Annotated in this window: 53 protein-coding genes and 1 pseudogene (1 of these 54 running past the window's edge); 27 read left to right on the top strand and 27 right to left on the bottom strand. The window is 63.3% G+C overall.

The annotated features are described in order from the left end of the window. Positions 1-121: pseudogene (locus tag ACQ4WR_RS03605) on the top strand (IS481 family transposase); the annotation flags it as partial. Positions 122-156: 35 nt separating this feature from the next. Here ACQ4WR_RS03605 and panB read toward each other — a convergent pair. The 6 genes from panB to ACQ4WR_RS03635 form a co-directional block, all read right to left on the bottom strand. After that, positions 157-1,032: a 3-methyl-2-oxobutanoate hydroxymethyltransferase gene (gene panB / locus ACQ4WR_RS03610; RefSeq protein ID WP_175533282.1), complete on the bottom strand. Its 876-nt coding sequence runs from the start codon at positions 1,030-1,032 to the stop codon at positions 157-159. A gap of 108 nt (positions 1,033-1,140) precedes the next feature. Then, positions 1,141-1,620: a 2-amino-4-hydroxy-6-hydroxymethyldihydropteridine diphosphokinase gene (gene folK / locus ACQ4WR_RS03615; RefSeq protein ID WP_436485394.1), complete on the bottom strand. Its 480-nt coding sequence runs from the start codon at positions 1,618-1,620 to the stop codon at positions 1,141-1,143. Between the two features lie 8 nt (positions 1,621-1,628). After that, complete coding sequence (gene pcnB, locus ACQ4WR_RS03620) at positions 1,629-3,005, bottom strand: polynucleotide adenylyltransferase PcnB (protein ID WP_102294972.1); 1,377 nt, start codon at positions 3,003-3,005, stop codon at positions 1,629-1,631. Continuing rightward, positions 2,998-3,669: a histidinol-phosphatase gene (locus ACQ4WR_RS03625; RefSeq protein ID WP_102294992.1), complete on the bottom strand. Its 672-nt coding sequence runs from the start codon at positions 3,667-3,669 to the stop codon at positions 2,998-3,000. The genes pcnB and ACQ4WR_RS03625 overlap by 8 nt, the downstream gene beginning before the upstream one ends. Next, positions 3,669-4,337, bottom strand: a complete 669-nt coding sequence (hda, locus tag ACQ4WR_RS03630) for a DnaA regulatory inactivator Hda (RefSeq protein ID WP_034788687.1) — start codon at positions 4,335-4,337, stop codon at positions 3,669-3,671. Before hda ends, ACQ4WR_RS03625 begins: the two co-directional genes overlap by 1 nt. Positions 4,338-4,537: 200 nt before the next feature. Further along, positions 4,538-5,620, bottom strand: a complete 1,083-nt coding sequence (locus tag ACQ4WR_RS03635; protein ID WP_436485397.1) for an AI-2E family transporter — start codon at positions 5,618-5,620, stop codon at positions 4,538-4,540. 187 nt (positions 5,621-5,807) lie between these two features. Here ACQ4WR_RS03635 and purM point away from each other — a divergent pair, with 187 nt between their 5' ends. Further along, positions 5,808-6,851: a phosphoribosylformylglycinamidine cyclo-ligase gene (gene purM / locus ACQ4WR_RS03640; protein ID WP_034746051.1), complete on the top strand. Its 1,044-nt coding sequence runs from the start codon at positions 5,808-5,810 to the stop codon at positions 6,849-6,851. A 63-nt stretch (positions 6,852-6,914) separates the two neighbouring features. On the opposite strand, the gene ACQ4WR_RS03645 is transcribed toward purM, so the two are convergent. Continuing rightward, complete coding sequence (locus ACQ4WR_RS03645) at positions 6,915-8,237, bottom strand: MFS transporter (RefSeq protein WP_436485399.1); 1,323 nt, start codon at positions 8,235-8,237, stop codon at positions 6,915-6,917. A 160-nt stretch (positions 8,238-8,397) separates the two neighbouring features. Further along, a complete protein-coding gene (locus ACQ4WR_RS03650) occupies positions 8,398-10,014 on the bottom strand; it encodes a GMC family oxidoreductase (protein ID WP_102294977.1) in 1,617 nt (538 codons plus the stop codon). A 164-nt stretch (positions 10,015-10,178) separates the two neighbouring features. Between ACQ4WR_RS03650 and ACQ4WR_RS03655 the strand changes: the two genes are divergently transcribed. Beyond that, on the top strand, positions 10,179-11,027 hold the full coding sequence (locus ACQ4WR_RS03655; RefSeq protein WP_436485401.1) for an IclR family transcriptional regulator: 849 nt from the start codon (positions 10,179-10,181) through the stop codon (positions 11,025-11,027). On the opposite strand, the gene ACQ4WR_RS03660 is transcribed toward ACQ4WR_RS03655, so the two are convergent. The 8 genes from ACQ4WR_RS03660 to ACQ4WR_RS03695 form a co-directional block, all read right to left on the bottom strand. Next, positions 11,024-12,238, bottom strand: coding sequence for a 6-phosphofructokinase (locus ACQ4WR_RS03660; protein ID WP_436485403.1), 1,215 nt, complete (start codon positions 12,236-12,238; stop codon positions 11,024-11,026). The two genes, ACQ4WR_RS03655 and ACQ4WR_RS03660, sit on opposite strands and share 4 nt — an antisense overlap. Positions 12,239-12,271: 33 nt before the next feature. Continuing rightward, positions 12,272-14,350, bottom strand: coding sequence for an alpha/beta hydrolase family protein (locus ACQ4WR_RS03665; RefSeq protein ID WP_436485404.1), 2,079 nt, complete (start codon positions 14,348-14,350; stop codon positions 12,272-12,274). 72 nt (positions 14,351-14,422) lie between these two features. Continuing rightward, complete coding sequence (locus tag ACQ4WR_RS03670) at positions 14,423-16,462, bottom strand: alpha/beta hydrolase family protein (RefSeq protein ID WP_436485406.1); 2,040 nt, start codon at positions 16,460-16,462, stop codon at positions 14,423-14,425. 190 nt (positions 16,463-16,652) lie between these two features. After that, a complete protein-coding gene (locus tag ACQ4WR_RS03675) occupies positions 16,653-18,704 on the bottom strand; it encodes a S9 family peptidase (protein ID WP_436485407.1) in 2,052 nt (683 codons plus the stop codon). A 108-nt stretch (positions 18,705-18,812) separates the two neighbouring features. Beyond that, the gene (locus ACQ4WR_RS03680; RefSeq protein ID WP_436485409.1) at positions 18,813-20,861 is read right to left on the bottom strand and encodes a sodium:solute symporter family protein; all 2,049 of its coding nucleotides are present in this window, start codon (positions 20,859-20,861) and stop codon (positions 18,813-18,815) included. Further along, positions 20,858-21,172: a DUF4212 domain-containing protein gene (locus tag ACQ4WR_RS03685; protein WP_436485410.1), complete on the bottom strand. Its 315-nt coding sequence runs from the start codon at positions 21,170-21,172 to the stop codon at positions 20,858-20,860. Before ACQ4WR_RS03685 ends, ACQ4WR_RS03680 begins: the two co-directional genes overlap by 4 nt. Further along, positions 21,165-22,703, bottom strand: a complete 1,539-nt coding sequence (locus ACQ4WR_RS03690; protein ID WP_436485412.1) for a sensor histidine kinase — start codon at positions 22,701-22,703, stop codon at positions 21,165-21,167. The genes ACQ4WR_RS03685 and ACQ4WR_RS03690 overlap by 8 nt, the downstream gene beginning before the upstream one ends. After that, the gene (locus ACQ4WR_RS03695; protein WP_102294988.1) at positions 22,700-23,434 is read right to left on the bottom strand and encodes a response regulator; all 735 of its coding nucleotides are present in this window, start codon (positions 23,432-23,434) and stop codon (positions 22,700-22,702) included. Before ACQ4WR_RS03695 ends, ACQ4WR_RS03690 begins: the two co-directional genes overlap by 4 nt. 235 nt (positions 23,435-23,669) lie before the next feature. Here ACQ4WR_RS03695 and recA point away from each other — a divergent pair, with 235 nt between their 5' ends. The 6 genes from recA (at position 23,670) to sucD (ending at position 30,241) form a co-directional block, all read left to right on the top strand. After that, entirely contained in the window at positions 23,670-24,773 is a 1,104-nt protein-coding gene (gene recA, locus ACQ4WR_RS03700) for a recombinase RecA (RefSeq protein WP_034746069.1), read from the top strand. A gap of 210 nt (positions 24,774-24,983) precedes the next feature. After that, positions 24,984-25,439, top strand: coding sequence for a recombination regulator RecX (recX, locus tag ACQ4WR_RS03705; RefSeq protein WP_102294991.1), 456 nt, complete (start codon positions 24,984-24,986; stop codon positions 25,437-25,439). Positions 25,440-25,707: 268 nt separating this feature from the next. Then, on the top strand, positions 25,708-27,252 hold the full coding sequence (locus ACQ4WR_RS03710; protein ID WP_436485415.1) for a methyltransferase regulatory domain-containing protein: 1,545 nt from the start codon (positions 25,708-25,710) through the stop codon (positions 27,250-27,252). 194 nt (positions 27,253-27,446) lie between these two features. After that, complete coding sequence (locus tag ACQ4WR_RS03715) at positions 27,447-28,091, top strand: DUF2889 domain-containing protein (RefSeq protein WP_374755234.1); 645 nt, start codon at positions 27,447-27,449, stop codon at positions 28,089-28,091. Between the two features lie 85 nt (positions 28,092-28,176). Next, positions 28,177-29,346 (top strand): ADP-forming succinate--CoA ligase subunit beta, encoded by a 1,170-nt coding sequence (sucC, locus tag ACQ4WR_RS03720; RefSeq protein WP_034746081.1) that lies wholly within the window; start codon positions 28,177-28,179, stop codon positions 29,344-29,346. A 13-nt stretch (positions 29,347-29,359) separates the two neighbouring features. Further along, complete coding sequence (gene sucD / locus ACQ4WR_RS03725) at positions 29,360-30,241, top strand: succinate--CoA ligase subunit alpha (protein WP_034746085.1); 882 nt, start codon at positions 29,360-29,362, stop codon at positions 30,239-30,241. Here the strand turns inward: sucD and ACQ4WR_RS03730 are convergent. Next, on the bottom strand, positions 30,186-30,509 hold the full coding sequence (locus ACQ4WR_RS03730; protein ID WP_436485417.1) for a hypothetical protein: 324 nt from the start codon (positions 30,507-30,509) through the stop codon (positions 30,186-30,188). The genes sucD and ACQ4WR_RS03730 overlap by 56 nt on opposite strands. On the opposite strand from ACQ4WR_RS03730, the gene ACQ4WR_RS03735 reads away from it, so the two are divergent. Beyond that, complete coding sequence (locus tag ACQ4WR_RS03735; RefSeq protein ID WP_436485418.1) at positions 30,481-30,921, top strand: pilin; 441 nt, start codon at positions 30,481-30,483, stop codon at positions 30,919-30,921. The genes ACQ4WR_RS03730 and ACQ4WR_RS03735 overlap by 29 nt on opposite strands. Before the next feature lie 38 nt (positions 30,922-30,959). Here ACQ4WR_RS03735 and ACQ4WR_RS03740 read toward each other — a convergent pair whose 3' ends face one another. Next, positions 30,960-31,682, bottom strand: coding sequence for a flagellar brake protein (locus ACQ4WR_RS03740; RefSeq protein WP_436485420.1), 723 nt, complete (start codon positions 31,680-31,682; stop codon positions 30,960-30,962). A gap of 163 nt (positions 31,683-31,845) precedes the next feature. On the opposite strand from ACQ4WR_RS03740, the gene ACQ4WR_RS03745 reads away from it, so the two are divergent. After that, positions 31,846-32,226: a DUF6713 family protein gene (locus tag ACQ4WR_RS03745; protein ID WP_436485421.1), complete on the top strand. Its 381-nt coding sequence runs from the start codon at positions 31,846-31,848 to the stop codon at positions 32,224-32,226. A 12-nt stretch (positions 32,227-32,238) separates the two neighbouring features. On the opposite strand, the gene moaC is transcribed toward ACQ4WR_RS03745, so the two are convergent. Further along, complete coding sequence (moaC, locus tag ACQ4WR_RS03750; RefSeq protein ID WP_436485423.1) at positions 32,239-32,745, bottom strand: cyclic pyranopterin monophosphate synthase MoaC; 507 nt, start codon at positions 32,743-32,745, stop codon at positions 32,239-32,241. 169 nt (positions 32,746-32,914) lie between these two features. On the opposite strand from moaC, the gene ACQ4WR_RS03755 reads away from it, so the two are divergent. Beyond that, positions 32,915-34,561, top strand: coding sequence for a M48 family metallopeptidase (locus tag ACQ4WR_RS03755; RefSeq protein ID WP_436486084.1), 1,647 nt, complete (start codon positions 32,915-32,917; stop codon positions 34,559-34,561). Here the strand turns inward: ACQ4WR_RS03755 and ACQ4WR_RS03760 are convergent. From ACQ4WR_RS03760 to ACQ4WR_RS03775, 4 genes are all read right to left on the bottom strand, one after another. Beyond that, on the bottom strand, positions 34,558-35,166 hold the full coding sequence (locus tag ACQ4WR_RS03760) for a DUF2946 family protein (RefSeq protein WP_436485425.1): 609 nt from the start codon (positions 35,164-35,166) through the stop codon (positions 34,558-34,560). The genes ACQ4WR_RS03755 and ACQ4WR_RS03760 overlap by 4 nt on opposite strands. Further along, on the bottom strand, positions 35,159-36,196 hold the full coding sequence (locus ACQ4WR_RS03765) for a YheT family hydrolase (RefSeq protein ID WP_436485426.1): 1,038 nt from the start codon (positions 36,194-36,196) through the stop codon (positions 35,159-35,161). The genes ACQ4WR_RS03760 and ACQ4WR_RS03765 overlap by 8 nt, the downstream gene beginning before the upstream one ends. Continuing rightward, complete coding sequence (locus ACQ4WR_RS03770; RefSeq protein ID WP_102293568.1) at positions 36,196-36,621, bottom strand: YybH family protein; 426 nt, start codon at positions 36,619-36,621, stop codon at positions 36,196-36,198. The genes ACQ4WR_RS03765 and ACQ4WR_RS03770 overlap by 1 nt, the downstream gene beginning before the upstream one ends. Before the next feature lie 77 nt (positions 36,622-36,698). Further along, positions 36,699-36,893, bottom strand: coding sequence for a zinc-finger domain-containing protein (locus ACQ4WR_RS03775; RefSeq protein WP_102293567.1), 195 nt, complete (start codon positions 36,891-36,893; stop codon positions 36,699-36,701). A gap of 270 nt (positions 36,894-37,163) precedes the next feature. On the opposite strand from ACQ4WR_RS03775, the gene ACQ4WR_RS03780 reads away from it, so the two are divergent. The 11 genes from ACQ4WR_RS03780 (at position 37,164) to ACQ4WR_RS03830 (ending at position 48,417) form a co-directional block, all read left to right on the top strand. Then, positions 37,164-37,898: an AzlC family ABC transporter permease gene (locus ACQ4WR_RS03780; protein WP_436485428.1), complete on the top strand. Its 735-nt coding sequence runs from the start codon at positions 37,164-37,166 to the stop codon at positions 37,896-37,898. Further along, positions 37,891-38,241 carry an AzlD domain-containing protein gene (locus tag ACQ4WR_RS03785; protein WP_436485430.1) on the top strand — a complete coding sequence of 117 codons (351 nt, stop codon included), beginning with the start codon at positions 37,891-37,893 and terminating at the stop codon, positions 38,239-38,241. The genes ACQ4WR_RS03780 and ACQ4WR_RS03785 overlap by 8 nt, the downstream gene beginning before the upstream one ends. Before the next feature lie 77 nt (positions 38,242-38,318). Next, positions 38,319-39,530: a phosphoglycerate kinase gene (locus tag ACQ4WR_RS03790; protein WP_436485431.1), complete on the top strand. Its 1,212-nt coding sequence runs from the start codon at positions 38,319-38,321 to the stop codon at positions 39,528-39,530. 113 nt (positions 39,531-39,643) lie between these two features. Beyond that, positions 39,644-41,104 carry a pyruvate kinase gene (gene pyk / locus ACQ4WR_RS03795; protein ID WP_102293564.1) on the top strand — a complete coding sequence of 487 codons (1,461 nt, stop codon included), beginning with the start codon at positions 39,644-39,646 and terminating at the stop codon, positions 41,102-41,104. Positions 41,105-41,189: 85 nt separating this feature from the next. Next, complete coding sequence (fba, locus tag ACQ4WR_RS03800) at positions 41,190-42,254, top strand: class II fructose-bisphosphate aldolase (protein WP_034746119.1); 1,065 nt, start codon at positions 41,190-41,192, stop codon at positions 42,252-42,254. Positions 42,255-42,358: 104 nt separating this feature from the next. Next, on the top strand, positions 42,359-43,252 hold the full coding sequence (locus ACQ4WR_RS03805) for a phosphoribosylaminoimidazolesuccinocarboxamide synthase (protein WP_436485432.1): 894 nt from the start codon (positions 42,359-42,361) through the stop codon (positions 43,250-43,252). A 1-nt stretch (position 43,253) separates the two neighbouring features. Beyond that, the gene (gene purE / locus ACQ4WR_RS03810) at positions 43,254-43,754 is read left to right on the top strand and encodes a 5-(carboxyamino)imidazole ribonucleotide mutase (protein WP_102293562.1); all 501 of its coding nucleotides are present in this window, start codon (positions 43,254-43,256) and stop codon (positions 43,752-43,754) included. A gap of 15 nt (positions 43,755-43,769) precedes the next feature. Next, a complete protein-coding gene (locus ACQ4WR_RS03815; protein ID WP_436485434.1) occupies positions 43,770-44,978 on the top strand; it encodes a 5-(carboxyamino)imidazole ribonucleotide synthase in 1,209 nt (402 codons plus the stop codon). Beyond that, entirely contained in the window at positions 44,975-45,994 is a 1,020-nt protein-coding gene (locus tag ACQ4WR_RS03820; protein ID WP_436485435.1) for an L-threonylcarbamoyladenylate synthase, read from the top strand. Before ACQ4WR_RS03815 ends, ACQ4WR_RS03820 begins: the two co-directional genes overlap by 4 nt. A gap of 241 nt (positions 45,995-46,235) precedes the next feature. Continuing rightward, positions 46,236-47,621: an SGNH/GDSL hydrolase family protein gene (locus ACQ4WR_RS03825; protein ID WP_436485437.1), complete on the top strand. Its 1,386-nt coding sequence runs from the start codon at positions 46,236-46,238 to the stop codon at positions 47,619-47,621. A 109-nt stretch (positions 47,622-47,730) separates the two neighbouring features. Then, positions 47,731-48,417, top strand: a complete 687-nt coding sequence (locus ACQ4WR_RS03830) for an OmpW/AlkL family protein (protein WP_180979333.1) — start codon at positions 47,731-47,733, stop codon at positions 48,415-48,417. Positions 48,418-48,457: 40 nt separating this feature from the next. On the opposite strand, the gene ACQ4WR_RS03835 is transcribed toward ACQ4WR_RS03830, so the two are convergent. Continuing rightward, the gene (locus ACQ4WR_RS03835; RefSeq protein ID WP_102293558.1) at positions 48,458-48,964 is read right to left on the bottom strand and encodes a flavin reductase family protein; all 507 of its coding nucleotides are present in this window, start codon (positions 48,962-48,964) and stop codon (positions 48,458-48,460) included. Between the two features lie 222 nt (positions 48,965-49,186). On the opposite strand from ACQ4WR_RS03835, the gene msrA reads away from it, so the two are divergent. After that, positions 49,187-49,720, top strand: a complete 534-nt coding sequence (gene msrA, locus ACQ4WR_RS03840) for a peptide-methionine (S)-S-oxide reductase MsrA (protein WP_436485439.1) — start codon at positions 49,187-49,189, stop codon at positions 49,718-49,720. A 22-nt stretch (positions 49,721-49,742) separates the two neighbouring features. On the opposite strand, the gene ACQ4WR_RS03845 is transcribed toward msrA, so the two are convergent. Together ACQ4WR_RS03845 and pdxH are read right to left on the bottom strand one after the other, a co-directional pair. Further along, positions 49,743-50,978 (bottom strand): class I SAM-dependent methyltransferase, encoded by a 1,236-nt coding sequence (locus ACQ4WR_RS03845; protein ID WP_436485441.1) that lies wholly within the window; start codon positions 50,976-50,978, stop codon positions 49,743-49,745. Positions 50,979-51,101: 123 nt separating this feature from the next. Then, entirely contained in the window at positions 51,102-52,301 is a 1,200-nt protein-coding gene (gene pdxH, locus ACQ4WR_RS03850) for a pyridoxamine 5'-phosphate oxidase (protein WP_436485443.1), read from the bottom strand. Positions 52,302-52,413: 112 nt separating this feature from the next. On the opposite strand from pdxH, the gene tcdA reads away from it, so the two are divergent. Beyond that, positions 52,414-53,256 (top strand): tRNA cyclic N6-threonylcarbamoyladenosine(37) synthase TcdA, encoded by an 843-nt coding sequence (gene tcdA / locus ACQ4WR_RS03855; protein WP_436485444.1) that lies wholly within the window; start codon positions 52,414-52,416, stop codon positions 53,254-53,256. Between the two features lies 1 nt (position 53,257). Here tcdA and thpR read toward each other — a convergent pair whose 3' ends face one another. Beyond that, a complete protein-coding gene (gene thpR, locus ACQ4WR_RS03860) occupies positions 53,258-53,776 on the bottom strand; it encodes an RNA 2',3'-cyclic phosphodiesterase (protein ID WP_436485446.1) in 519 nt (172 codons plus the stop codon). 94 nt (positions 53,777-53,870) lie between these two features. Here thpR and ACQ4WR_RS03865 point away from each other — a divergent pair, with 94 nt between their 5' ends. Both ACQ4WR_RS03865 and cysK read left to right on the top strand, forming a co-directional pair. Further along, on the top strand, positions 53,871-54,335 hold the full coding sequence (locus ACQ4WR_RS03865) for an FKBP-type peptidyl-prolyl cis-trans isomerase (RefSeq protein WP_102293553.1): 465 nt from the start codon (positions 53,871-53,873) through the stop codon (positions 54,333-54,335). An 84-nt stretch (positions 54,336-54,419) separates the two neighbouring features. Beyond that, a protein-coding gene (gene cysK, locus ACQ4WR_RS03870; protein WP_102293552.1) for a cysteine synthase A crosses the window boundary here: on the top strand, positions 54,420-55,001 show its 5' portion. 351 nt of this gene lie beyond the right edge of the window; the window shows 582 of its 933 coding nt (coding positions 1-582); it begins with the start codon at positions 54,420-54,422; its stop codon lies off the right edge, out of view.

Here is a 55,001-nt window from a genome sequence, read left to right on the forward strand (position 1 = left end):
CATGCTCAAAGAATGGAACCATCACTACAACTGGCACCGGCCGCATCAGGGCATTGCTGGCAAAGCCCCAATGTCACGGCTCAGATCCGGCCAGAATAACCTCTTGCAACTTCACACTTAGCGCGCCGCGCGTAAGCCGACATAAAACAAGCTACATCAGAAGCAGTGTTCCAGCGCCGGGAAGCTGCCATCCTTGACGGCTTTCACGTAGCCGGTGACGGCGTCGTCGATGCTGGCCGCGCCTTCCATGAAGTTGCGCACGAAGCGCGCTTTGCGGCCTGGGAACACGCCCAGCATGTCGTGCATGACGAGCACCTGGCCCGAGCAGTCGGGGCCTGCGCCAATGCCGATCGTCGGTATCGTCAGCATGTCGGTCACTTCCTTGCCCAGCTGCGATGGCATCGCTTCCATCAGCACGATGGCCGCGCCCGCGTTTTGCAGCGCCAGCGCATCGTTCTTCAGTTCGGCGGCGCTTTCCGTGCTCTTGCCCTGGACTTTATAGCCGCCCAGCTGGTGTACGGATTGCGGCGTCAGGCCGATATGCGCGCAGATGGGGATGCCGCGTTCGGTGAGGAAGCGGACGGTCTCGGCCAGCCAGGCGCCGCCTTCGATCTTGATCATGTGCGCGCCAGCCTGCATCAGGATGACGGCGTTGGCGTACGCCGTTTCCGGCGTGCCGTACGCGCCGAACGGCAGGTCGGACATGATCATGGCCGACTTGCTGCCGCGCGCCACGGACGCCGTGTGATAGGCCAGTTCGGCCACGGTGACGGGCAGGGTGGAATTGTGGCCATTGCAGACCATGCCGAGCGAATCGCCGATCAGCAGGATCTCCACGCCGCAGCGGTCCATCAGGGACGCGAAGCTGGCGTCATAGCAGGTCAGCATGGTGATCTTTTCACCGGCGGCGCGCAGCGTGGCCAGGGTATGGATGGTCACGGCCTTGTTGGCGACAGGCTTGGATGGCGCCGGCGCCGGTGTGGCGGCCTTGTCTTTTGCGGCCAGATCGGTTCCTTGCAAATAAGCGGACATAGGTATTCTCTAGAGTGAAAGGGGGTGATGCGATTGCGACGCCGCTAGTGTAGTACTTTATGCGGCGTGCTGCAGGAGCGGCATTGTAGAGGATGGAAGCGAAACTGGTCAGAGCCTGCTGATGGCCTGATCGGCCACGGCGGCCAGGTAGTCCTGCGCCGCTCCGAGTCCGGGCACGGAGATGGCGGGCGCCAGCGCCAAGAGCGGCACCAGCACGAAGGCGCGCTCGGTGATGCGCGGATGCGGCACCGTCAGGGTGGCGCTGGCGATCTGCTCGTCGCCGTACAGCAGCAAGTCCAGGTCCAGGGTGCGCGGGGCGTTGCGGTAAGGCCGTTCGCGCCCGTGCGCCGCCTCGATGGCGTGCAGGGCTTGCAGCAGTTCTTCGGCCGGCAGGGAGGTGCTGATGCGCGCCACGGCGTTGATGTAGTCGTCGCCGCTCGAATCGATGGGTGCCGTGCGGTAGCTGGCCGAAGCGTCGACCAGGGACGCGCCGGGCAGGCGCGCCAGGCGCGCGATGGCATCCTGCACATTTGCGCGCGCGTCGCCCAGGTTCGCGCCGATGCCGATGTAGGCGGTAACCGGCTGCATGACTGCGCTCATTCGCCGCTGGTGCTGCCGGTGGTGGTGCCACCGCCCGTGCCGGACTTGCTGCGCGTGCTGCGGCGTGGCGGACGCTTTTTCTTGACGGCGCCCGGTGCGGCATTCGCGCTGACGAGCAGCGCTTCGCGCGTTTCCTCGTCGCCTTCATAGAAAGCCGTCCACCATTCGCCGATGTCCATGTCGATCTCGCCCGAGGCGCAGCGCAGCAGCAGGAAGTCGTAGCCGGCGCGGAAGCGCAGGTGCTCGAGCAGCTTGTACGGCGCCTTGCCGACGCGGCGCTCGAAGCGCGGCTGCATCGACCAGATGTCGCGCATGTCGGAGCCGATCTTGCGCTGCAAGGCCAGTTTTTCCGTCTGCGAATCGAGCACGTCGTCGGCCGCCAGGTGCAGCGCGGGGATCGTCGATTCGCCGGCTGCGCGGTAGGCCGTCCATTTTTCCAGTACCTGGTGCCACAGCAGCGAGGCAAACAGGAAGCCCGGCGAGACGGTCTTGCCGGCGGCGATGCGCTGGTCGGTGGCGTCCAGCGCCAGGGTGACGAATTTCGCGCCCAGCGGCTGCTCCAGCACCACGTCGAGCAGTGGCAGCAGGCCATGATGCAAGCCTTCCTTGCGCAGCTGCTGCAGGCAGGCCAGCGCGTGGCCGCTCATCAGGAGCTTGAGCATCTCGTCGAACACGCGCGGCGCGGGCACGTTGTTGATCAGCGGCGCCATGATGGGAATCGGCGCGGCCGTGTGCGGCTCGATGGTGAATTTCAGCTTGGCGGCGAAGCGCACCACGCGCAGCATGCGCACGGGATCTTCGCGGTAGCGCTCTTCCGGCTTGCCGATCATGCGCAAGGTCTTGGCGCGGATGTCTTCCACGCCGCCGTGGTAGTCCAGCACTTCCTGCGTGGCCGGGTTGTAGTACATGGCGTTGATGGTGAAGTCGCGGCGCAGCGCGTCTTCGTGCTGCAGGCCGAAGGTGTTGTCGCGCAGGACGCGGCCATGTTCATCCTTGGGCGCGGAATCGGCGCCGGCGCCGCGGAAGGTCGTCACTTCCAGCAGGTCCTGGCCGAACATCACGTGCACGATCTGGAAGCGCTTGCCGATGATGAAGGCGCGGCGGAACAGGCGCTTGACCTGTTCCGGCGTGGCGTTGGTGGCGATGTCGAAGTCTTTCGGCTTGACGCCCAGCAGCAGGTCGCGCACGGCGCCGCCGACGACGAATGCTTCAAAGCCTGCTTCCTGCAGGCTGCTGGTGACGCGGATGGCATTCGACGACACCAGTTTCGGGTCGATTCCGTGTTGCGCGGGACCGAGCACGACGGGTGCCGTGGTGTCGCGCGCTGCCTCTTTTTTAACGCCGAGGATCTTGCGGATGAATTTTTTAATCATTGAATAAGTGGAGTGATGGCCAGCCGTGGAGGGATGCGTGTGCTGTCAACGCGGCATTGGGATTGGTCGCGACAGGGTGGGTCACGACCGACAGCAGGGGAATGTCGTTGTGCGAATCGCTGTAGAAGTAGCTGCGCTCGAACTGCCCCAGTTCCTTGCCCATTTTTTCCAGCCAGGCGTGGGTGTGGGTCAGCTTGCCCGCGCCCAGGGTTGGCGTGCCCAGCAGCTTGCCCGTGACATTGCCTGCGTCGTCATATTCGGGCATGGCGGCCAGCAGGTGCTCGACGCCCAGGGCTTCGGCGATGGGCTTGGTGATGAAATGGTTGGTGGCCGTGACGATGGCCAGCAGGTCGCCCGCGTCCTGGTGCTGCTTGAGCAGGGCCACGACTTCGGGGCGGATGGCCGGCATGACCACTTCGGCCATGAACTGGCGGTGCAGCGCTTCGAGGCGTTCGCGCGGAAATTGCGCCAGGGTGCCAAGCGAAAATTCCAGGTATTCGACCGGGTCGAGCGTGCCGGCCTGGTATTGCGCGAAAAATTCGTCGTTGCGGCGGGTGAATTCGGCGGCGTCCACGGCACCGATGCGTACCAGGAATTCGCCCCACTCGTGATCCGAGTCGATGGGCAGCAGGGTGTGGTCGAGGTCAAACAGGGCCAGATTCATCATTCTTTCGCTTCCGCCTGCAGCAGCTCGCGCAATAAAGGCAAGGTGATCGGGCGTTGGGTTTCCAGGGAGTAGAGGTCGAGAGAGTCCAGCATCGTCGACAGCGAACGCATGTCGCGCCGGAAATGGGACAGCAGATAGGGTAACACGCCCGGCGACAAGGTCAAGCCGCGGGTGGTGGCCGCCTGGGTCAGGGCGGCGATTTTTTCATCGTCGGTCAAGCCGTGGATCTGGTAGATCAGGCCCCAGCCCATGCGCGTGCGCAAGTCTTCGCGCACGGGCAGCACGGCCGGCGGCACGGCGCCGCTGCACACCATATAGGCCTTGTTGGCGCGGATTTCGTTGAACAAAGCAAAGGCGTCGATCTGCGCCAGCGGCGAGAGTTTTTCGCAGTCGTCGAGCAGGTACAGGTCGACGTCGGGCGAATACACGAATTCGGACTCGATCGAGAAGGGCGAAATGTAGCGCGCGCGCTCGGTGCTGGCCAGGGCCTTGAGCAGATGGCTCTTGCCGGCGGCCAGTTCGCCCCACAGGTAGGCAAAATGCTCGCGCGACGTGCGCGCGGCGAACTGGCGCATCAGCTGCGCCACTTCGGCATTCTGTCCCACCTCGAAGGTATCGAGGCTGTGCGCCTGGTCTGTGCCTAAATCGAGCACCAGTTGTTTCATGGCGTACGCCTTGTCCTGTTTTTCATTACTGCGTATGCGTCGTCGTCGCTGTTGTTAGTTTAACATTTTTTGTGTCGGGTGCCTGACAGAAGCGTAGCGAGCGGCAGCGATTTGTGGCCGAGAAGCGCAACCGTACTGTAGTACGGTGAGCATCGCCGGCCGCAAAGTGCGACGCGCAGTAGCTTATGTCAGTCACCTTGTCATGCATTATAGAAGGTGCTGGACAGGTAGTGGCGTCTTAGATGCTTAAAAGCGACCATCAGCACGGCAGAAGCGGGTAAAGCGAGCAAAACGCCGACGAAACCAAACAGTTGTCCGAAAGCCAATAAGGCAAAGATTACGGCCAGCGGGTTCAGGCCGATGCGCTCGCCCACCAGGCGCGGCGTGAGGAAAAAGCCCTCGATGACCTGGCCGCAGCCATAGATGACGGCCACGGCGATCACGCCGCTCCAGTCGGCGAACTGCAGCAGGGCGGCGATGAGCGCCAGCATCAGGCCCAGGCCGAAGCCCAGGTAGGGGATGAATACCAGCAAGCCCGTGATGATGCCGACAGGCAACGCCACTTCGAAGCCGGCGATGGCCAGCGCCACCGAGTAATACGTGGCCAGCACCAGCATCACCAGCAACTGGCCGCGCAGGTATTGCGCCAGCAGGGTGTCGACTTCCTGCGCCATGCCCACCGTGCGGCCCACCCAGCGGCGCGGCACGGCGCCGGCGATGCGCGCCAGCAGCGGATGCCAGTCCAGCAACAGATAAAACAGCACCACGGGAATCAGCACCACGGTGGCCAGCCAGCCCAGCACGGCGGTGCCGCCGATGCGCGCCGAGGCCAGCACCGTGCTCCAGATTTCATCGCCGCTGGTGGCCATCTGCTGGCTCAGCATGCGCTTGATGCCCGTGCCGTCGAGGCGTACGCGGATGCCCAGGTCGCGCAGTTTCGGCGCGAGGAAGTCGTTGGCCTTGCTGAGAAACTGGGGAATCTGTGCCTGCAGCAAGGGGATTTCCTTTTGCAGCACGGGCACGACGATCAGCACCAGCGCCGTGATGGCGAGGAAAAACAACACCACGACGATCAGCACGGCCAGCGGCCGGGGCAGGTAAAACCGCTTGTAATGCAGGCGCTGCAGCCGGTCCACGCCGGGATTGAGCACGTAGGCGAGGATGGCGCCGGCCAGGAAGGGCGTCAGGATGGGGCCTAGGCTGACCAGCAACAGCAAAAATGCCAGCCAGACCGCGATCCAAAATGCTGTTTGCTTCTGTTCGGCGGTGATCGGGAATGGCATGTAGTTTGGGCTGTTGCGTTAAAAAAAGGCAGTTAATTACGAAATAGCGGGGCAGTTTGATAAAATAGCGTCTTGATCGACCGAATTCACCGGCTGGCCGCCTGTCGCAGGATGTCAAAAACATCCACGCGCGCGCGTGCTGGCGGGTATCCGCCTTCTATTTTACCGCCTCCGCTGCCACCACACCATGAACCAGACTTCTAATGTTTCCCTTTCCTACCGTGACGCTGGCGTCGATATCGACGCAGGCGACGCTTTAGTCGAAGCAATCAAGCCGTTTGCCAAGCGCACCCTGCGCGAAGGCGTGATGGGCGGCCTGGGCGGTTTTGGCGCCATGTTTGAAATCAGCAAGAAGTACAAGGAACCTGTGCTGGTCTCCGGCACCGACGGCGTGGGCACGAAACTGCGCCTGGCGTTCGAACTGAACCGCCATGACACGGTCGGCATCGACCTGGTCGCCATGAGCGTCAACGATATCCTGGTGCAAGGCGCCGAGCCCCTGTTCTTCCTCGACTACTTCGCTTGCGGCAAGCTGGACGTGGCCATTGCCACCGACGTCATCAAGGGCATCGCCCAGGGTTGCGAACAGGCCGGCTGCGCACTGATCGGCGGCGAAACGGCGGAAATGCCAAGCATGTACCCGGCCGGCGAATACGACCTGGCCGGTTTTGCCGTCGGCGCCGTGGAAAAATCGAAAATCATCGACGGCACCAAGATCGCCCCGGGCGACGTGGTGCTGGGCCTGGCCTCGTCGGGCGTGCACTCGAACGGTTACTCGCTGGTGCGCAAGATCATCGAAGTGGCGAAACCGGACCTGGAAGGCGACTTCCATGGCCGCAAACTGGCCGACGTGCTGATGCAGCCGACGCGCATCTACGTCAAGCCATTGCTGGCACTGATGGACGCCATGGAAGTCAAGGGCATGGTGCACATCACCGGTGGCGGCCTGGTGGAAAACATCCCGCGCGTGCTGCAGCCTGGCCTGGTGGCCGAACTCGATTCGAAGGCATGGACCATGCCGCCGCTGTTCACGTGGCTGCAGCAGCACGGCGGCGTGGCTGACGCCGAGATGCACCGCGTCTTCAACTGCGGCATCGGCATGACCGTCATCGTCTCGCAGGAAAACGCCGACGCCGCCATCGCCCAGCTGCAGGCGGCCGGCGAAACCGTTTCGCGCATCGGCACCATCCGCGCCCGTAACGGCGACGAGCATCAGACCATCGTGATCTAAGTTGTCGCACGCATAAAAAAGCAGGCACTCGCGAGAGGCCTGCTTTTTTTACGTCCGGAGGTCTTACCTTGCGTGCGCCGGCTTCATGCGGCCATCCGGCTGCGAGCCTCCTTTGCCGATCATGGCCACGCTGACGGCCGAGACGAGGGAGGCGAACAGGATGTAGCCGACGATATGCCATGGCTCGCCATTGCCGGTTTTCAGCAGGTAGGTGGCGATGATGGGCGTCAGGCCGCTGGCGAAAATGCCCGAGAACTGGTAGACGAAGGAGATGCCCGTGTAGCGCACCTTGGCGTCGAACAGGTCGCAGAACAGGGCCGCTTCCGGGCCGTACACGGCCGAGTACAGCACGCCCAGCGGGATGATCACGGAGCACCACAGCAGCAGCGGATTGTCGGCGTGGTTGAGCATGATCCAGAAAGCGGGAATCGACGATACGCCCGTGATCAATGAGCCCCAGAAAAAGACCTTGGTGCGGCCGATGCGGTCCGACAGGCGGCCGAAGAACGGAATGCAGAAGCACATCACGACGGCCGACGCCATTACCCCCATCAGCGCTTCCGTGCGGTCGATCTTGATGGTGTTGGTCAGATAAGTGATGGAAAACACGCCGAAGATATTGAAGAACACGCCGTCGATATAGCGCGCGCCCATGCCTTTCAAGACATTGCCCGGATAGCGTTTCAGCAAATCGAAGAACGGGATCTGCGTCTCCGCGTTCTTTTCCTTGACGGCCTGGAATTCCGGCGTTTCCATCACGTTCAGGCGTATCCACATGCCGATGAAGACGAGGGCCGCCGAGAGGATGAAGGCGACACGCCAGCCCCAGGACAGGAACTGCGTATCCGTCAAGGTGTACGAGAGGATCGCCACCACGCCGGACGCGAGGCACAGGCCGATGGCCAGGCCGATCTGCGGCAGGCTGGCGTAGAAGCCGCGGTCTTTTGGCGGCGCATATTCATACGCCATCAGCACGGCGCCGCCCCATTCGCCCCCGAGGCCGATACCTTGCAGCACGCGCAGGAACAACAGCAGGCCCGGTGCCCAGTAGCCGATATGGTCGTAGGTCGGCAGCACGCCGATCAGGAAGGTGGAGATGCCCATGATCATCAGGGTCATCACCAGCATGCTCTTGCGGCCGATCTTGTCGCCGAAGTGGCCGAAGATCACGCCGCCGATGGGGCGCGACAAGAAGCCTACCGCAAAGGTGCCGTAGGCCAGCATGGTCGAGACGAGCGGATCGCCGCCCGGGAAATACAGCTTGCTGAACACGATGCCGGCGACGACGCCGTATAAAAAGAAGTCGTACCACTCGATGGTGGCGCCGATCACGCTGGCCATCACGACTTTCCGTAGCTCTTTGGCTTTTTTCGGATTGTTGTCCATATCTAGTCTCCAATCGATATCGATTATGTATTTTTTTTAGATGGTTGGGTTACAACCACCACGCTGCTGGCGCGGTGGCCGGTGAAACAGGGGCGGGCCGGTCTGCCTGCCGCTGGCATCCTCCTTGGTCGGGTGGAATGGGGAAGGCGCGGGGCGCCGGCTAGGCTGCCCTGGGCAGGCGCACGGCGTCCGTCAGGATCATGTCAGCGGCTTTTTCGGCGATCATGATGGTGGGCGCGTTGGTATTGCCCGAGACGATTTCCGGCATGATCGACGCATCGACCACGCGCAGGTTCTGCAAGCCGTGCACACGCAGGCGCGCGTCGACGACGGCCATGGCGTCATGGCCCATCTTGCAGGTGCCGCTGGGGTGGTAGATGGACTGGCTGAAGCGCCGCGCCGCGTCCAGCAGTTCGGCGTCGCTCTGGAACTGCGGGCCGGGCACGAATTCGGCAATGATGTGCGGCGCCAGCGACGGCGCGGCGGCGATCCTGCGGGCCACGCGCAGGGCGGCAATTGCCGTCTGCTGGTCGCGCGGATCGGACAGGTAATTCGGGTAGATGCCAGGATAGGCGAGGGGATCGGCGGACTTGATCGACACGTGGCCGCGGCTGTGCGGGCGCAGCTGGCACACGGACGAGGTAAACGCGGAAAACGGATGCGCGCCTTCGCCCGGCTTGTCGGCGCTCAGCGGCTGCATGTGGAACTGGATGTCGGGCCGCTCCACGTCGGGCGAGGACTTGGTAAACACCGTCACCTGGCTGGCCGCCAGGGTCAGTGGCCCCGAGCGCGAAAACACATATTGCATGCCCACCCACAGCTTGCCCCACAGGCTGTTGACTTCATCGTTCAGGGTTTTCAGCCGCGTCTTGAAGACCAGGCGAATTTGCAGATGGTCTTGCAGGTTCTGTCCCACGCCGGGCAAGTCGTGCACCAGCGGCACGCCCACGTTTTCCAGCAGGGCGCGCGGTCCGACGCCCGAGCATTGCAGGATCTGCGGCGAGCCGATGGCGCCTGCGCATAAAATTACCTCGCCGCTGGCGCGCGCCTGGCGCAGCTGGCCATCCTGGCGGAATTCGACGCCGACGGCGCGCTTGCCCTCGAACAGCACGCGGGTAATTTGCGCGCGCACTTCCACGCGCAGGTTGGCGCGCTTGCGGGCCGGGCGCAAGAAGGCCTTGGCCGTGCTCCAGCGCAGGCCCTTGCTGGCCGTCTGCTGGAAGTAGCCGACGCCTTCCTGCGTGGCGCCGTTGTAATCGGCATTGAAGGGGATGCCGCTTTCCGTGGCGCCGGCAATAAAGTGTTCCGCGATGGGACGGCGCAGGCGCAGGTCCGACACTTTTAATGGACCACCGACGCCGTGGTAATCGCTGGCGCCCCGTTCCTGGTCTTCCGACTTCTTGAAATACGGCAGCACTTCGGCATAGCTCCAGCCCGGGTTGCCCAGTGCGGCCCAGCGGTCGTAGTCTTCCTTCTGGCCGCGCACATACAGCAGGCCGTTGAGCGAGCTGGAGCCGCCCAGCACCTTGCCACGCGGCCATTGCAGCTGGCGCCCGGCGATGCCGGCGTCCGCCTCCGTGCGGTAGCACCAGTCCAGCTTCGGGTCATGCATGGTCTTGAAATAGCCGACCGGCACGTGTATCCACGGATTGTTGTCCTTGCCGCCCGCTTCCAGCAGCAAGACCTGGTGATTGCTGTCGTGCGACAGGCGGTTGGCCAGCACGCAGCCGGCGGAACCGGCGCCGACAACGATGTAATCGTAGTGTGTTTGCAACATTGCTCTTGTCTCCTGCGTTGCGGTATCTCAGCTGCCTCGACGGGCATTTTTTGCGATACACTGGTCTTTATTGGTTATTTTTGGAACGTCTGGTTCCATTTATAAAAGACGTTCAGCACCGGGACAAGCGGAAACCGCCGCATACGCGAGAGGTGAAACAGAACATGCATGATGCGTTTCAAAAACGGCAGGCCGAGGCCGAAGAAGACAACTCTGCGGGTGGTGTGGTGGCTGCCAGCGCGGCGGCCAGCCATGGCGACGAGGCGCGCGGCTTGCGCGTGCTGCGCCTGATCGAGCACCTGGCCAGCGCCAGCCAGCCCCTGACCCTGTCGCAGCTGGCCACGCGCATGCAGGTGCCGAAGGCGAGCATGATGCGTTTGCTCGATACCCTGGAGCAGCACGGCTATGTGCTGCGCACGCCCGTGGGGCGCGGCTACGTGCCCGGCGCCGCCTCCACCAACCTGGCGCTGGCGACCCTGCGCAACAATGCCCTGATCCGTGTCAGCCGCAGCATCCTGGGCAGCCTGGTGGCCGTCACGGGCGAGACGTGCAATCTGGCCATTCCCGAGGGCAATGCGATCGTGTATGTGGACCGGGTGGAAACGCAGGAAGCACTGCGCCTGCACCTGGTGCTGGGCACGCGCGCGCCCATGCATTGCACGGCCAGCGGAAAATTATTTCTGGCGCACATGACCTTGCTGGAGCGGCGCGAATTGCTGGCCATGCTGGGCCTGGAAGCGCGCACGCCGAAAAGCATCACGGATCCCGCGCTGCTGGAGCGCGAGATCGTGCGTATCGCCCGTCTGGGCATCGGCATCGACGACGAGGAATTCGTGCACGGCATGGTGGCCGTGGCCGTGCCCATCTGCGCGGCCGACGGGCGCATCGTGGCGGCCGTGGCCTGCCACGCGCCCGTGGCGCGCAAGTCCGTGGAGCAGCTGCTGCAGCACGTGCCGCAGCTCAAGGAGGCGGCCGTGAAACTGCGGCCGCTATTGCTGGCGGAAAACAGCTAGGGTTTCAAGACCTTCGCTACTTTTGCGGCTCTAAGGCGGAACGCATCGGGCATGCCCGAGCCCAGCAGCGGGCGCAGATACAGGCGGAAAGCGTCCGTCACATCCGTGCCGCTGGCGCTGATGAATTCGTCCTCCATGGTGCGCGTCTTGCCCGCCACCTCGGTGAGCGGCAGCAGCTCATAATCGACGGAATAAAAGCCCGTGCGCTTGATGGCAACAGAGCCGTCACGCTCGCCCCACATGGCGAATTGCACCGCCTTTTCGCCCACCTCGCGCGCTTCGCGCTGGTCGACGTCGGAAACGCAGCCGATGAACGAGCGCTGCAGATAGCCGAAGGTATCGCCGCGCACGCGCTTGATGCCAAGTTTCGCCTTGATTTCGTCGCACAGCAGGTCGGCCAGCGCGCCCGTGCCGGACAATTGCACATTGCCGTGCGCATCGCGTTCGACTTCTTTCGCCAGCAGGCTGGCGATCGGCTCGCCCGAGGCGTCGTGGATGCCTTCCGAGACGGCGATCACGCAGCGGCCATATTTTTCATACGTCGCCTTGACGTCGGCGAGGAACTGTTCCAGCACGAAGACGCGCTCGGGCAGGTAGATCAGGTGCGGCCCATCGTCGGGGAACTTCTTGCCCAGCGCCGAGGCCGCCGTCAGGAAGCCCGCGTGGCGGCCCATCACCACGCCCACGTAGACCCCGGGCAAGGCCGCGTTGTCCAGGTTGGCGCCGGCGAACGCTTGCGCGACGAAGCGCGCGGCGGACGGAAAGCCGGGCGTGTGGTCGCTGCCCACCAGGTCGTTGTCGATGGTTTTCGGAATATGGATGCAGCGCAGCGGATAGCCGGCCTTGTGCGCTTCTTCGCTGACGATGCGCACCGTGTCGGACGAGTCGTTGCCGCCGATGTAAAAGAAATGTTCGATCTCGTGCGCGCGCAGCACTGCGAAGATTTGCTGGCAGTAGGCGATGTCCGGCTTGTCGCGCGTGGAGCCGAGCGCCGACGAGGGCGTGGCGGCCACCAGCTCCAGGTTATGGCTGGTTTCCTGCGTCAGATCAACGAATTCTTCATTGACGATGCCGCGCACCCCGTGCAGCGCCCCATATACGCGCGTGACGTGCTGGAAACGCCGCGATTCGAGCACCACGCCCACCAGCGACTGGTTGATGACGGCGGTGGGACCGCCCCCTTGGGCGACAAGAATTTTTCCAGACGGCATGGGTTTTCCTCGTGAGTGGAACGGCCCTCCAGCCTACTCCTTTTTTGCCGCCGCGCTGGCTTTTCCGATGTGCTTGTCGAGGAATTTTTCGCTCTGCTGCCAGAAGTCGGCATGGGTTTGCGGCAAGACCCAGTCGTGCCCTTCGTCGCCATACTCTATCCATTGCGCTTGCGCACTGCTCTTGCGGATGGCGTCAAACAGCGCGCGCGCATCGGACATGGGCACGATGTGGTCGGTGTAGCCGTGGGCCATCAGCAGCGGCGCGGTGATGCGGGCCGGCTGGTGGCGTGGCGAGTTATCGCGCAGCAAGGCCTTGTCCTTGTCCGCATCGCCCAGCAGCATGGCCAAGGTGTATTGCTCATCGCTGTTGCGCAAATCGTCATCGAGCCACCAGTTGACTTCATCCTTGAGTTCGCGCAAATCGGGGATGCTGGACCAGGCGATGCCGCAGCGGAACAGGCCCGCATCGCGCTGCAAACCCATCAGGGTGGCATAGCCGCCGTAGCCGCCGCCGGCCAGGCAGATGCGCTGCGGATCGGCGATGCCTTCGCCAATCGCCCAGCGCGCCGCATCGGCGATATCGTCCTGCATGGCCAGGCCCCATTGTTTCCATCCTGCTTGGAAATGCCGCGCGCCCAGTCCCGTGCTGCCACGGTAGTCGGGTTCCAGCACGGCATAGCCGCGCGACGCCAGAAACTGGCTGTCCGGCTGCCAGCCCCAGTCGCCGCGCTGCCACGGACCATCATGGATCAGCACCACCAGCGGCAGCTGGCGGCCTTTCCCCTTGGGCAAGGTGAGCCAGGCGGGCAGCGTCAAGCCATCGCGCGCTTTGATGTGCAGCAATTGTCTGGACGCCATGCGTTCGGCGGCAACGGCGGGATAGGCTTTCCCCAGGGGAATCAACTTGCCGCTTGCCCGCTCGAACAGGCGATAAATGGGCGGCTGGACATCGGACCAGCTCGACACCAGCACCCACGGTGCATCCGTGCGCTGCGCTACGCTCAGCGTATTGACGGTGGCGGGCAGGCGCGCATTGACGGCCAGCTGCATGGCCTGCATGTCCGCATCGAGCCACAAGGTGGTTTCCGCATCCGTCCTGTAGCGGATGCCCAGCAGTCTGGCATCGTTATGCACCATGGTGGCCTGGATATCATAGTCGGGCGAGGCGAGCACGGGGGCGCCATCGAGGCGCTGGTTTTGCTGGTCGAAACGGTACAACGCCAGCTTGTCGCCGCCATTGCGCGCATACACATACAACTGGCCGTCCGGTGCGAGGAAGGCGGGGGCGATGGCTACGCCGTTTGCATCCGCCGGTATCACCTGCGCCAGCTTGCGCCAGGTGCCGGCCGGGCGGTCGAAGGTGTAGGCCATGTTGCGCTTCTCCGCGAACTCCTTGTCCATGCGCCAGGCCACGCCCGAGTCGCTCATCCAGTACAGCAGGTCGGGCGGCATGTTGACGGTTTCGTAGCCGCCCGTCAGCGTATTGAGGCGGCCCGTCGAGGTATCGGTGATCGAGTTCAGACGGCTCAGATGGGTGCGCCAGACGTAGACGAAGTTGCCCGTCTGCGCGCTGATATGGTCGATCAGGAAGGTCGACCATGGCTGCAGCAGCATGCCCGGCTTGTCGCGCACGATGCCTTCGCGGGTGGCCAGCTGGCGGTAGCCGCTGCCGTCCTTGTTGATGGCGAACATGCCCGATGCAAACCGCTGCCTTCCCTGGCCGCGTTGCCGGTCCACCAGGCTGTAGGCCAGGCGATCGTTATTGACCCACTGGAAATTGGCGATATCCGCATCGTTGAAATAGGCCACCACCGTCGCCTGCATGCTGGCCAGGTCCAGCACGCTCAGGCGCACCCGCTGGCGCTCGCCGGCCGGCAGCACGCGCATCGCCAGGAAACGCCCATCGGGCGACAGCGTGGCGCCGCCCAGCGAGCGGGGAGCAAAGAACAGGCTGGCCGGCAAGGCCGATGCGGATGGCCCTGCGGCAGTGGGCGCTGCCGGGGTCGCCAGCGTTTCCTGGGCTTGCGCCTGCGCATATGGCAGGGGCGCCAGCGCCAGCAACAGGGGGAACAGCAGGCGGCGGGGCAGGCGGCGTAACATCGACAACATCATTCTTTCTCTTTCGGTGATGCGTGACAAATGCACGGGGAAGCGCACGGGCAAGCGCATGCGTGCGCTGTGGCCTTACTGGCTGGCGCTGCCAGGACCGATATTGCGGTCCAGGAATTTCTCGACGCGCTGCCAGAAGTCTACGCGCGTGGCCGGCAAGGCCCAGCCGTGGCCTTCCGTGGCGTATTCCACCCATTCCACCTGCGCATTGGTTTTGCGTACGGCATCGTAGAACTGGCGGCCGTGCGGGAGCGGCACGCGCTGGTCGGCGCTGCCGTAGGCCAGCAGCAGCGGCTGCGTGATGCGCGCCGCCTGCTGCAGCGGCGAGGTGGCCTTGAACTGGGCCGCATCCTTGACGGGGTCGCCGATCAGCACGGGCATGCCGTACTGGCGGTAGTGCTCGGAAACGTTGGAGTAGCCGCCCCAGCTGCCGTTGCGCAGCAGGTCGATGTCGGTGACGCCCAGCCAGTCGATGCCGCAGCGGTACAGGTCCGGGTCGTTGATCAGGCCCATCAGTGTGGCATAGCCGCCATAGCTGGCGCCGGCGATGCAGATGCGGCGCGGGTCGGCGATGCCCTGGGCAATGGCCCAGCGCGCGCCATCGGCGATGTCGTCCTGCATTTTCAAGCCCCATTGCTTCCAGCCCGCCTTGAAGTGATGCTCGCCGTAACCGGTGCTGCCGCGGTATTCCGGTTCCAGCACGACATAGCCGCGCGAGGCGAGGAACTGGCTTTCCGCATCCCAGTCCCAGCTGTTGCGCACCCAGGGGCCGCCATGCACGAGCACCACCATCGGGCGCATTTTGACCTGTCCCTTGGGCAGGGTCAGCCAGGCGGGAATGTCGAGGCCATCGCGGGCCTTGTAGTGGCGCAAGTCCTTGTTCGCCATCTGTGATGGCAGGATGGCGGGATGAGCACTGCCCAGCACGCTCAAGCTGGCGGTGTCGCTGTTAAACAGGTAGTACGTGACAGGCATGGTGTCCGACACGCTGCGCACCAGGATGAAAGGCGTGGCCGAACGCCAGCCCGTGGACAGGCTGTTGATGCTCATGGGCAGCATGCCATTTACCTGTTTTTGCAGCGCCTGCATCTTTTCGTCGAGCCACTGCGTGGTTTGCGCATCCGTTTCATAGCGCAGGCCCAGCAGGCGGTCATTGGCGCCCAGCATTTCCGCGTGCACGTCGAAGTCCGCTGACGCAGCCAGCGGCGTGTCGTCGATACGGTTCTTTTCCAGGTCATAGCGGTACAGCGCCTGCTTGTCGCTGCCATGCCGCGCATGCACGTACAAGGTGCCGTCGGGCGCAAAGAAGGCGGGCGAGAAGGCGTCCTTGCCGCCGTGATAGGCATCGAAACGGGCCAGCACGCGCCATGGCGCCTCGGCGCTGTCGCGGTAGTACGTGACCTCATTGCCGCCGTCGGGCGCCTGCGCGATGCGCAATTGCCCCTGCTTGTCGAACAGCCAGTTGCGCGCGCCGGCCGGCTGCGCCACCGTCCGGGAGATGCCGGTGCTGGTATTGAGGCGCAGCAGCGCCAGGTCGTGGATCTCGCCGGGACGGGTAAAGTCCGGCTGCACGACAAAGACGTCGTCCGATTGCTGGTCGCCGATGCTTTGCAGCAGGTAGGTGTTCCACGGCAGCATCAATATGGCGCGCTTGTTCTGGCGCGACTCGTTGCGCGTCACCAGTTGCCGGTAATTGCCGCCATCGGCGTTGACGGCATACAGGCCCGCGCCATAACGCAGGGCGCCCTGCGCCAGTTGCCGGTCCGCCAGGTCGAAGACGAGACGCTGGTCGTTGACCCAGCGGAAGGTATTCACATCGGCATCGCTGAAGAACGCCACGACCTTCACCTGCATGCTGGCCAGTTCCAGCACGGCCAGGCGCACGCGCTGGCCGGGAGGCGCCACGCGCACGGCCAGGCGGCGGCCGTCAGGCGACAGAATGGCGCCGCTGAACGAGGTGCTGTCGAAAAAATGTTCGATGGGAATTCGTGCGCCTGGCATGGCGGGTGCGGGGGCAGCCGTGGCTGGCGGCGCATCGGCCGCCCATGCGGCCGGGGTGCCGGCAAGAGCGCACAGGGACGCGAACAGTGCTGCGTAAAACGGTTTGGCAAACATGTGTTCCTTTTGAGCGTGGTATTGATGTCATGCGGGTGGCTATCTGCAGCGTAAGGCGGGCTGCATGGCCTGTGGTGGCGCTGGAAGGCCGCCCCGTCGCGCTGCCAGCAAGCGCTGCGGCGCTGCGGCCAGTGTCGCCGTCACCGTCCAGGGTAGGTGCTGGCGGAACGGCTCTGGCGGCATGGGTGCGCTATGGGGCGGTGGCCGGAGCGGGCGCCGGCGCGCCGGCAGGCGCTGCCGTACTGGCCGCACCGATGCTACGGGCCAGCAATTTTTCCGCGCGGGACCAGAAGTCGACATTGTTTTTCTGCAGCGCCCAGCCGTGGCCTTCCTCGCTGTACAGCACCCATTCGACATGCGGGTTGGTCTTGCTGACCGCCTGGTAGAACAGGCGGCCCTGGCTGGCTGGCACGCGATGGTCGGCGCCGCCGTAGCCGAGCAGCAAGGGTTGCGTGATGCGGGCCGCCTGCTGCAGCGGCGAGGTGGCCTTCAGCTGTGCCGCATCAAGCACGGCGTCGCCGACCATGTCCTTCATGCCGCTTTTCTTGTAGGAATCGGCCAGGTCGGAATCGCCCGTCCAGTGTCCGTCGCGCATCATGTTGATGTCGGTGACGCCAACCCAGTTGATGCCGCACTTGAACAGATCAGGATCGTTGAGCAGGCCCATCAGGGTGGAGTAGCCGCCATAGCTGGCACCGGCGATGCAGATGCGCTGCGGGTCCGCATAGCCGTTGGCGATGGCCCAGCGGGCGCCGTCGGCGATGTCGTCCTGCATTTTCAAACCCCATTGTTTCCAGCCGGCCTTGTAGTGGGCGTGACCATAGCCGGTGCTGCCGCGGTAGTCCGGCTCCAGCACGGCATAGCCGCGCGAGGCGAGGAACTGGGTTTCGCGGTTCCAGTTCCAGTGGCCGCCGCGCACCCAGGGGCCGCCATGCACCATGACCACCATGGGCAGGTTCTTGCCGCTGTGGCCTTTGGGCAGGGTCAGGTAGGCTGGAATGCTGAGGCCATCGCGCGCCTGGTAGCGTACCAGGCGCTTGTGCGACATTTTCAATGGATCGATGGCAGGGTGGCTGTTGCCTACGGGCATGAGCTGGCCGGACTCCGTATTGAAGATGAGGACGCTGGCTGGCTGCACGTCGGAACTGGCCGTGACCAGCACGAAAGGCGTGGCTGGCCGTTTCGCCACAGAAATGGTGTTGACGGTCGCCGGCAGCAAGGCATCGATCCTGGACTGGATGGCGTCGAGTGGCTTGTCGAACCAGATCGTGCCGCTGGCATCGGTTTCAAAACGCATGCCCAGCAATTTATCGGCGCCCTGAACGGGGATGCCGGAAAAATCGTAGCCTGGCGTGTTGGCCAGCGGCGCGCCGTCGATGGCATCCTTCGCCAGGTCATAGCGGTAGACCGCTTCCGTGCCCTTGTATGGCGCGTGCACATAGAAATTGCCTTTGGCATCAAAGAAGGCCGGCGAAAAATCGCCGCCCTTCGCTTGATACACATCGCTCTCGCGCAGCTTGCGCCACGGTGTCTGGGCATTGTCGCGGTAAAAAATGCTGCGCTTGTTTTCCTTGACCACCAGTGCGATGCGCACTTCGCCTTGCTGGTCGAGCAGCCAGCCCTGGGCATCGGCCAGGGTGGCGGCCACCTGGCTGATGCCCGTCACCGTATTGACCCGCAGCACTCTTTCCGATGGCACGCCGGTGGTGCTGAAGCTCGCTTCCGTCACGTAGATGTCGTCGTTGCCGGGATTGCCGCTGGCACTGAGCAGGCGCGTGTTCCAGCTCAGCATCTCGCGCGTGCTGCTGGCGCTTTTCTTCGAATAGGTGTTGCTGGCCAGCTGGCGGTAGCCGCTGCCGTCGATATTGATGGCATACAGGCCCGGTCCGTACTGGATATCTCCTTGAGCAATATTGCGGTCCATTACGCTATACACGACACGCCGCTCGTTGACCCAGGCGATGCTGCTGATATCGGCGTCCTCGAACGACGTCAGGCCATTTACCTTCATGCTCGGCAAGTCGACCGTGTACAGCTGCACTCGTCCGCCCTTGGCACTGACCAGCACGGCGACATGGCGTCCGTCCGGCGAGAGCACGGCGCCGCTCAGGGCGGCATTGGCAAAGAAGTCGGCGATGGGGACCGCCGCTGCCGTCGCTGGCGGGGCCGCGGCATGGGCTGGCAGGCTGGCAAGACTGGATAACAGGGCACTCAGGGTGAGACAGGCAAGGCTGGACCGCATGGTTACTCCGGATTGAATTGCTAGATTGAATATTCAATTGAATATTGTTTCTCCAAGGCTATCATTTGCCGGCACTTTTAGCGAGTCCAGAGTATTTTTTTTATGTCGTTATTCCGGCGCGCGGATATGTTCCACCAGTCCCGTGCTGCGGCGTCCCGGCGCCGGTGTCAGCCAGCTGACCAGCGCGGCGGCCGCCAGGCCCGCCGGCACGCCGAAAATGCCGGCGGAAATGGGCGCGATATGCAGCCATTGTCCGGCAGCAGTTCCACCCAGCATGGGACTCGTGTGCAACATGTAATACAGGCACACGCCAAAGCCCGCCAGCATGCCCGCCAGCGCGCCCTGGTAGTTGGCGCGTTGCCAGAATACCCCCAGCACCAGCGGCGGAAACAGGGTCGAGGCGGCCAGCGAAAAGGCGATGCCCACCAGCGACAGGATGTCGGCCGGCTTTTGCGAGGCCGCGTAGGCGGCGATGAAGGCCACGGCCAGCAGCAGCAGCTTGGAAATCGTCACGCGCTTTTGCGTCGAGGCGGTCGGGTCGACCACCTTGTAATAGATGTCGTGCGAGAGGGCGTTCGAGATGGCCAGCAGCAGGCCGTCCGCCGTCGACAGGGCGGCGGCCAGGCCGCCAGCCGCCACCAGGCCGGAAATCACGTAGGGCAGGCCGGCGATCTCGGGCGTGGCCAGCACCAGTACGTCGGCATCGATGGCAATTTCCGCCAGCTGCACGATGCCGTCGCGGTTGACGTCGACGATGCTGATCAATGGGCTGAGCTTGTCCACATTGGCCCAGTACGACACCCAGGTGGGCAGGTTGGCGTATTGCGTGCCCACCAGCGCGGAATAGATATCGTATTTGACCAGCACGGCCAGCGCGGGAATCGTGAGATAGATCAGGAGGATGAAGAACAGGGTCCAGAACACGGAGACGCGCGTCTCGTGCACGGATGGCGTGGTGTACGAGCGCATCAGGATATGCGGCAGGGCGGCCGTGCCCAGCATCATGCAGAACACGAGGGCGAGAAAATTATTGCGCTTGATGTCGGATTGTTCCCGGTCCGCCGCGGGAAACGGCTGCGCGTGGGGCGTGATGGGTTCGGCGCGCTTCTGGTTGTGGGCCTGCGCCGCCTGCCACAGCACGCGGGCTTCCTCGGGGCTTTTCGGATAGGCGATCAGCGCGCGCTCCGCATTGCGGATGTCCAGCAGCGAGGCATTGCGCTGGCGCAGGTTGTCGAGCTGGCGCTGGGCGGCCAGATGGCCTTGCTCCCAGGCGGCAGGCAAGCCGTCGATGCGCGCCTGGTAGCTGATGGCGCGCTGGCGGAAGATGGCGCGCACCTCGTTTTCCCTGGGATCCGCTTCCAGAACGTGTTCGCGCGCGCTCAGCTGCGGCAAGACTTTACCGTAGGCGATCTGCGGCACGGGGTTGTCCGCATGCTTGACGGACAGCCACATGGCGGGAATCAGAAAGGCGATCAGGATGATGATGTACTGCGCCACCTGCGTCCACGTGATGGCGCGCATGCCGCCGAGAAATGAGCAGACCAGGATGCTGGCCAGGCCCAGGAAGATGCCGACGGAGAAATCCACGCCCGTGAAGCGCGAGGCGATCAGGCCGACCGCATAGATCTGCGCCACCACATAGGTAAACGAGACGATGATGGTGGCAGCCACGGCCACCACGCGCACGGCGGCGCCACGGCTGTCGCGCCCGCTGCCGTAGCGGGCGGCGAGGAAGTCGGGAATCGTGTACTGGCCGAACTTGCGCAGGTAGGGCGCGATCAGCAATGCCACCAGGCAGTAGCCGCCCGTCCAGCCCATGATGAAGGCCAGGCCGTCGAAGCCGTTCAGGTACAGGCCGCCCGCCAGGCTGATGAAGCTGGCTGCCGAGATCCAGTCGGCGGCCGTGGCCATGCCGTTGAACATGGCCGGCACCCGGCGTCCCGCCACATAGTATTCGGTGACGTTCGAGGTGCGGCTGATGACGCCGATGGTGGCGTACAGGGTGATGGTGACGAGCATGAACAGGTAGCCGATCCAGGTGCGCGGCATGCCCTCCTGTTCCAGCACCGTCAGGGCCAGCAGGAAGGCGGCGAAACCGGCGGAAAACAGCAGATAGTAGCGGCACAGGCGGGCAAAGAAACTGCGCTGGCCGCTCATGCTTGCTCTCCGGCATGGAAGGCGCGGTCGAGGCGGCGCATGCGCCACGCATAGCAGCCGATGATGGCCAGGTAGACGAGCGAGGCGCCCTGGGCCGCCATGTAGAAGGGCAGGGGCCAGCCGAACAGATTCAGGTGCAGCAGTTCGCGCGCGAAAAACACGGTCAGAAAGCCCGTCAGCAGCCAGACGGTGAGCAGGATGACGGTCAGGCGCCGCGTCGCTTGCCAGTGGGTAGCGAGGCGCTGCTGGTGCTCGGCAGTGGGCGTGTGCGCCGCCCGCTCGGGCGTCGCGGCGGGGCTCGGCTTATCCATACGTGATGTAATCCTCTTCTGGCGTCTCCGGCAACAGCAGGGCAATGCTCAGGCGCAGCAAAGTGCCCGGCATTTTCGGCGATTGGGCGCGCGGATTATTAAAAATGTCGACTTCGGCGCCATGCTGCTGGGCGATTTCCCGCACGATGGCCAGGCCCAGGCCGCTGCCGTCGGCATTGCTGCCGAGGATGCGGTAAAAGCGTTCGAACACGTGCGCCCGCTCGGCCGGCGCAATGCCGGGCCCGGTATCTTCCACTTCCAGGATGGCCAGTTCAAGCGTGCTGCGCACGCGCACCGTGACGCTGCCGCCGGCCGGCGTGTAGCGCAGGGCATTGTCGATCAGGTTGCTGAGCAGTTCACGCAGCATCATGGCGTTGCCGGAAATCATGATGGGATACGCGGCTTGCTCGAAGCCCAGGTCGATATGCTGGGCAAACGAGGCTTGTACCCAGTCCTGCACCACGCCGCGCGCCAGTTCGCTCAATTCGAGCGGTGCAAACGCCGTGCCCGCCTGTGGCTGGTTTTCCGCGCGCGCCAGGGCCAGTAGCTGGTTCACCAGGCGCGTGGCCGCTTCGGAACTTTTCGCCAGCTGCAGCAGCGAGCGGTGGATTTCATCGTGGTCGGTCTGGCGCAAGGCCAGCTCGGACTGCATGCGCATGCCGGCCAGCGGCGTTTTCATCTGGTGCGCCGCATCGGCGATGAAGCGTTTCTGCATGTCGATCGACAGCGACAGGCGCGACAGCATTTCGTTGAGCGAGCCCACCAGTGGCGTGATTTCCTCGGGCACCTGGCCCGATTCGATGGGACTCAAATCGTCGGGCGGCCGCGCGCGTATGCGTTCCTGCAACTGCGCCAGCGGCGACAGGCCGCGCGCCAGGGCAAACCAGACCAGGGCCAGGATCACGGGCAGGATGATGAACTGCGGCAAAATCACGCCCTTGATGATTTCATTGGCCAGCTGGGCGCGCTTTTCCAGGGTCTCGGCCACCTGCACCAGCGCGCGGCGCGGCTCGTCCTCGGTGCTGGCCGGCATGTCGAGATAGGTAAACGCCACGCGCACGGGCGTGCCGTGAATGGTGTCGTTGCGGAACAGCACCATGCCGCTGCGGTACTTGTCGGGGTCCTGCGGCGGCGGCAGGTCGCGGTCGCCGTCGAGATACTCGCCGCGCCCGCCCACCACCAGGTAATACAGGGTGTCGACATCGTCGCCGCGCAGGAAGTCGCGGCCCTTGTTGTTGCTGTTGCGTTCGGGAACGTGGCGCAGCAATTCGCCATCGGCCTGCTTGACCTGCTGCGTCAGCACGGTGACGCTGTCTTCCAGCGCATGGTCGAAGGGCTGGTTGGCGATGCCCTTGGCCACCAGGTAGGTGATGGCGATACTCATGGGCCACAGCAGCAGCAAGGGCGCCAGCATCCAGTCGAGGATTTCGCCAAACAGCGAATGCTGGATCGTGTCATCCTGTTCCGTCGTGGGCGGCTCGAACCAGTCGTCGTCAGTGGCCTCGTCCGTAGGCGCCTCGCGCGCTTTCACTTGCTGGCCGGTCCATGGGCCTGGCCTTCAGCCGCGCCCGCTTCAGCGTTCAGGCGCGCCGCTTCCGAGTATTTCTCCAGGCAATAGCCGAGGCCGCGTACCGTGGCGATGCGCACGCCGCCCACTTCGATCTTCTTGCGCAGGCGGTGCACATACACTTCGATGGCGTTGTTCGACACTTCCTCGCCCCATTCGCACAGGTGGTCGACCAGCTGTTCCTTCGAGACCAGGCGGCCGGTGCGGCCCAGCAGGATTTCCAGCAAACCCAGTTCGCGCGCCGACAGGTCGAGCATCTGGTCGTTGATGTAGGCGCTGCGCCCCACCTGGTCATAGCTGAGCGGGCCGTGCTTGATGATGGTGGCGCCGCCGCCCGCGCCGCGCCGCGTCAGGGCGCGCACTCTTGCCTCCAGTTCCGACAGGGCGAACGGCTTGGCCATATAATCATCGGCGCCGAGGTCGAGGCCATTTACGCGTTGCTCGATGGAATCGGCGGCAGTCAGGATCAGCACGGGCAGCAGCGAGGCGCGCGCGCGCAGGCGGCGCAGCACTTCCAGTCCGGACATTTTTGGCAGGCCCAGGTCGAGGATCAGCAAGTCGAATTCCTGGGTGGACAGGGCGGTATCGGCCTCTTGCCCTGTCTTGACGTAATCGATCGCATAACCGGATTGGCGCAGTGAGCGGGTCAGGCCGTCGGCCAGCACGCTATCGTCTTCGGCAAGTAAAATACGCATGGTCAGGCTTCCTATGCTTGCAGCGGTAGAAGCTTGTATTGTGTTTCATTTTCCGCAAGGTGGCGAGTTTTTGTGAAAAACAAGGGTTGTATTGATCTGTTTCAAAACAAATCCACGTTCCGCTTGCATTGAGCACTGTTTTTTTATACAGTAGTGTCTGTAACGAATTTAACCCCGCGCTGAATTTAACCCACGGAATTTAACCGACGCGCTAAATCTCAGGCTGAAAGAACATATGGACGATAAAAAAGCTGTAGTACCCGCATCGGAAAAAGCCAAGGCGCTCGCCGCCGCGCTGGCGCAGATCGAGAAGCAGTTTGGCAAAGGTTCGGTCATGCGCATGGATGCCAGCGCCCCGATCGAAGAAGTGCAAGTCGTGTCGACCGGTTCGCTCGGCCTGGATATCGCGCTGGGCGTGGGCGGCTTGCCGCGCGGCCGCGTGGTGGAAATCTACGGTCCGGAATCGTCGGGTAAAACCACCTTGACCCTGCAAACCATCGCGGAAATGCAAAAACTGGGCGGCACCTGCGCCTTTATCGATGCCGAGCACGCGCTCGACGTCGGCTATGCGCAAAAGCTGGGTGTGAACCTGCATGAACTGCTGATCTCGCAACCGGATACGGGCGAGCAGGCGCTGGAAATTTGCGACGCCCTCGTGCGTTCGGGCAGCGTCGACCTGGTCGTCATTGACTCCGTGGCTGCACTGACGCCACGTGCCGAGATCGAAGGCGACATGGGCGATTCCCTGCCAGGCCTGCAAGCGCGTCTGATGTCGCAAGCCCTGCGCAAGCTGACCGGCTCCATCAACCGCACGAATACCCTGGTCATCTTCATCAACCAGATCCGCATGAAGATCGGCGTGATGTTCGGCAGCCCGGAAACCACCACCGGTGGTAACGCGCTGAAATTCTACGCTTCCGTGCGCCTGGATATCCGCCGCACCGGCTCGATCAAGTCGGGCGACGAAGTGATCGGCAACGAAACCAAGGTCAAGGTCGTCAAGAACAAGATTGCGCCGCCATTCAAGGAAGCGCACTTCGACATCCTGTACGGTGCCGGCACCTCGCGCGAAGGCGAAATCCTGGACCTGGGCTCGGATGCCAAGATCGTGGAGAAATCCGGTTCGTGGTACAGCTACAACGGCGAACGCATCGGCCAGGGCAAGGACAATGCCCGCGCCTTCCTGCAAGAGCGTCCGGCGCTGGCGCGCGAGATCGAAAACAAGGTCCGCGCCTCGCTGGGCGTGCGTGAACTGCCGCCGCTGGCTGCTGAAAAGCCGGAAAAAGCCGATAAAGCCGCCGACAAGGCTGCCAAGGCTGCGGAAGCCAAGCCAGAGTAACTCGGATTAGCGCGGCAAAGCCGCGCGTAATCCGACAACACCACAGACGTCAACAATGTTGTCGGATTACGGCCCAAGGGGCCTAATCCTACGCATGGCTTGCCGCAAGGTATGACCATGATCGCCGTCCCGCGCTGCTGCGCCGGGCGGCGATTGTGTTTGGGTGGTGTGATTTTGGAGTGAGCGTGAAATGAAAGACAAGGTGGGGGTATGGCCGCAGTACAACTAAGCCTGAAGGGCAGGGCGCTACGTTTTTTGTCGATGCGTGAACACAGCCGCATGGAATTGCGCCGCAAGCTGCAGCGGCACGCGCAGGAGGGCGACGATGTGGAAGCCTTGCTCGACAGCCTGGAGAAAGCCAACTGGCTGTCGCAGGAGCGCTTTTCCGAATCGCTGATCCACCGCCGCTCGGCCCGCTTTGGCAATAGCCGCATCATGGCCGAACTGCAAAGCCATGGCATTGGCGGCGAAGCGCTGCAGGAACTCAAGGCGGGCCTGGCGGAAGGGGAAACGGCACGCGCCTGCGAAGTCTGGCGCCGCAAGTTCGGGCAAGTGGCACAGGATGCAGAGCAGCGCAACAAGCAGATGCGCTTCCTGATGCAGCGCGGCTTTTCCCAGCGCGCCGTGCAGGTGGCCCTCAAGGGGCTGGACCCGGACGAGGAATAAGGCAGGCTGCGGCGGCCACCGCCACCGCCACCGCCACCATGGCGCCATGGTCACGGTGCCTGGCGTTCCGCCAGCCCAGCCCAGCCCGCCTCGCCTCGGCCCGGCTCGGCCCCTGTGTCGCCTTGCCCATGCCACGCCTGGCGGCCTGCCACGAACTGGGCTTTCAAACGCGCTCTGTTTCCCGTATGACGCCGCCGTGCGATCGGGTATGCTGGCGCTCGAATGCTGTGCGCTGCGCGCAGCGCCACTGACCGTGACAGGACGCGAGATGAGCAACTGGAATGCCGGCTATATGGCCGAAATCGCCTATACCTATGGCTATTACGAAGAATTGAACCCCTTGCGCCTGCGGCTGCCCCTGCTGGCCGCCGGCCTGGCCTTGCCGGCCAGCGGCACGGCGTGCGAGCTGGGTTTTGGCCAGGGCGTCAGCGCCAACATCCATGCGGCGGCATCGGCCACGCGCTGGCATGGCAATGATTTCAACCCGTCCCAGGCCGCTTTTGCGCAGGAACTGGCCAGCGCGTCCGGCGCCGGCGCGCAGTTCACGGATGAATCGTTCGCGCAGTTTTGCCGCCGCGACGACTTGCCTGATTTCGACTATATCTGCCTGCACGGGATCTGGAGCTGGGTCTCGGCGGAAAACCGCGCACTGATCGTCGCGTTCCTGCAGCGCAAGCTGAAAGTGGGCGGCGTCGCCTACATCAGCTATAACACGCAGCCAGGCTGGAGCGCCATGATGCCGATGCGCGACTTGCTGGCCGAACATAGCCGCGTCATGAGCGCGCCGGGCGTGGGCGTGCTGGCCAGAGTCGACGGCGCCATCGATTTCGTCGACCGGATGATCGCCACGCAACCGCGCTACCTGGAAGCCTATCCCCTGCTGGCGGACCGCTTCGAGAAACTCAAGGCGCTGGACCGCAATTATGTGGCGCACGAATACTTCAATGCGGATTGGCAGCCGATGGCCTTTTCGCGCCTGGCCGCCATGTTGGGCGAGGCCAAGCTGGAGTTTGCCGCGTCCGCCAATTACACGGCGCTGGTCGACATGCTGAACCTGACGGCCGAGCACCAGCAATTCCTCGCCGAGATTCCCGATCCCACCTTCCGCGAAACGACGCGCGCCTTCCTCGTCAACGAGCAGTTCCGCAAGGATTACTGGGTCAAGGGCGCGCGCCGGCTGACGCCGCTCGCCCAGGCGAGCGCCTTGCGGGCCGTGCGCGTGATGCTGGCCGTGCCGCGCGACGAAGTGGTGCTGAGCGTGCATGGCGTGCTGGGCGACGCCGATATGGACGAGCGCGTGTATGCGCCCGTGCTCGATGCCATGGCGGACCACCGCGTCTACACAATAGGCGAACTGGAGCAGCAACTGCAACTGGCGGGCAGCGACGCCGGCCTGGCCGCCTTGCTGCAAATCGTGCTGATTCTCGTCAGCAAGGGCAGCGTGCTGGCCGTCCAGGACGAGGCCGGCATCGCCGTGGCGCGGCCGCAGACGGCGCGCCTGAATGCGCACCTGCTGACGCTGGCGCTGGAGCGCACGGATCTGCATATCCTCGCCAGTCCCCTGACGGGGGGCGGCGTGGTTGTATCGCATTTACAACAGCTATTCCTGTGGGCGCAGCTGCAAGGTGCTGCAACGCCGCAGGACTGCGTGCGCGCGACGTGGCCCGTGCTGCTGCGCCTGAACCAGTTGCTGACCAGGGATGGACAGCCCTTGCTGACGGAAGAGGAAAACCTGGCCGAGCTACTGGCGCACGCCGAGTATTTTGCCACGCGCACCTTGCCGGTTCTGCGCGCCCTGGGCGTGGCCGACTGAGGCGGGGCGGCGGGCAGGCAGGCAAGGCCTGCATGCCTGTAATTAGTTATTTGAATCGTGAATGGCGGTCATTTGTTTTGCGATTTTCATCAATAATTTCAGGCGGGCGGCAAGACCAATAAAAAATTATGTTGCGGCGCAACTAGCGCCCTGTGTGCTACACTTTTAGGGTTTTTGCGGCGCCGCAGGTGCGGTTGCTGTTCGTAGAAGCTGCGAACGGCGTGCTTTATGCACATGGCTGCTTACTAAATTATGGCCGCGCAAGCGGCATCGGTCTTATGCCCCTGTCAACTCCCGTATCCCGGCGCGCCCTACGGCACTCCCGCGTTATCGACGTCCAAGCGTATGTGCGCGACGACGGCCTGTGGGATATTGACGCCCGTATCACCGATATCAAAAGCTATGACGCGACCCTGGCCTCCGGCCCCCGTCCCGCCGGCACCCCCCTGCATGACCTCCATTTACGCATTACCGTCGATCGCGAACTGACCATCGTCGAGGCTGAAGCCGCCTCCGAGGCCGTACCGTATCCCGGTTTTTGCGATACCATCGGCCCCGCCTACAGGGCGCTGATCGGTCTGAATTTATTGAAGAATTTCCGCCGCGACTTGAAACAGCGCCTGGCGGGAATCGCCGGCTGTACCCATTTGACGGAACTGGCGCAAGTCTTGCCGACTGCGACGGTTCAGGCATTTGCCGGCGATGTCTGGTCGACCCGCGACGGTGAGAATGCTGATTTGCCGCATGAAAAGCCGTTTCAACTCGACAGATGCCACGCCCTGCGCACCGATGGCGGGGCGGTGGCACAGTATTACCCGCGCTGGGTAGCCAAAGCGTGACCCCGGCGCTGTTTTTCCCGTTTTTCCTGTTTTTTTTGCACCACTAACCGTATTTTTACAAATCAGTATCAGAAGGGAAGCCAGCATGAAAATCCATGAGTATCAAGCCAAAGAAATCCTCCGGCAGCACGGAGTGACGGTACCACGCGGTATTCCGTGCATGTCCGTTGAAGAAGCCGTCAAGGCTGCGGAAACCCTGGGCGGCCCGGTATGGGTTGTCAAGGCGCAGATCCACGCAGGTGGCCGCGGCAAGGGCGGCGGCGTGAAAGTGGCAAAATCGATCGAACAGGTCAAGGAATACGCTGACCAGATCATGGGCATGCAGCTGATCACGCACCAGACCAGCGCCGAAGGCCAGAAAGTCAACCGCCTGCTGGTGGAAGAAGGCGCCGACATCAAGCAAGAACTGTACGTTTCGCTGGTCACCGACCGCGTCACCCAGAAAATCGTCCTGATGGCGTCGTCCGAAGGCGGCATGGACATCGAAGAAGTGGCCGAGAGCCACCCTGAGAAAATCCACCACGTCACCATCGATCCAGGCACCGGCCTGACCGATGCCCAGGCAGACGACATCGCCGCGAAAATCGGCGTGCCTGCCGGTTCGATCGCCGACGCCCGCGTCAACCTGCAAGGCCTGTACAAAGCCTACTGGGAAACCGACTGCTCGCTGGCCGAGATCAACCCGCTGATCGTCACCGGCAGCGGCAAGGTCATCGCCCTGGACGCGAAGTTCAACTTTGACCCGAACGCCCTGTTCCGCCATCCGGAAATCGTCGCCCTGCGCGATCTGGACGAAGAAGATCCAGCGGAAATCGAAGCGTCGAAATTCGACCTGGCCTACATCTCGCTCGACGGCAACATCGGTTGCCTGGTAAACGGCGCCGGCCTGGCCATGGCGACCATGGACACGATTAAACTGTTCGGCGGCGAGCCAGCCAACTTCCTGGACGTCGGCGGCGGCGCCACGGCAGAAAAAGTGACCGAAGCGTTCAAGATCATGCTGAAAAATCCAGGCCTGAAAGCTATCCTGGTGAACATTTTCGGCGGCATCATGCGTTGCGACGTGATCGCTGAAGGCGTCATCGCCGCAGTGAAAGCCGTTTCGCTGAACGTGCCGCTGGTGGTGCGCATGAAGGGCACCAACGAAGATCTGGGCAAAAAGATGCTGGCCGATTCCGGTCTGCCTATCATCGCAGCCGACACCATGGAAGATGCAGCCAAGAGCGTCGTTGCCGCTGCTGCCGGTCAAGCTTAATTAAGGAATCAACATGTCCATTCTGATCAATAAAGATACCAAAGTCGTTACCCAAGGGATCACCGGCAAGACCGGTCAGTTCCACACCCGCGGTTGCCGCGACTACGCGAACGGCAAAGCTGCCTTCGTGGCAGGCGTGAACCCGAAGAAAGCCGGCGAAGATTTCGAAGGCATTCCTATTTTCGCTAACGTGACCGAAGCGAAAAAAGAAACCGGCGCCAACGTTTCCGTGATCTACGTGCCGCCAGCAGGCGCGGCAGCTGCGATCTGGGAAGCTGTCGAAGCTGAAATGGATCTGGCCATTTGCATTACCGAAGGCATTCCTGTGCGTGACATGATGGCCCTGAAAGACCGCATGGCTAAAGCCAACAGCAAAACCTTGCTGCTGGGCCCTAACTGCCCAGGCCTGATCACGCCAGACGAAATCAAGATCGGCATCATGCCAGGCCACATCCACAAGAAGGGCCGTATCGGCGTGGTATCGCGTTCGGGCACCCTGACCTATGAAGCAGTTGGTCAGCTGACCGCACTGGGCCTGGGCCAATCGTCGGCAGTCGGCATCGGCGGCGACCCGATCAACGGTCTGAAGCACATCGACATCATGAAGATGTTCAATGATGATCCAGATACCGACGCGGTCATCATGATCGGCGAAATCGGCGGTCCTGACGAAGCCAACGCGGCTTATTGGATCAAAGACAACATGAAAAAACCGGTCGTCGGCTTCATCGCTGGCGTGACCGCTCCTCCAGGCAAGCGCATGGGCCACGCCGGCGCGCTGATCTCGGGCGGTGCCGATACGGCACAAGCCAAGCTGGAAATCATGGAAGCTTGCGGCATCACCGTGACCAAAAACCCGTCGGAAATGGCGCGTCTGCTGAAAGCCATGCTGTAATTCCAGCCTGGTCTTGATGCAATAAAAAAAGGAGCTTCGGCTCCTTTTTTTTTGCCTGCGGCAAGGACGCGCCACGGCAGCGGCCGACGGGAATTGCCCGCTTGCGCCCAAATGCGTCGTTTTTCTTGCCGCCCGATCCCGCTTCGCCCGTGCGCACTGCTGGCATGGCGCTTGCACCGTGCATGGCGTGACCATATGCAGCCTGGGAGGCAACGATGCGCGCGCAGAGCGGATTTACCTTGATAGAACTGATGATCGTGGTGGCCATCGCCGGCATCCTGGCGGCCGTGGCCATTCCCCAGTACGGCGACTACACGATGCGGGCCAAGGTCAGCAACGTGCTGGCGGCGGCCGCGCCGCTGAAAACGGCGGTGGCCCTGTGCGTGCAGGAAAATGCCGGCGAGGCGGGCGTTTGCAGCACGCCGGCGCAGAACGTCGCTGGCCCCATCCCCGCCTTTACTCCAACGCGCGAAGTGGCCAGCGGCAAGGTCACCACCGGCAATATCGAGCTGACTTTGGCAGAGGATCTGGGCGCCGGCATGGGCGGCAAGCTCGTGACCATGACCCTGCAGCCGGGCACCAGCAGCCTGAGCTGGCTAAACAGCACCACCGTGACGAATACGGCTGCCATCGCGGCCATCCTGAAGAACAATCCGCCCGCGCCGGCGGCGACGCAGTGAGGCTGTGACGCGGTGGCCGCGGCAGCGGCGCAGCGGCCTCAGACGATCTTTTGCCGGTCGGCGATCAGCGCTTCATACGTGAGGTTTTGCAGCAAGGTGTAGTGGGTCGGTTCCAGGTCGATGAATTGCACGCCGTACGTATGAATTTCCGCCACGTCCGCCGCATGGCCATTCGAGGGCTTGCCCACGCTGACGTTCTGGATGCGCGCGCGCGTATTGACGCGCATCTGGTGCTTGTTCGGCTGCACCAGCAAGGTAAAGCTGAGCATGACGCCGGCGTCGTCTGGCGTGAGCATGCTGGGTGATTCGATCAGCGCACCCGACACGCTGAGGTTGACGATGAACACGGGCACAGCCGCCACTTCGCGGTAGCTGAGCTGGGCGGGAATCTCGACTTTCACGCGCATGGCCGTGCGCAAGCTGGTGCCCTGGATGGCGTCGGGAAAGCTCAGGTGTACATAGTTGAGCGGGCGGCCAAAGATGCGCAGCACGCTGCAGGAAAACGCGCACACGGTGACGCCGGAAAACACGCGGATGGTCAGCTTGTCGCCTTCGTTGAGCATGATGGCGCCGCCGTTTTCCATGGGAATCTTGACGATCAGGTACTCATCCTTCACATAGCCGATCAGGGTCGAGAAATGCTGGATGGGCTTGATGGTGCGGTGCGTGATGAACTGGATGCGCCCACCCACCTGCAGATTCATGGCCTCGAACTCGAAGTCCTGGAGCTTGCTTTCCGCGGCGGGTATGTTGCTTGTCATGCGATGCTCATCGTAATGTTGTCGAATAGCAGTATGCATGAATTCTTGATGAAAAAGCATTTACATCAATAAAATGCGGTTTGGCAGGAAAAAAATGCGTGGGCTGGCGCCGCCGGGTGTTTCCCGCTTTACAATTGCGTCAATATTGACGAATGTAAATATCATGACGCGCAGCTACTTCTGGACCATGTTGTGCCTGATCCTGCATCAGGTCGATGCCGCCTACTGGCGTGAATGGGAAATGTTTCATGTGCCGGGCGGCATCCAGGGTTTCCTGGTGTTTAACCTGGCGGCGATTGCCGTGGTGCTGGTGGGCTACCGGCACGTGCTGCTGGCCACCGCGCAGGCGAAACTGTATGCGGGCATCTGCGCCGCGCTGGGCGCGGGCACCTGCCTGATCCACGCCGGCTTCGCGCTGGCGGGGCTGGAACAGTTCCACCTGCCCCTGTCCGTGGCCATTATCGTGCTGTGCCTGGCCAGCGGCGTGTGGCTGCTGTGCGACTTGCGCCGCGTCCAGGGGCAGCGCACGCGCCAGGCCGCATAGTACAGCGCGGCCTTACACCTGGGCGTGCCAGTCGCCCGACTTGCCGCCATGCTTTTCCAGCACGCGCACATTCGTCATGACCATGCCGCGGTCGACGGCCTTGCACATGTCGTAGATCGTCAGCAGGCCGATCTGCACTGACGTCAGCGCCTCCATTTCCACGCCCGTCTTGCCGGTGGTGTCGACCTGGGCGCGGCAGTGCACGCTGTTGGCTGCCGCATCGACCTCAAAATCGACCGTGACGCGCGTCAATGCCAGCGGGTGGCACAGGGGAATCAAATCGCTGGTGCGCTTGGCGCCCATGATGGCGGCGATGCGGGCGATGCCCAGCACGTCGCCCTTCTTGGCGGTGCCGGCAATGATCAGGGCCAGGGTGGCGGGCTGCATGCGGATGGTGCCGGCGGCCACGGCGCTGCGGCGCGTGTCTTCCTTGCCGCCGACGTCGACCATATGGGCTTGGCCCGTGGCATCGAAATGGGTCAGTTCTCCGGCGGGGGCGTGCTTGTCTGCTGTTGTCATGGCGTCAAATGAGGTCAATATGGTGGGCGCGGCACACTTGCGCGGCAAGGCATGCAACAAGCATATCGCCTGCCTGTCGCGTGGGAAAGGGCGCCGCTAACAAGGTATGATAGCACCCGTGAATTCAAAAACTCCCCTCCACACCGTGCTCCACCACGCCGTTGCGGCCATGCCGCGCCCGGCATGGCGCGCGCCCGTGCTGGCCGCATTGTGGCTCGCTTCGCCATTTTTGCTGGCGCACGCCGCGCTGGCGCAAACCTCACCGGCGCTAGCCGCGCCAAAGCCAACCTTCAGCTCGGAACCCGCCGCACCCGCCAAGCCGGCCAGCACCTGGACGCAGCTGGCCGTGCCGCCTGCGCCCAACCTGCCGAACCTGGGCGATACCTCGCGCGAAGACCTGTCGCCGGCGATGGAACGCAAGATCGGCGAGGAAATCATGCGCGGCGTGCGCGGCGACCGCGACTACCTCGATGACGCGCCCCTGCTGGAATACCTGAATACCTTCGGCAACGCCCTGGTGGCGGCGCGGCCCAGCGTGCGCGGCGAAACGAACTACGATTATTTCTTTTTTGCCGTGCGCGATCCCCAGTTGAACGCGTTCGCCTTGCCGGGCGGCTTCATCGGCGTGCACTCGGCCTTGCTGTTGGCTGCGCAAACGGAGGCGGAACTCGCTTCCGTGCTGTCGCACGAGATCGGCCACGTGGCGCAGCGGCATATCGCCCGCATGCTGGGCCAGCAGCGCCAGGATGCGCTGATGCCGCTGGCCGCCATGCTGCTGGCGGCGCTGGCGTCGCGCGCCGGCGGCGACGTGGCCATGGGCGTGTTTGCCGCCGGCCAGGGCCTGGCCATCCAGCGCCAGCTCAATTTTGGCCGCGATGCCGAGCGCGAGGCGGACCGCATCGGCTTCCAGATCATGGGCGAAGCCGGTTTCGACACCACCGGCATGGTGGCCTTCTTTGGCCGCATGCAGGCGGCCAGCCGCTCGTACAGCGACCTGGTGCCCGCTTACCTGCAAACCCATCCGCTGACGACGGAGCGCATCGCCGATATCCAGGCGCGCATCCGCGAACAGCCGTATAAACAGCGCCCGGACAGCCTGAATTTCCATTTGGCACGCGCGCGCGCCCGCGTGCTGCAGGATGAAAGCGTGCAGGGTTTGCTCAATGCCAAGGCGGTTTTCAAGACACAGCTGGAGCAGCAAAGCCGCTTCCAGGTAACGGCCGCCCATTACGGCCTGTCGTATGTGGCCGTCAAGCAGGCCAAGCCCGCCGAGGCGCAGGCGGAACTCGATGCGGCCAATGCGGCGCTGCACCAGCCGGCCGGGCCGAATGTGTTTACCTCGGGCGGCACGCAAGGCCCGAATTCCCTGCTGGCGGCGATGGCGCTGGAAGTGCTCTTGATGCCGGCGCAAAAGAAGGAAGTGGCACAGCAGGCCCTCAAGGCGGCGGACGCTGCGCGCATGCAATTCCCCCTGTCGCGCGGGATTGCCCGCCAGTATGCGGAAGCGCTGATGGCGGCCGGCAAGCAGGAGCAGGCCACCCTGTATTTGCGCGACCAGGTGCAGCTGTACAAGGAAGAGCCGGAACTGTATGACTTGCTGGCCAAAGCGTATGCTGAACAGGGCAAGATGACCTTGCAGCACATGGCCCTGGCCGAATCCTACGTGCTGCAGGGTGCCACGATGGCCGCGCTGGACCAGCTGACGATCGCCCGCAAATCGACGGACGCCACCTTTTACGACCAGGCCGTGATCGATGCGCGCGAGCGGGAATTGCAGGAAAAACGCCGCGAGCAGCTGAAGGACCAGAAGTCCTAGTCCTCGTCCTCGTCCGTGTCGGCTTGCGGCCGCTGCACGAAGTCGAACAAGGACGGCGCCGCGTCATAGTCCAGCGGCTGCACGGCAATGTGCTTGCCCGCGTGCAATAGGGTCAAGCTGCCCTGGTGCCATTCCAGCCAGTCCAGCAAGGCGTCGTTGCTGGCCGGCTGGCCATCGACATGCAGCGCATCGAGCACCTGCGACAGGTCGCGGTCATCCACCTGCGCCACGATATCGGCGTGGCGCAAGATCAGCGTGCCGTCGTCGCACCAGTAGACTTGTTCAAACTGTTCCAGCGGCGCTCCCGTCTGCAAGACAAAACCATGCTGCGGGTCGCTGCGGGCGATGTACGGCGTCGCTTCCAGGTTCACATACACGCGCTGCGGGCCGTTCTGGAAAAACCAGCAGCCCCGTTCATCCTGCGCATAATTGCGGTTGATAAAGCCCAGCAGGGCCGCATGGACGATCTTCTCGCCCGGCAGTTGCTGTTGCTGCGCCTGCAGGTCGCGCATGCGCCAGTGGCCGCGCGCATCGAGGCCCAGCCAGCCGTAGCAGTGGGGGACGTTTGGCCATTTGGCCAGGGCTTGCTTGACGAGATCATCCATGTAAGACATTTTCCGGGTAAGTGGGGGCAGCGCCAGCGTGACAGCTTTGCGGCGCGGACGGCGCTACGCTGCCGTGTTCAAAGTGGGAAAGCAGGCGCTGCGGCAGCCAATCCAGGCTGCCTGGCAAGGCGCCGGCCGCAAAGCCGACATGCCCGCCGTGGCGCGGATACTCGAGCGTGACGTTCGGCGCGGCGCTGCGCGGCAGGAAGCGCCCGGGCAGGAAGGGATCGTTTTGGGCATTCAGTACCAGGGTGGGCACGGTGATGTCGTGCAACACGTGCTTGGCGCTGGCGCGGTGCCAGTAATCGTCGGCGTCGCGGTAGCCGTGCAGAGGTGCCGTGACGACATTGTCGAAGGCGTGCAAGTCGCGCGCGGCCAGCATGGCGTCGCGCGCGAACAGGCCGGGGAATTGCTCCAGCTTGGCCAGGCATTTCGGTTTCAGGGTATTCAGGAACATGCGCGTGTAGAGCCGGTTGGCGCCCGTGGACAGGGCCTTGCCCCCTTGCGCCAGGTCCAGCGGCGCCGACACGGCGGCGGCGGCATCGACGATCTCCGCCTGGTGCTGCGACTGGCCCAGCCAGCACAGCAGGGCGTTGCCGCCCAGCGACACGCCGGCTGCATAAAACTTGCCCGTGGCGCGCGGGCGCAACTGGCGCAAGACCCAGTCCACTTCCTGCGCGTCGCCCGAATGGTAAAAACGCGGCGCCAGGTTGGCTTCGCCTGAACAGCCGCGAAAATGCGGCACGGCGCCGGACCAGCCGCGCGCCGCCACCTCGGCCATCATGGCGCGCGCGTAATGGCTGTTCGACGACCCTTCCAGGCCGTGGAACAGCACCACGAAGGGCTGGCCCGGCTGGCCGTCGACCAGGTCGACGTCGACGAAGTCGCCATCGGGCGCCTGCCAGCGTTCACGGCGGAAGGCCACGGCCGGCTTGTTCAGGCACATGGCCGGATAAATCGTCTGCAGGTGGCCGCCAGGCAGCCACAGCGGGGCGGCATAGGGCGCGTTGTTGATATGAGGCAAAGGCATCAGTGCAGGATCTGCGTCCCCGTCGTGTCGGCCGGTGCGCCGCCCGGGGCGATCGAGGCGTGGTGCAGCACGATGCGCCAGCCGCGCGGCGTCTTCACGTATACATTCGTCGCCAGCAGGTGCGCCGGCGCGCCATCCTCGCTGGTGACGCCTTCGATGACCGTGTGCACGGAACTCATCAGATTGTGTGTTTCATGCAGCTGCGCCGGCACGATATGCAGGCCGCCGCCCGCCAGGATGGTTTCCCACGAGGCGCGGATGGCGGCGTGGCCGATCAGGCGCGCGCCGCCCGGGTGGATGCAGACGATCTCTTCATCGTCCGCCCACAGCGCCATCAGCGCTTCGAGGTCGGCGCGGTGCAATGCATCGTAGAACGCCGCTTCGACTTCGGCGGCGCTGCCATTGAGTTCCTTCAGACGTTTCATGACGACTCCGTGCTGGACCGGTACAAATAATATTGTGCAAATAAAAACGGCGCGCTGGTGGCGCGCCGCTGGGCAGTTTAATGGTGGCCGGCGCTGGCGCCTTCCTTCAGGGTGTAGGCGGTGCCGCAGTAAGGGCACTTGGCGATGCCGTCCTTGTTAAATTCCAGGAACACGCGCGGATGCGACGACCACAGCGGCATGGCCGGGTTAGGGCAGTGGGCTGGCAAGTCTTTACCGTCGAGTTCGACCGCTGGCTGGGTGGATTTTGTCATCTTGTCATGCTCCGTGAGGCTGTATGGAAGGAAGTCGGCTGCTGCCAAAAGCACGATTTTAACGGATTCAGGCAGCCAGCAAAAATCGTCGCTAAAATGGCGTCTTGATCATCTTCGGCTGCGGCGCGGTTTTTTGCGGAAACAGGGCACTTGCAGCGCCACACTGACTGGATTTGCCTTGCCGGTATCACCGTTGCGTCCACTTCGCCCCGTCCGCCTCGCGCGCACCATTGTTGTGCAGTTACCACAGTCCGTCCGCTGGAGCGCCGCGTGAACGCCGTGGTGGCCGCGCCGGACGATGGCGTGCTGAAAGACGCCTGGCGTGCCGGCCTGAAGCTGGGCGCGCCCAGCCTGCTGGGCATTGCCGCCTGGGGCATGGTAGTGGGCGTGGCCATGGTCAAAAGCGGCCTGACGGTGACGCAGGCCGGGGCCATGACCTTGCTGGTCTTTGCCGGCTCGGCCCAGCTGGCCGCCTTGCCCTTGCTGGCCGCGCACGCGCCCGTGTGGGTGATCTTCGCCACGGCCCTCGTCGTCAATTTGCGTTTCGTCATCTTTTCCGTGCTGCTGGCGCCGCACTTTGCCCACCTGCCATGGCGCCAGCGCTTTGCGCTCGGCTATGTTTCAGGCGACATCACCGTGGGCCTGTTCCTGCAGCGCTACCCGGACGAAACGCCGGACCCGGCCAAGCTGCCCTTCCTCAAGGGCCTGATCTACCCCAACTGGCTGGCCTGGCAAATCGGTTCCTTCATCGGCATCGTGCTGGGCGCCGTCGTGCCGGCCGAGTGGGGGCTGGGTTTTGCCGGCACGTTGGCGATCCTGTGCGTGACGATACCGCTGATCCTCAGCCGCGCCGCCCTGTGCGGCGTGCTGGTGGCGGGCACGGTGGCCGTGCTGGCGTATGGCTTGCCCTATAAACTGGGCTTGCTGGTGGCCGTGCTGGTGGGCATGCTCAGCGCCATGGCGGTGGAAGAATTGACGGAAAAGTGGACAAAACGCCATGTTTGAGAGTATCGATTGGGGCCGCCTTGATGTGTGGATTGCCATCGCCGTGCTGGCGGTGGCCACGGCCGCCACGCGCAGCACCTTCTGGCTGATCGGCCACCACATCACGATTCCCCGGCGGGTCGGCGAGATGCTGCGCTATGCGCCGGCATGCGCGCTGGCGGCCATCATTGCGCCCGACATGCTGCTGGAAGGGCAGCAGGTGCACTTCGAATTATCTAACTTGAAACTCTTGTCGGGTATTGCCGCCACGATCTTTTTCGTGATTCGCCGTAATATGTTGCAAACCATTGTATTTGGCATGCTGGTTTTCACGGGCTTGCGACTGTTGCACGTTTTTCAGTAAAGCAGGACAAATCGGCGATTTGGTCTGGTCATTGCGGTAAAATAGCGCACTTCCTTCCACTCGTCATCTGGATCGCCATGTCAGCTGTTCTCAACTTCATCCGTCTGCAAGATTTGATCGACCAAAATGCACTGCAAGGCAAGCGCGTGTTTATCCGCGCCGACCTGAATGTCCCGCAAGATGACAGTGGCAAGATTACCGAAGACACGCGTATCCGCGCCTCGGTGCCGGCCATCCGCGCCGCCCTCGACGCTGGCGCCGCCGTCATGGTGACGTCGCACCTGGGCCGTCCGACGGAAGGCGAGTTCAAGCCGGCCGACAGCCTGGCGCCCGTGGCTGCCCGCCTGTCCCAGCTGCTGGGCCAGGAAGTTGCATTGAAACAAGATTGGATCGATGGCGCCGGCCTGGAATCGCTGGCCGCCGGTCAAGTGGTCTTGCTGGAAAACGTGCGCGTGAACAAGGGCGAAAAGAAAAACAGCGATGAGCTGGCGCAAAAAATGGCCAAGCTGTGCGATATCTACGTCAATGACGCGTTCGGCACGGCCCACCGCGCCGAAGCATCCACCCACGGCATCGCCAAGTTCGCGCCCGTCGCCTGCGCCGGTCCGCTGCTGGCCGCCGAACTCGATGCGCTGGGCAAAGCCTTGCACGCGCCGGCCCGTCCCTTGCTGGCTATCGTTGCCGGCTCGAAAGTATCGAGCAAGCTGACCATCTTGAAAGCCCTGTCCGACAAGGTCGATAACCTGATCGTCGGCGGCGGCATCGCCAACACCTTCATGAAGGCCGTCGGCTTGAACGTCGGCAAGTCGCTGGTGGAAGCCGAACTCGTCGATGAAGCCAAGGCCATCATCGAGATCATGGCCAAGCGCGGCGCGCAAGTGCCGATTCCCGTCGATGTTGTGTGCGCCAAGGAATTCTCGCCAACGGCAGCCGCCACCGTCAAGGATGTGGCCGACGTGGCGGACGACGACATGATCCTCGATATCGGCCCGAAAACAGCGGCCCTGCTGGCGCAGCAGATCGGCGCCGCCGGCACCATCGTCTGGAACGGCCCGGTCGGCGTGTTCGAATTCGACCAGTTCGGCAACGGCACCAAGACATTGGCGCTGGCCATTGCCGCATCGAAAGCATTCTCCATTGCCGGCGGTGGCGACACCCTGGCGGCGATTGCAAAATACGACATTACCGATAAAATCAGCTATATCTCGACGGGCGGCGGCGCCTTCCTGGAGTTCCTGGAAGGCAAGACTTTGCCAGCCGTCGAAATCCTCATGCAGCGCGCCGCCTGAGGCGCGGCAGTTAGCAGTTCAGTACCAAGCGCAGCCTGACCGCTGCGCTTTTACCTTGCCGGGCGGTTCAGCCGCCAGGTCTTGCTCACCTTCGCTCGCGCACAAGGAATCCTATGCCACGTGGTACAAAAATCGTAGCAACAATCGGCCCCGCCTCTACCGACTTCGATATCCTGGTCAAGATGATACGGGCGGGCGTCGACGTGGTGCGCTTGAATTTTTCCCACGGCAAGGCGCAGGACCATATCGACCGCGCGGCGCTGGTGCGCCTGGCGGCGCTCGAATGCGGCCGCGAAGTGGCCATCATGGCCGACATGCAGGGGCCGAAGATTCGCGTCGGCAAGTTTGAAAATGCGCGCATCCAGCTCGAAGCGGGCGACAAGTTCATCCTCGACGCCAAGTGGGGCGAGAACGGCGAACTGGGCAATCAGGAACGTGTCGGCCTCGACTACAAGGCCCTGCCGCGCGACCTGCACAAGCACGACGTGCTGCTGCTCAATGACGGCCTGATCGTGCTGATCGTCGAGCGCATCCACGGCAGCGAAATCCATACCACCGTCAAGATCGGCGGCGAGCTGTCGAACAACAAGGGCATCAACCGCCAGGGCGGCGGCCTGTCCGCGCCGGCTTTGACGGCGAAAGATATGGAAGACATCAAGACGGCCATGAGTTTCCAGGCCGACTATCTGGCCATTTCCTTCCCGAAATGCGCGACCGACATGGAAATGGCGCGCCAGCTGGCCAATATCGCCGGCGAACCGTATCACCACAAGCCGATGATGATCGCCAAGATCGAGCGCGCGGAAGCCATTCCGGCCTTGCAAGAGATTCTCGATGCGTCGGACGGCATCATGGTGGCGCGCGGCGACCTGGCCGTGGAAGTGGGCAACGCGGCCGTGCCGGCCCTGCAAAAGCGCATGATCAAGATGGCGCGCGCGTCAAATAAACTGGCCATCACGGCCACGCAGATGATGGAATCGATGATCGTCAACGCCGTGCCGACCCGCGCCGAAGTGTCGGACGTGGCGAACGCCGTGCTCGACGGCACCGACGCCGTCATGACGTCCGCCGAGACGGCTTCTGGCAAGTACCCGATCGAGACGGTGGAAATGATGGCCGCCATCTGCGTCGAAGCGGAGCAGTCCGAATACAACAAGCTCGACGCTGATTTCCTCAACGTCACGTTTACCCGCATCGACCAGTCGATCGCGTATGGCGCGCTGTTTACGGCCCATCACCTGCGCGTGAAAGCCATCGTGGCGCTGACGGAGTCCGGTTCCACGGCCTTGTGGATGAGCCGTCACAGCATCGACACGCCGATCTACGCGCTCACGCCCAGCGTCACAACCTTGCGCAAAGCGGCGCTGTACCGCAATGTACGCGCGTATCATCTGATGCAGAACGCCCCCAGCGCGCAAGTGCTGAAGCAGGCGGAAGATTTACTGGTGGAACAGGGTATCGTCAGGAAGGGCGACATGATCGTCGTCACCTGGGGCGAGCCGATGGGCCAGGTGGGTGGCACGAACGCATTGAAAATCGTCAAGGTCGGCGATCTTGACTCCGTGCTGATTTGATATAAAGAATGCAGGCGCCGGCGCGGCAGTCAGTCATCCGCCGCGAAGCGCCGCAACGGTTTCTATTGTTATCTGGAGTATTACCATGTCTCTCGTATCCATGCGTCAACTGCTGGACCACGCCGCCGAAAACGGTTACGGCATTCCTGCTTTCAACGTCAACAACCTGGAGCAAGTGCAGGCCATCATGGCTGCCGCCGACGCGCTCAACAGCCCGGTGATCATGCAGGCGTCCGCTGGCGCGCGCAAGTACGCCGGTGAAGCGTTCCTGCGCCACCTGATCGACGCGGCCGTCGAAGCGTATCCGCACATTCCCGTCGTCATGCACCAGGATCACGGCCAGTCGCCGGCCGTCTGCATGGCCGCCATCCGTTCGGGTTTTACTTCCGTGATGATGGACGGTTCGCTGGAAGCGGACGGCAAGTCGGTTGCCTCGTATGAATACAACGTGGAAGTGTCGCGTGAAGTGGTGAAATTCTCGCACGCCATCGGCGTGACGGTGGAAGCGGAACTGGGCGTGCTCGGTTCGCTGGAAACCATGAAGGGCGACAAGGAAGACGGCCACGGCGCCGACGGCACCATGACCCGCGAACAACTGCTGACGGACGTGGCGCAAGCGGCCGATTTCGTGCAGCGCACCCAGTGCGACGCGCTGGCGATCGCCATCGGCACCTCGCACGGCGCCTACAAATTCACGCGCAAGCCGACGGGCGACATCCTGGCCATCGACCGCATCAAGGAAATCCACGCGCGCATCCCGAACACCCACCTGGTGATGCACGGCTCCTCGTCGGTCCCGCAGGAATTGCTGGCCATCATCCGTGAATTCGGCGGCGACATGAAGGAAACCTACGGCGTGCCAGTCGAGGAAATCCAGGAAGGCATCCGTCACGGCGTGCGCAAGATCAATATCGACACCGACATCCGCCTGGCGATGACGGCCGCGATCCGCAAGTACCTGTTCGAGAACCCGTCGAAATTCGACCCGCGCGACTACCTGAAGCCAGCCCGTCTGGCTGCTGAACAAATCGTGCGCGCGCGCATGCAGGCGTTCGGCTGCGAAGGCCAGGCGTCGAAAATCAAGGCCATGCCACTGGAAAAAATGGCCGAGCGCTACAAGGCCGGCGAGCTGTCGCAGATTGTGAAGTAAAATTCTGTCTGGAACGGGCCGGATGCAATCCTCCGTGCCCGATTTTCTCGACCGGCAGGCGCCCCCTGCCTGCCGGTTTCGTTTCATCCAACTATTCCCCCGCTATGAACAGCCTCTATCAGACTTCCATCCATTCCCTGCCACTGCTGGGCCACGGCAAGGTCCGCGACAACTACGCCGTTGGCGACGACAAGATCCTCATCGTCACGACGGACCGCCTGTCGGCCTTCGATGTCGTCATGAACGAGCCTATCCCCGGCAAGGGCATGGTCCTCAACCAGATGAGCGACTTCTGGTTCGAGAAACTCGGCCATATCGTGCCGAACCACCTGACCGGCGTCGCGCCTGAGTCCGTGGTGGCAGCGGATGAAGTGGAGCAGGTACGGGGTCGTGCCGTCGTGGCCAAGCGCCTGAAACCGATCATGGTCGAGGCGGTCGTGCGCGGCTACATCATCGGTTCGGGCTGGAAAGATTACCAGGAGTCGGGCAGTATCTGCGGCATCGAATTGCCAGCCGGCCTGCAGCAGGCGGCCAAGCTGCCGGAGCCGATTTTTACGCCGGCGGCCAAGGCCGAACTGGGCGAGCATGATGAAAACATCAGCTTTGCTGAAATGGAACAGCGCATCGGCTCCGAGCTGGCCGCCAAGATGCGCGATGTCGCCATTCAACTGTATAAAACCGCCGCCGAATATGCGGCCACGCGCGGCATCATCATCGCCGACACCAAGTTCGAATTCGGCCTGGACGACAATGGCGTGATGCACCTGATGGATGAAGTGCTGACGGCCGATTCGTCGCGCTTCTGGCCCGCCGATTCCTACCAGGAAGGCATTTCGCCACCGTCGTTCGACAAGCAATTCGTGCGCGACTACCTGGAAACGTTGACCTGGGGCAAGACCGCACCAGCGCCTGCACTGCCGGCCGACGTCATTGAAAAAACCCAGGCCAAGTATTTTGAAGCCATCGAACGCCTGACGGGCGAGAAGCTGAAGGCATAAGATGGCAGAGCAAAACAAGCCTTTGGTTGGCGTCATCATGGGCTCGTCCTCGGACTGGGACGTGATGCAGAACGCGGTCGCCATCCTGAAACAGTTTGGCGTGCCCTTCGAGGCGCAAGTCATTTCCGCGCATCGCATGCCGGACGAAATGTATGCGTACGCGAAAAGCGCGCGCGCGCGCGGCTTGCGCGCCATCATCGCCGGTGCCGGCGGCGCGGCCCACCTGCCTGGCATGGTGGCGGCGATGACCATCGTGCCCGTGCTGGGCGTGCCCGTGCCATCGAAATACCTGCGTGGCGAAGACTCCATGCTGTCGATCCTGCAAATGCCCAAGGGCGTGCCGGTGGCCACCTTCGCCATCGGTGAAGCGGGCGCGGCAAATGCGGCGCTGACGGCGGTGGCCATGCTGGCCGCCAACGACGACGCCCTGGCGGAACAGCTCGAAGCTTTCCGCGCCACGCAAACGGCCGCCGCCAAGGCGATGGTCTTGCCGCTTGAATAATGTGCTTGAAAAATAATGAATAGTAAATTGACTTCCCCATTGCTGCCTGCCGCCCATCCATCGGCATGGCTGGGTGTGATGGGCGGCGGCCAGCTGGGCCGCATGTTTGCCCAGGCCGCCCAGAGCATGGGCTACCAGGTTGCAGTTCTTGAACCTGTGCTGGAACCGGCCGCCACTTGCCCTGCGGGGCAGGTGGCGCAGCGCTTGATCAACGCCGGCTATGACGACGAGGCCGGCCTCGACGCGCTGGCCGCCCAGTGCCTGGCCGTCACCACGGAATTCGAGAACGTGCCGGCCGGCAGCCTGTCGCGCCTGGCCAGTCACGTCTTCGTGGCGCCCAATGCCCACGGCGTGTCGGTGGCGCAAGACCGCATCGCGGAAAAACGTTTCTTTGTCGATTGCGCCGCCAAGTCGGGCGTGCTGCCGGCGCCGCACATGGTGATCGCCACGCAAGACGATATCGACGCCATCGGCGACGACTTATTGCCAGGCATCTTGAAAACCGTGCGCATGGGCTATGACGGCAAGGGCCAGTTCCGCGTGCGCACGCGCGACGAGGTGCGTGCCGCGTTCGCGGAAATGGGCGAAGTAACTTGCCTGCTGGAAAAAATGCTGCCGCTGGCGTATGAAGTGTCGGTGCTGACGGCGCGCGGCGCGGATGGCGAATCGGTCGTGTATCCGATCGCCGAAAACGTGCACCGCGACGGCGTGCTGTTTACCACCACCGTGCCGGGGCCGAACGTCTGCGACGACAGCGCTGCCAAGGCGCAGCGGGCGGCGCAAGCCATGGTCGCCGAACTCGGCTACGTGGGCGTGCTGTGCATCGAATTTTTCGTGCTGGAAGACGGCAGCCTGGTGGTCAATGAAATGGCCCCGCGGCCGCACAACAGCGGCCACTACACGATGGATGCCTGCGTCACCAGCCAGTTCGCGCAGCAGGTACGGGCCATGGCGCGCTTGCCGCTGGGCGACGTGCGCCAGCATTCGCCGGCCGTGATGCTCAACATCCTCGGCGACGCCTGGTTTGCCGACGGCGGCGATGTCGCCAGCGAACCGGCCTGGGACCGCATCCTGGCGCTGCCGGGCGCCTGCCTGCACCTGTACGGCAAGGATGATCCGCGGCGTGGCCGCAAGATGGGCCACCTGACCCTGGTCGCGTCCACCTTGCCGGAAGCGCAGCAGCGCCTGCACGATGCTTGCCTGATCCTGGGAATCGCGCCGTGAGCGTGCCCGCACACGACCTGCAAGCCGCCGCCGCCGTGCTGGAAGCGGGCGGTCTCGTCGCTTTCCCCACGGAAACCGTGTATGGCCTGGGCGCCGATGCGGAAAACCCGGCCGCCGTGGCGCGCATTTACGAAGCCAAGGGACGTCCATCCGACCATCCCGTGATCGTGCACGTGGCGCCCGGCGCCGACCTGGCGCACTGGTCCGACGACATTCCAGTCGAGGCGGAACAGTTGGTGGCCGCCTTCTGGCCCGGTCCGCTGACCCTGATCGTCAAGCGCGCCGCGCATATTCCCGACGCCGTTTCCGGCGGCCAGGATACGGTGGGCTTGCGCTGTCCGTCGCACCCGGTGGCTATCGAATTGCTACGCACCTTCAAGGGCGGCAAGGGCGGGCTGGCGGCGCCGTCGGCGAATAAATTCGGCAATGTCAGCCCGACCACGGCGCAGCACGTGCGCGATGAATTCGCGGCGGAACTCGCTAGCGGCTTGTTGGGTGCCGTGCTCGATGGCGGACAGAGCGATGTCGGCATCGAATCGACCATCGTCGACCTGTCGCGCCTGGCCACGCATGGCCCCGTGTTGTTGCGCCCTGGTCATATCAGCAGCGAACAAATTGCCGCCGTCATCGGCCGCGCGCCGGCCATGGCCGACGCCGCCGCGCCGCGCGCATCGGGCACCCTGGAATCGCACTACGCGCCACACACGCCTGTTGCGATGCAGCACAGCGATGCGCTGGGCGAAACGCTGAACCGGTTGCTCAACGATGGACGCCGCGTTGCCCTGATCCATTACTCGGACATGCCGCCTGCCAGCGCCAGCGTGCGCCTGGCCGCCGTGCCGGAAAGCTATGCACACGCGCTGTACGCCTCGCTGCGCACGATGGACCAGGTGGGCGCCGAGCTGATTCTCGTCGAGGCGCCGCCCACCGGCCCGCAGTGGCTGGGCATCAATGACCGTTTGCGGCGTGCCGCGTTCGGCTCAAGTGGTATCTTGCAGCAATTTCTATCCGTATGAAAAGAGCCCCGCAAGGGGCTTTTTCTTGATGCGGCGCAATAGAGATGCTTGCCACGAAACATCTTTCCTCCCCCATAATCGATGCATCCGTTCCACTGCGACCGGGTGCCGGCGTTGTTGTAAATTGGCTGATTTTTCAAACATAATTTATATACAAGCCCCATGAACGATGGCATATTAGTTGGGTAGCGAATAGCACGCCCGTTCGTTTAGAAACCAGAAAAAGACCCGAGGAGACAAAATGCATCAAACAAAATTCGCGCTGGCCGTGTTGGCGGCGGCTGTCCTGGCAGGTTGCGGCGGCGCCAGCGGCGGTGATCAAACGCTGAAAACCAAATACTCGGCGCAGGTGTCGTTCGGCGACAGCCTGTCCGACGTGGGTTCGTACGCCGTCGGCACCGTGCTGGCGAAAGGCGGCGGCAAATTCACCATCAATGGCAACAACACCGCCATCAATCCTGAACTGACCGGCAAGAACTGGACCGAGCACCTGGCCGCCCAGTTCAGCCTGCCAGTGCCATGCGCCGCTGAAACGGGCCTGGAAGGCAACGCCGCACAAGGCCTGGCCGTTGCGCGCGTCAAGCATGCCGGCTGCTTCGGCTATGCCATGGGCGGCTCGCGCGTGACCAATCCGGTCGGTCCGAACAACAAATTGACGGGCAGCGCGCTGGGCGCACTGACCGTGCCCGTGGTCACGCAGATTGCCAATCACCTGGCCGTCTCCGGTGGCAAGTTCAGCGGTACGGAAGCCGTCTTCGTGATGGCCGGCGGCAATGACGTGCTGTTCCAGCTGGGCGGCCTGCAAGCTGGCGCGACGGCGGCCGGCACCAAGGCCGGCGCCGATGCGGGCGCGCTGGCCTTCGCCACCAACCTGACCATGGCCCTGGCCGCTGGCGCCACCAATCCGGCTACGGCAGCAGCGTCGATCGGCGCCGCCATCAAAGCGGCCAGCGCCGCGCCTGGCGCCACGTCGACGACGATCGTCGGTGCTGGCGTGCAAGCGGCTGTTCTCGCCGGTAACACGAATGCGCCAACCCTGGCGCCTGCTCTGGCCGCCAAGGCGCAGGCCGATGCGACCGTCACGGGTAACGCCGCCGGTGCCAAGGCCGGTGCCGACTATGCCGTGGCGCAAGGACCTGTGCTGATTGCTTCCATGAAACAGGCCGGCATCGAGCTGGTGGCGCTGGTCAAGGACCAGATCATTGCCAAGGGCGCCAACTATGTGGTGGTCAACAACCTGCCGGACGTGGCCGGTACGCCATCGGGCCTGAGCAAGGATGCCAATACCAAGGCCCTCATCAACGCCATGGTCAGCGCCTTCAACGGTGAGCTGAGCTCCGGCTTGAACGGCAACGCGAAGGTCTTGCTGGTCGACGTGTTTGCCGTCAGCCATGACCAGGGCGTCAATCCCGGTCCATATGGCCTGACCAATGTCAGCGAGACGGCGTGCGACCTGACGCCGGCGAAAAACATCCTGGGCAGCTCGCTGGTGTGCAACGGCTCGAACCTGAAAACGGGCGATGTCAGCCACTACGCCTATGCCGACGATGTGCATCCGACGCCGTTCAACAACCTGCTGCTGGCCCGTTATGTGGCCAAGGAAATGGTTGTGCGCGGCTGGCTGTAAACGAAGGCAGCACCGGCGGCGCCCCGGAGGCGTGGCCGGTGCCGATAGCGGCAAGACTCGGCAAGACTCGATAGCGGAACACTCCGCACACAATGAATCAGGAGACAAGATGAAGAATCGTTTGAATACCGCCGTGCGCGTGCTGGCTGCGGCTGCCGCGATGGCCGTGGCGACGGGCGCCTCGGCGCAAAGCGCGGGTACCTGGATGGTCAAGGCCGGCGTGAACAAGATCACGCCGCACGTGGATAGTGGCGATGTGTCGGCACCGGCGTTGCCGGGCACCAAAGCCGACGTCAAGTCGGATACCAAGCCCATCCTGACGTTTGCCTACATGCTCACCGATAATGTTTCGGCGGAAATGATCCTGGGCGTGCCGTACAAGCATGAGCTGGTGGGCGATGGCGCCATCAAGGGTACGGGCAAGCTGGGGACGGCGGAAGCCTTGCCGCCGACGGCCTTTATTCAGTACCGTTTCTTCCAGCCCAATGCGATGATCCGTCCTTACGTGGGTGCGGGCCTGACGTATGCTTACTTCCAGAAGGAAAGAGGTTCGGGGCAGCTGACGGCGTTGCTGGATCCGGGTGGCAAGCCGGTCACCTACAGCATGAAGAACAAGCTGGCAGGCAGCCTGGTGGTCGGCAGTACGCTGGCCATCAACGAGCGCTGGTTTGCCGACGTGGCCGTGGTCAAGACGTTCCTGAAAACCAAGGCGACATTCTCCACCGGCCAGACACAGAGCATCACCCTGGACCCGCTGGCGGTGAGTGTCAGCATCGGCTACAACTTCAAGCTGTAATGCAAAAAAATCCGCCTCGGCGGATTTTTTTTGGGCTTGATCAGGCGGCAGGCGTATTGAACTTGCCGTTGTGGAAGATTAGCGGCGGCTGCGAGGCGAACGCGCATTGCTCCACCTCGCCCACGAAAATGACGTGGTCGCCTTCCGGGTAGCGGCTGCGGTTGTGGCACTCGAACCAGGCCGATGCGCCTTTCAGGATGGGCTGGCCCGTGCGCGACAGTTCGTATTCGACGTCATCGAAGGGATTCGGCGTGCGGCGTGAAAAGCGCGTAGCCAGTTCCGCCTGCTCTGCGCCCAGCACATTGATGACGTAATGGGAGTTGCCGCTGAAGATGGGCATGCTGTTGGCGACCGAGCCCAGGCTCCACAGCACCAGCGGCGGCGACAGCGAGACGGAATTGAAGGAACTGGCCGTGAGGCCGCGGAAACTGCCGTCGGCCAGGCGCGTGGTGATCACCGTCACGCCGGTGGCAAACTGCGACAATGCCTGACGGAAATGTGCCGTATCGAATTCTTGCGCGGGCGCGCGGGGAGAGCGTGTGTTCATGGGTGACCTGTCTATTTGCTGCCATTATGCCAAAAATCGGCCAGGCCAGCGCAATTGTGGCCCGTCCTGCGCTATGTGCGGTACACCACGCGCCGTGGCAAGCGGCACTGCAGGCCCCGCCGCTTTGCGTTACAGTGGTGGAAGAGGCAAGTATGTCCTGCTCAAGCAGACAGCCGGGGCAGGCGGCGCTGGCCGGCGCGTATATTTTTGCAGGAGAGCATCATGAATGGACAGACGGAAATCGCGGTGCTGGGAGGCGGCTGTTTCTGGTGCCTGGAAGCCGTATACCTCGAGGTGCGCGGCATCACGCGGGTGGCGTCCGGCTATACGGGCGGCAGCGTGCCGCATCCCACGTATGAGCAGATCTGTACGGGCCAGACGGGCCACGCGGAAGTGGTGTGGCTGGAATTCGACCCGGCCGTGATCAGCTACCACGACATACTCGAGATATTTTTCACGATCCACGATCCCACCACCCTGAATCGCCAGGGCAATGATGTGGGCACGCAATACCGTTCCGTCATCTACTACCAGTCGCCGGAACAGGAGAAAGTCGCGCGCAAGGTCATCGCCGCAATGGCCAGCGTGTGGGATGCGCCCATCGTCACGCAACTGGCGCCGGCCCAGCCGTATTACCAGGCCGAGGCCTACCACCAGCAGTACGTGGCGCAGCATCCGCTGCAGGGCTATTGCGCCTGTGTCGTCGCGCCCAAGGTGGAGAAACTGCGCGTCATGTATGCGCACCGCGTGAAGTGAGGCAGCGCTTGCCTGCTGGCGCTCAGGCCGTCAACACGGGTGCCGGCGTCGCGCTTTTCTCATACATGTAGTTGCGCGACCAGGGCAGGGTGGACGAGCGCCGTCCCGCCTTCACGCAGACGATCTGGTACAGGCTGATCAAATCCTGTTCGAAGGCATAGGCGCAGCCGGCCAGGTAGACGTGCCAGATGCGGAAGCGCCGCTCGCCCGCCAGCGGCCGGATCTGCTCGGCATGGGCTTCAAAATTTTCCGTCCACAAGGCGCAGGTGCGCGCATAGTGGCGGCGCAGGTTTTCCACGTCCAGCACTTCCAGCCCCCCTTGCTGCATGGTTTTCAGCACATTGCCGATGTGCGCCAGTTCGCCATGTGGAAACACGTATTTTTCGATGAATTCGCCGCCGCCATACGGCGTTTCGCCGTTGTCCGGGTCGGTCGAGGTAATGCCGTGGTTCATCGCCATGCCGTCCGGCGCCAGCAGCTTGTTGATGATGCTGAAATACTCGGGCAAATGTTTCAGGCCCACGTGTTCGAACATGCCCACGCTGGTGATGCGGTCGAACTGGCCCGTGACGTCGCGGTAGTCCTGCAGGCGGATCTCGATCAGGTGCTCGAGGCCGGCGGCCGCCACGCGCTCGCGCGCCAGCGCATACTGGTTTTCCGACAGGGTCACGCCCACGCAGCGGGCGCCGTAGTGCTGCGCCGCGCGCATCACCAGCGCGCCCCAGCCGCAGCCGATGTCGAGCAGGGTCTGGCCCCGCTGCAGCTGGATTTTTGTCAGGATATGGTCGATCTTCTTGACCTGCGCCTGTGCCAGGGTTTCATCGCCGTTTTCAAAGTAGGCGCAGGAATACACGAGGGCGGGGTCGAGGAATTGCTGGTAGAACGCGTTCGACACGTCGTAGTGATAGCGGATGGCTTCGGCATCCTTGCTCTTGTCGTGCGTAAAGCTGCGCACGATGCGGGCCAGCTTGCCTTCCGGCTTGAGGGTGTTGCGCGCCAGGGCGTTACAGATGGCAATCATGTCCATGGCCGTGCCCTTGACCTCGATATTGCCTTCCACATAGGCCGAACCGAGATTGGCCAGCGAAGGGTTCAGCAGATAGCGGGCCGAGGCGGCGGTGGGCAGGCGGATGGTGACTCTGGGCGCTTCACTCGACAGGTCGACGTGCTGGCCGTTCCACAATTCTATGCGCAGCGGCAAGGCGGTCTTGCTGCGGATACCGGCGATCCAGGACTTGAGTTGGTTTTGTACAAACAAAATGGCCTCCAATGAAGCGGCCGCTGACGCGGCCGTAAATTGAGAAACAATGATCTAAGCACTACACCTCATAGCCTACACCTATATTGCCGGGCTTGCTTTGCGCCGCCTTGGCCACGCGCTTCAAGGCTGCAGGCGCTGCATGCTCCATTGCCCGTCCGCCCCGCGCGTGTAGACGATGCGGTCGTGGAAACGCGAGCGGCGCCCCTGCCAGAATTCGATGCGTTCCGGCTGCAAGCGGTAGCCGCCCCAGTGTTCCGGACGCGGCGGCGGGGCGTCGCCGATGGCGGCAGCCACGGCCGCGTAATTGCTTTCCAGCGCGGCGCGGTCGGCGATGGGCGCACTTTGTTGCGAGGCAATCGCCGACAACCGGCTCTGCACGGGGCGCACATTGAAATACTCGTCGCTCTCGGCGGCCGTGGTTTTCACCACCGTGCCTTCGATGCGTACCTGCCGCTCCAGCTCGCGCCAGAAAAACAGCAGCGCCGCATGGGGGTTCTGTTCCAGCTGGCGGCCCTTGTCGCTATTGTAATTCGTGTACCAGGTAAACCCCCGCTCGTCGAACTGCTTGATCAGCACGATGCGCGAACTGGGCTTGCCGTCAGGCGTGACGGTGGACAAGTCCATGGCGTTCGGTTCGATCACCTGGGCCTTGACGGCCTCGCCGAACCATTTCTGGAACTGCGCGACAGGATCGGCCAGCACATCCGTCTCGTTCAGGCTGGACTGCACGTAATCGGTGCGCATGGCCGCCAGCACGGCGGCCGGGTCCGGCGTTTCCGCGGCCTCGGGGGCGATGCCGCGGCGGCGCTGCATGGCCGTGCCCAGCTGCTCCATCTGCTGCGGGCTGAACAATCGCTTGGCCATCGGCGCCAGCTGGCCCTCTTCCTTGGCCATGTGCGCCTGGTAGGCGGCCACATACGCGGCCACGCCTTCGGCGGACAGCTGCGTACCCGCGCCGGCCGCGATGGCGTCGAGTTCCGGGCGCAGGGTCAGCCAGGCCTGGTCCATGCGCTGGTGGTCGGCAAGGATTTCCGGCACCAGGGTTGCCAGCAGCGTGGCATCATCGCCCGTGGCCGTCGCCTGCAGCATGGGCATCAGGTCCTGCTCTTCGTCGTCATGGTGCAGGTGCGCGGCCTTATTAAAATATTGCAACACCGCCTTGGCCGCCTGCCGGGCATCCGCCGTGTTGCCATGCTGTGCCAGGTGGCCCAGCAGGTTTTGCAAGGTCGTCAATTGCTTGCGGATCTTGTCGTGGCAATGCTTGAGTACGGCGATGGGCTGGTCAAAGCCGGGAACAGGGTCGAACAGGGGGGTAGTCATGGCGTGTTCTCATGGTGGGCGGTGTTGGGGCGCGGCGACAGGGTGGGTTGTCGCTGTGTCTATTCAGCTATTTTAGAATATCCGTCAGCGCAGTGTCCGTTAAAATGGCGGCATGCATACCTCCACCCATGAACTAATTTCCACGGACTTGACCGAGATCGATTTTGAGCGCCGTTTCGGCGGCATTGCCCGCCTGTATGGCGCCCCCGCACTGGAACGTTTCCGCGCCGCCCACGTGTGCGTGATCGGCGTGGGCGGCGTCGGCTCCTGGATCGTCGAAGCGCTGGCGCGCAGCGCCGTCGGCCGCCTGACCCTGATCGACCTGGATAATGTTGCCGAATCGAACATCAATCGCCAGATCCAGGCCATGAGCGACACCATCGGCAAGGCCAAGATCACGGCACTGGCCGAGCGCATCGAACTGATCAATCCGTTTTGCCAGGTCACGCAGATCGAGGATTTCATCGCCCCCGACAACCTCGAGCAATTGCTGGGCGGGCGCGATTTCGATTATCTGATCGACGCCATCGACAATGCCAAGGCCAAGGCGGCCGTGATCGCGTATTGCCGCGCGCGCAACATTCCCATGCTGACCATCGGCAGCGCGGGCGGCCAGACGGACCCGACCCTGATCGCCGTGCGCGACCTGTCGAAAACGGAACAGGAACCGCTGCTCAAGCGGGTGCGCAAACTGTTGCGTACCGAATATGGTTTCCCCCGCGGCGTGAAAAACAAATTCAATGTCGACGCCGTGTTTTCCATGGAGCCTTTGAGCACGCCCGAGAGCACGGAAGCCTGCGCCGTCGACGGCACGGCCGCTGGCGTGACGGGCCTGAACTGCGCCGGCTTCGGTTCCAGCGTGGTGGTCACGGCCAGCTTCGGCATGGTGGCGGCCGCGCATGCGCTGAAGACCTTGCGCCAGGACAAGGCGCTTGCCTTGCCGGCAGCGGCATAAGTCAACGCAAATCGCGGCGCGCCACGACGCGGTAGTCGCCGCTGCTTTTCAACGATTCCACCAGCACCAGTTCGCGCGCTTGCCACTGCACGGGAGACGGGCGTTCCGGCGGCGGGGGCGGCGTCTGGCGCGCCAGGGTCACGTGCGGCGTAAAGCGGTCGTGCTCGAAACGGGGTGCCAGGCCTTGCTCCGCCAGCGCCCGCATGCAGGCGCCGCGCAAGTCCAGCAGGGCGGGCGAGGGCCGTGCCAGGCCGGCCCAGGCCAGGGCCAGCCTGGGGAAACGGCCGACGTGGTCGAATACCAGCGGCATGGCGCGCGCCGGCAAGTCTTCCAGGATGCCCAGCAGGGCGGGCAGCTCGGCGGGCGGGCGCTGGCCCAGGAAGGCCAGGGTCAGGTGCAGCTTGTCCGGCCGCGTGGGGTTGCCGCCCAGGCCGGCTTGCCAGGCGGCCAGCGCCGCGCGCGTGGCGGCATCGGGCCACAGGGCGTAAAACAGACGGGGAAAGTGTGAGTCGGGCGACAAGTTTTTCATATCGTTGCGGCGGTTTGCTATCATTGGCGTTCCCTGCCATGTTTGCGCGCAGGGATCTTACCGAAACTCACTGAAAGAATACATCATGACGCGTAGCTCCGTTTTGTTTGCCCTGATCTGCTCCGTCGCCGCGTCGCTGGCGCAGGCACAGGCGCCAGCCCCTGTTCCCGCATCCGCCGTATCGATGAGCCCAGGCCCTGTCGCCGACAAGCTGATCATCATCGACAACAAGGTCGGCACGGGCAAGGAAGCGAATGCCGGCAATACCGTGGTCGTGCACTACACGGGCTGGCTGTACCGTCCGCTGGCGAAGAATTCGCGCGGCAAGCAGTTCGACAGCTCCGTGGGCCGTGGCCCCTTCGACTTCCAGCTGGGCAAGGGCATGGTCATCAAGGGCTGGGACCAGGGCGTGGCCGGCATGAAAGTGGGCGGCAAGCGCACCCTGATCATTCCTGGCGAACTGGCCTACGGCCCGCGTGGCGCCGGCAATGGCGACATTCCACCGAACTCGGCACTGATCTTCGACGTGGAACTGCTGGACGTGAAGTAATTGCTTTTCCACCAGCGGCGCCGCTGCGCGCCGCTGGTAAAACGCGGTAGACTGGGGTTTCTTGAAATAGCGGAGATTCCTTCCATGAACATCGCCAACGACGTCACTGAACTGATCGGCAACACTCCCCTGGTGCGCATCAACCGCATCGCCGCCGGCTGCACTGCCACCATCCTGGCCAAGCTCGAATTCTACAATCCCGCGCACAGCGTCAAGGACCGCATCGGCCTGGCCATGATCGTCGCCGCCGAAAGCGCCGGCAAGATCCATGCCGATACCGTCATCGTCGAACCCACCAGCGGCAACACGGGCATCGCCCTGGCCATGGTCTGCGCCGCGCGCGGCTACCGCTGTACCCTGGTCATGCCCGACACCATGAGCCGCGAACGGCGCATCCTGCTGCGCGCCTACGGCGCCGAACTGGTGCTCACGCCGGGCAGCGAAGGCATGCTGGGCGCCATCCGCAAGGCCGAGGAAATGGTGGCGGCCGATCCGCGCTACCTGATGCTGCAGCAATTCAACAATCCCGCCAATCCCGCCATCCACCGCGCCACGACGGCCGAGGAAATCTGGCGCGATACGGATGGGCAGGTCGACATCGTCATCGCCGGCGTGGGCACGGGCGGCACGATCACCGGCATCGGCGAAGTGCTGAAGGAACGCAAG

The sequence above is a fragment of the Janthinobacterium amylolyticum genome, from assembly GCF_051380655.1.
Lineage (GTDB): Bacteria > Pseudomonadota > Gammaproteobacteria > Burkholderiales > Burkholderiaceae_D > Janthinobacterium.

What these genes read in the sequence shown, in the direction of transcription:
- ACQ4WR_RS03685 (WP_436485410.1), bottom strand. Translation starts at nt 21,172, where the DNA reads ATGGATAAGCCGAGCCCCGCCGCGACGCCCGAGCGGGCGGCGCACACG.
- hda (WP_034788687.1), bottom strand. Translation starts at nt 4,337, where the DNA reads ATGAAACAACTGGTGCTCGATTTAGGCACAGACCAGGCGCACAGCCTC.
- ACQ4WR_RS03770 (WP_102293568.1), bottom strand. Translation starts at nt 36,621, where the DNA reads ATGAAACGTCTGAAGGAACTCAATGGCAGCGCCGCCGAAGTCGAAGCG.
- sucC (WP_034746081.1), top strand. Translation starts at nt 28,177, where the DNA reads ATGAAAATCCATGAGTATCAAGCCAAAGAAATCCTCCGGCAGCACGGA.
- ACQ4WR_RS03655 (WP_436485401.1), top strand. Translation starts at nt 10,179, where the DNA reads ATGCATGATGCGTTTCAAAAACGGCAGGCCGAGGCCGAAGAAGACAAC.
- ACQ4WR_RS03775 (WP_102293567.1), bottom strand. Translation starts at nt 36,893, where the DNA reads ATGACAAAATCCACCCAGCCAGCGGTCGAACTCGACGGTAAAGACTTG.
- fba (WP_034746119.1), top strand. Translation starts at nt 41,190, where the DNA reads ATGTCTCTCGTATCCATGCGTCAACTGCTGGACCACGCCGCCGAAAAC.
- ACQ4WR_RS03680 (WP_436485409.1), bottom strand. Translation starts at nt 20,861, where the DNA reads ATGAGCGGCCAGCGCAGTTTCTTTGCCCGCCTGTGCCGCTACTATCTG.
- ACQ4WR_RS03740 (WP_436485420.1), bottom strand. Translation starts at nt 31,682, where the DNA reads ATGACAAGCAACATACCCGCCGCGGAAAGCAAGCTCCAGGACTTCGAG.
- msrA (WP_436485439.1), top strand. Translation starts at nt 49,187, where the DNA reads ATGAATGGACAGACGGAAATCGCGGTGCTGGGAGGCGGCTGTTTCTGG.
- ACQ4WR_RS03835 (WP_102293558.1), bottom strand. Translation starts at nt 48,964, where the DNA reads ATGAACACACGCTCTCCCCGCGCGCCCGCGCAAGAATTCGATACGGCA.
- ACQ4WR_RS03790 (WP_436485431.1), top strand. Translation starts at nt 38,319, where the DNA reads ATGTCAGCTGTTCTCAACTTCATCCGTCTGCAAGATTTGATCGACCAA.
- ACQ4WR_RS03670 (WP_436485406.1), bottom strand. Translation starts at nt 16,462, where the DNA reads ATGTTTGCCAAACCGTTTTACGCAGCACTGTTCGCGTCCCTGTGCGCT.
- folK (WP_436485394.1), bottom strand. Translation starts at nt 1,620, where the DNA reads ATGCAGCCGGTTACCGCCTACATCGGCATCGGCGCGAACCTGGGCGAC.
- panB (WP_175533282.1), bottom strand. Translation starts at nt 1,032, where the DNA reads ATGTCCGCTTATTTGCAAGGAACCGATCTGGCCGCAAAAGACAAGGCC.
- recX (WP_102294991.1), top strand. Translation starts at nt 24,984, where the DNA reads ATGGCCGCAGTACAACTAAGCCTGAAGGGCAGGGCGCTACGTTTTTTG.
- ACQ4WR_RS03830 (WP_180979333.1), top strand. Translation starts at nt 47,731, where the DNA reads ATGAAGAATCGTTTGAATACCGCCGTGCGCGTGCTGGCTGCGGCTGCC.
- ACQ4WR_RS03745 (WP_436485421.1), top strand. Translation starts at nt 31,846, where the DNA reads ATGACGCGCAGCTACTTCTGGACCATGTTGTGCCTGATCCTGCATCAG.
- purE (WP_102293562.1), top strand. Translation starts at nt 43,254, where the DNA reads ATGGCAGAGCAAAACAAGCCTTTGGTTGGCGTCATCATGGGCTCGTCC.
- ACQ4WR_RS03650 (WP_102294977.1), bottom strand. Translation starts at nt 10,014, where the DNA reads ATGTTGCAAACACACTACGATTACATCGTTGTCGGCGCCGGTTCCGCC.
- sucD (WP_034746085.1), top strand. Translation starts at nt 29,360, where the DNA reads ATGTCCATTCTGATCAATAAAGATACCAAAGTCGTTACCCAAGGGATC.
- ACQ4WR_RS03635 (WP_436485397.1), bottom strand. Translation starts at nt 5,620, where the DNA reads ATGCCATTCCCGATCACCGCCGAACAGAAGCAAACAGCATTTTGGATC.
- ACQ4WR_RS03730 (WP_436485417.1), bottom strand. Translation starts at nt 30,509, where the DNA reads ATGGCCACCACGATCATCAGTTCTATCAAGGTAAATCCGCTCTGCGCG.
- ACQ4WR_RS03665 (WP_436485404.1), bottom strand. Translation starts at nt 14,350, where the DNA reads ATGATGTTGTCGATGTTACGCCGCCTGCCCCGCCGCCTGCTGTTCCCC.
- ACQ4WR_RS03755 (WP_436486084.1), top strand. Translation starts at nt 32,915, where the DNA reads ATGCCGCGCCCGGCATGGCGCGCGCCCGTGCTGGCCGCATTGTGGCTC.
- ACQ4WR_RS03645 (WP_436485399.1), bottom strand. Translation starts at nt 8,237, where the DNA reads ATGGACAACAATCCGAAAAAAGCCAAAGAGCTACGGAAAGTCGTGATG.
- ACQ4WR_RS03710 (WP_436485415.1), top strand. Translation starts at nt 25,708, where the DNA reads ATGAGCAACTGGAATGCCGGCTATATGGCCGAAATCGCCTATACCTAT.
- ACQ4WR_RS03760 (WP_436485425.1), bottom strand. Translation starts at nt 35,166, where the DNA reads ATGGATGATCTCGTCAAGCAAGCCCTGGCCAAATGGCCAAACGTCCCC.
- ACQ4WR_RS03675 (WP_436485407.1), bottom strand. Translation starts at nt 18,704, where the DNA reads ATGCGGTCCAGCCTTGCCTGTCTCACCCTGAGTGCCCTGTTATCCAGT.
- ACQ4WR_RS03825 (WP_436485437.1), top strand. Translation starts at nt 46,236, where the DNA reads ATGCATCAAACAAAATTCGCGCTGGCCGTGTTGGCGGCGGCTGTCCTG.
- ACQ4WR_RS03815 (WP_436485434.1), top strand. Translation starts at nt 43,770, where the DNA reads ATGAATAGTAAATTGACTTCCCCATTGCTGCCTGCCGCCCATCCATCG.
- purM (WP_034746051.1), top strand. Translation starts at nt 5,808, where the DNA reads ATGAACCAGACTTCTAATGTTTCCCTTTCCTACCGTGACGCTGGCGTC.
- tcdA (WP_436485444.1), top strand. Translation starts at nt 52,414, where the DNA reads ATGCATACCTCCACCCATGAACTAATTTCCACGGACTTGACCGAGATC.
- ACQ4WR_RS03865 (WP_102293553.1), top strand. Translation starts at nt 53,871, where the DNA reads ATGACGCGTAGCTCCGTTTTGTTTGCCCTGATCTGCTCCGTCGCCGCG.
- ACQ4WR_RS03785 (WP_436485430.1), top strand. Translation starts at nt 37,891, where the DNA reads ATGTTTGAGAGTATCGATTGGGGCCGCCTTGATGTGTGGATTGCCATC.
- ACQ4WR_RS03660 (WP_436485403.1), bottom strand. Translation starts at nt 12,238, where the DNA reads ATGCCGTCTGGAAAAATTCTTGTCGCCCAAGGGGGCGGTCCCACCGCC.
- pyk (WP_102293564.1), top strand. Translation starts at nt 39,644, where the DNA reads ATGCCACGTGGTACAAAAATCGTAGCAACAATCGGCCCCGCCTCTACC.
- recA (WP_034746069.1), top strand. Translation starts at nt 23,670, where the DNA reads ATGGACGATAAAAAAGCTGTAGTACCCGCATCGGAAAAAGCCAAGGCG.
- pcnB (WP_102294972.1), bottom strand. Translation starts at nt 3,005, where the DNA reads ATGATTAAAAAATTCATCCGCAAGATCCTCGGCGTTAAAAAAGAGGCA.
- ACQ4WR_RS03695 (WP_102294988.1), bottom strand. Translation starts at nt 23,434, where the DNA reads ATGCGTATTTTACTTGCCGAAGACGATAGCGTGCTGGCCGACGGCCTG.
- moaC (WP_436485423.1), bottom strand. Translation starts at nt 32,745, where the DNA reads ATGACAACAGCAGACAAGCACGCCCCCGCCGGAGAACTGACCCATTTC.
- ACQ4WR_RS03625 (WP_102294992.1), bottom strand. Translation starts at nt 3,669, where the DNA reads ATGAATCTGGCCCTGTTTGACCTCGACCACACCCTGCTGCCCATCGAC.
- ACQ4WR_RS03805 (WP_436485432.1), top strand. Translation starts at nt 42,359, where the DNA reads ATGAACAGCCTCTATCAGACTTCCATCCATTCCCTGCCACTGCTGGGC.
- pdxH (WP_436485443.1), bottom strand. Translation starts at nt 52,301, where the DNA reads ATGACTACCCCCCTGTTCGACCCTGTTCCCGGCTTTGACCAGCCCATC.
- ACQ4WR_RS03765 (WP_436485426.1), bottom strand. Translation starts at nt 36,196, where the DNA reads ATGCCTTTGCCTCATATCAACAACGCGCCCTATGCCGCCCCGCTGTGG.